The organism is Paraburkholderia sp. BGA-UO-ETr-F12 (genome assembly GCF_059567945.1).
Genome location: NZ_JCAQOZ010000030.1, coordinates 1 through 57,671, shown reverse-complemented (window position 1 = coordinate 57,671; position 57,671 = coordinate 1). Strand labels below are relative to the sequence as shown.

48 protein-coding genes and 1 pseudogene (1 of these 49 running past the window's edge) are annotated in these 57,671 nt (G+C 63.0%); 36 read left to right on the top strand and 13 right to left on the bottom strand.

Annotation, left to right across the window (positions count from 1 at the left end; genetic code table 11):
• Positions 1-1,503: the 5' portion of a protein adenylyltransferase SelO gene (locus AC57B6_RS14325; protein WP_496421570.1), read on the bottom strand. It extends 54 nt beyond the left edge of the window; the window shows 1,503 of its 1,557 coding nt (coding positions 1-1,503); it begins with the start codon at positions 1,501-1,503; the stop codon falls past the left edge of the window.
• A 187-nt stretch (positions 1,504-1,690) separates the two neighbouring features.
• Here AC57B6_RS14325 and AC57B6_RS14320 point away from each other — a divergent pair, with 187 nt between their 5' ends.
• The 3 genes from AC57B6_RS14320 to AC57B6_RS14310 all read left to right on the top strand — a co-directional run bounded on the left by AC57B6_RS14320 (position 1,691) and on the right by AC57B6_RS14310 (position 6,996).
• Complete coding sequence (locus tag AC57B6_RS14320) at positions 1,691-3,376, top strand: 3-(methylthio)propionyl-CoA ligase (RefSeq protein WP_454805776.1); 1,686 nt, start codon at positions 1,691-1,693, stop codon at positions 3,374-3,376.
• A gap of 142 nt (positions 3,377-3,518) precedes the next feature.
• Entirely contained in the window at positions 3,519-5,603 is a 2,085-nt protein-coding gene (locus AC57B6_RS14315; protein WP_496421569.1) for a 3-hydroxyacyl-CoA dehydrogenase NAD-binding domain-containing protein, read from the top strand.
• A gap of 214 nt (positions 5,604-5,817) precedes the next feature.
• Positions 5,818-6,996, top strand: a complete 1,179-nt coding sequence (locus AC57B6_RS14310; protein ID WP_028196570.1) for an acetyl-CoA C-acyltransferase — start codon at positions 5,818-5,820, stop codon at positions 6,994-6,996.
• Between the two features lie 51 nt (positions 6,997-7,047).
• On the opposite strand, the gene AC57B6_RS14305 is transcribed toward AC57B6_RS14310, so the two are convergent.
• Positions 7,048-7,425 (bottom strand): hypothetical protein, encoded by a 378-nt coding sequence (locus AC57B6_RS14305; protein ID WP_496421568.1) that lies wholly within the window; start codon positions 7,423-7,425, stop codon positions 7,048-7,050.
• Between the two features lie 178 nt (positions 7,426-7,603).
• Here AC57B6_RS14305 and AC57B6_RS14300 point away from each other — a divergent pair, with 178 nt between their 5' ends.
• The 6 genes from AC57B6_RS14300 (at position 7,604) to AC57B6_RS14275 (ending at position 13,007) form a co-directional block, all read left to right on the top strand.
• Positions 7,604-9,166 carry an aminotransferase-like domain-containing protein gene (locus AC57B6_RS14300; RefSeq protein WP_496421567.1) on the top strand — a complete coding sequence of 521 codons (1,563 nt, stop codon included), beginning with the start codon at positions 7,604-7,606 and terminating at the stop codon, positions 9,164-9,166.
• Positions 9,150-9,320: a hypothetical protein gene (locus tag AC57B6_RS14295; protein ID WP_162181291.1), complete on the top strand. Its 171-nt coding sequence runs from the start codon at positions 9,150-9,152 to the stop codon at positions 9,318-9,320. The genes AC57B6_RS14300 and AC57B6_RS14295 overlap by 17 nt, the downstream gene beginning before the upstream one ends.
• Positions 9,298-9,783 carry a PaaI family thioesterase gene (locus tag AC57B6_RS14290; protein ID WP_028196567.1) on the top strand — a complete coding sequence of 162 codons (486 nt, stop codon included), beginning with the start codon at positions 9,298-9,300 and terminating at the stop codon, positions 9,781-9,783. The genes AC57B6_RS14295 and AC57B6_RS14290 overlap by 23 nt, the downstream gene beginning before the upstream one ends.
• A gap of 112 nt (positions 9,784-9,895) precedes the next feature.
• Complete coding sequence (locus AC57B6_RS14285) at positions 9,896-10,894, top strand: NADP-dependent oxidoreductase (RefSeq protein ID WP_030103599.1); 999 nt, start codon at positions 9,896-9,898, stop codon at positions 10,892-10,894.
• Positions 10,895-11,010: 116 nt separating this feature from the next.
• Positions 11,011-11,910, top strand: coding sequence for an SDR family oxidoreductase (locus AC57B6_RS14280; RefSeq protein ID WP_030103600.1), 900 nt, complete (start codon positions 11,011-11,013; stop codon positions 11,908-11,910).
• Between the two features lie 137 nt (positions 11,911-12,047).
• Entirely contained in the window at positions 12,048-13,007 is a 960-nt protein-coding gene (locus AC57B6_RS14275; protein WP_496421566.1) for an alpha/beta hydrolase, read from the top strand.
• Positions 13,008-13,017: 10 nt separating this feature from the next.
• On the opposite strand, the gene AC57B6_RS14270 is transcribed toward AC57B6_RS14275, so the two are convergent.
• Positions 13,018-13,881: an NRDE family protein gene (locus AC57B6_RS14270; RefSeq protein ID WP_030103602.1), complete on the bottom strand. Its 864-nt coding sequence runs from the start codon at positions 13,879-13,881 to the stop codon at positions 13,018-13,020.
• Between the two features lie 88 nt (positions 13,882-13,969).
• Positions 13,970-15,067: a CAF17-like 4Fe-4S cluster assembly/insertion protein YgfZ gene (gene ygfZ / locus AC57B6_RS14265; RefSeq protein ID WP_496421565.1), complete on the bottom strand. Its 1,098-nt coding sequence runs from the start codon at positions 15,065-15,067 to the stop codon at positions 13,970-13,972.
• 78 nt (positions 15,068-15,145) lie between these two features.
• On the opposite strand from ygfZ, the gene mltG reads away from it, so the two are divergent.
• The 10 genes from mltG to AC57B6_RS14215 all read left to right on the top strand — a co-directional run bounded on the left by mltG (position 15,146) and on the right by AC57B6_RS14215 (position 25,165).
• Positions 15,146-16,156, top strand: coding sequence for an endolytic transglycosylase MltG (mltG, locus tag AC57B6_RS14260; protein ID WP_496421589.1), 1,011 nt, complete (start codon positions 15,146-15,148; stop codon positions 16,154-16,156).
• Positions 16,156-16,776, top strand: coding sequence for a dTMP kinase (gene tmk / locus AC57B6_RS14255; protein WP_491565010.1), 621 nt, complete (start codon positions 16,156-16,158; stop codon positions 16,774-16,776). The genes mltG and tmk overlap by 1 nt, the downstream gene beginning before the upstream one ends.
• A 93-nt stretch (positions 16,777-16,869) precedes the next feature.
• Entirely contained in the window at positions 16,870-17,904 is a 1,035-nt protein-coding gene (locus AC57B6_RS14250) for a DNA polymerase III subunit delta' (protein WP_028196559.1), read from the top strand.
• A 109-nt stretch (positions 17,905-18,013) separates the two neighbouring features.
• Positions 18,014-18,535, top strand: a complete 522-nt coding sequence (locus tag AC57B6_RS14245) for a GNAT family N-acetyltransferase (RefSeq protein ID WP_496421564.1) — start codon at positions 18,014-18,016, stop codon at positions 18,533-18,535.
• Positions 18,536-18,593: 58 nt separating this feature from the next.
• Positions 18,594-19,385: a YchF/TatD family DNA exonuclease gene (locus AC57B6_RS14240; protein WP_491565004.1), complete on the top strand. Its 792-nt coding sequence runs from the start codon at positions 18,594-18,596 to the stop codon at positions 19,383-19,385.
• 52 nt (positions 19,386-19,437) lie between these two features.
• Positions 19,438-20,178, top strand: a complete 741-nt coding sequence (locus AC57B6_RS14235; RefSeq protein ID WP_496421563.1) for an ankyrin repeat domain-containing protein — start codon at positions 19,438-19,440, stop codon at positions 20,176-20,178.
• 252 nt (positions 20,179-20,430) lie between these two features.
• Complete coding sequence (locus tag AC57B6_RS14230; protein WP_028196555.1) at positions 20,431-20,787, top strand: Rap1a/Tai family immunity protein; 357 nt, start codon at positions 20,431-20,433, stop codon at positions 20,785-20,787.
• A 404-nt stretch (positions 20,788-21,191) separates the two neighbouring features.
• Positions 21,192-22,604: an alpha,alpha-trehalose-phosphate synthase (UDP-forming) gene (gene otsA, locus AC57B6_RS14225; protein ID WP_028196554.1), complete on the top strand. Its 1,413-nt coding sequence runs from the start codon at positions 21,192-21,194 to the stop codon at positions 22,602-22,604.
• A gap of 73 nt (positions 22,605-22,677) precedes the next feature.
• Complete coding sequence (locus AC57B6_RS14220; protein WP_496421562.1) at positions 22,678-23,844, top strand: AAA family ATPase; 1,167 nt, start codon at positions 22,678-22,680, stop codon at positions 23,842-23,844.
• Positions 23,845-24,097: 253 nt separating this feature from the next.
• Entirely contained in the window at positions 24,098-25,165 is a 1,068-nt protein-coding gene (locus AC57B6_RS14215) for a glycosyltransferase family 4 protein (protein ID WP_028196552.1), read from the top strand.
• Between the two features lie 142 nt (positions 25,166-25,307).
• On the opposite strand, the gene AC57B6_RS14210 is transcribed toward AC57B6_RS14215, so the two are convergent.
• From AC57B6_RS14210 to AC57B6_RS14200, 3 genes are all read right to left on the bottom strand, one after another.
• The gene (locus AC57B6_RS14210) at positions 25,308-25,895 is read right to left on the bottom strand and encodes a BPSL1445 family SYLF domain-containing lipoprotein (protein WP_028196551.1); all 588 of its coding nucleotides are present in this window, start codon (positions 25,893-25,895) and stop codon (positions 25,308-25,310) included.
• A gap of 408 nt (positions 25,896-26,303) precedes the next feature.
• Complete coding sequence (locus AC57B6_RS14205; protein ID WP_028196550.1) at positions 26,304-26,753, bottom strand: hypothetical protein; 450 nt, start codon at positions 26,751-26,753, stop codon at positions 26,304-26,306.
• Between the two features lie 340 nt (positions 26,754-27,093).
• On the bottom strand, positions 27,094-27,390 hold the full coding sequence (locus tag AC57B6_RS14200) for a PsiF family protein (protein WP_028196549.1): 297 nt from the start codon (positions 27,388-27,390) through the stop codon (positions 27,094-27,096).
• A gap of 448 nt (positions 27,391-27,838) precedes the next feature.
• Here AC57B6_RS14200 and AC57B6_RS14195 point away from each other — a divergent pair, with 448 nt between their 5' ends.
• Entirely contained in the window at positions 27,839-28,135 is a 297-nt protein-coding gene (locus AC57B6_RS14195) for a YciI-like protein (RefSeq protein WP_106353131.1), read from the top strand.
• A 586-nt stretch (positions 28,136-28,721) separates the two neighbouring features.
• On the top strand, positions 28,722-29,879 hold the full coding sequence (locus AC57B6_RS14190; protein WP_496421561.1) for a transposase: 1,158 nt from the start codon (positions 28,722-28,724) through the stop codon (positions 29,877-29,879).
• Positions 29,880-29,965: 86 nt separating this feature from the next.
• Here the strand turns inward: AC57B6_RS14190 and AC57B6_RS14185 are convergent, their stop codons facing one another.
• Complete coding sequence (locus AC57B6_RS14185) at positions 29,966-31,519, bottom strand: mannose-1-phosphate guanylyltransferase/mannose-6-phosphate isomerase (RefSeq protein ID WP_028196546.1); 1,554 nt, start codon at positions 31,517-31,519, stop codon at positions 29,966-29,968.
• A gap of 646 nt (positions 31,520-32,165) precedes the next feature.
• Between AC57B6_RS14185 and AC57B6_RS14180 the strand changes: the two genes are divergently transcribed.
• The 10 genes from AC57B6_RS14180 to AC57B6_RS14135 all read left to right on the top strand — a co-directional run bounded on the left by AC57B6_RS14180 (position 32,166) and on the right by AC57B6_RS14135 (position 45,352).
• A complete protein-coding gene (locus tag AC57B6_RS14180; protein ID WP_474633131.1) occupies positions 32,166-33,563 on the top strand; it encodes an undecaprenyl-phosphate glucose phosphotransferase in 1,398 nt (465 codons plus the stop codon).
• 98 nt (positions 33,564-33,661) lie between these two features.
• The gene (locus tag AC57B6_RS14175; protein WP_030103614.1) at positions 33,662-35,116 is read left to right on the top strand and encodes a UDP-glucose dehydrogenase family protein; all 1,455 of its coding nucleotides are present in this window, start codon (positions 33,662-33,664) and stop codon (positions 35,114-35,116) included.
• A 42-nt stretch (positions 35,117-35,158) separates the two neighbouring features.
• Positions 35,159-35,614 (top strand): arsenate reductase/protein-tyrosine-phosphatase family protein, encoded by a 456-nt coding sequence (locus AC57B6_RS14170; RefSeq protein ID WP_496421560.1) that lies wholly within the window; start codon positions 35,159-35,161, stop codon positions 35,612-35,614.
• Positions 35,608-36,825, top strand: a complete 1,218-nt coding sequence (locus AC57B6_RS14165) for a polysaccharide biosynthesis/export family protein (RefSeq protein ID WP_178369723.1) — start codon at positions 35,608-35,610, stop codon at positions 36,823-36,825. Before AC57B6_RS14170 ends, AC57B6_RS14165 begins: the two co-directional genes overlap by 7 nt.
• Before the next feature lie 171 nt (positions 36,826-36,996).
• Positions 36,997-39,195, top strand: coding sequence for a polysaccharide biosynthesis tyrosine autokinase (locus AC57B6_RS14160; protein WP_028196541.1), 2,199 nt, complete (start codon positions 36,997-36,999; stop codon positions 39,193-39,195).
• Positions 39,196-39,243: 48 nt separating this feature from the next.
• Positions 39,244-40,176 carry a glycosyltransferase family 2 protein gene (locus AC57B6_RS14155; protein WP_030103616.1) on the top strand — a complete coding sequence of 311 codons (933 nt, stop codon included), beginning with the start codon at positions 39,244-39,246 and terminating at the stop codon, positions 40,174-40,176.
• 129 nt (positions 40,177-40,305) lie between these two features.
• A complete protein-coding gene (locus tag AC57B6_RS14150) occupies positions 40,306-41,466 on the top strand; it encodes a glycosyltransferase (RefSeq protein WP_496421559.1) in 1,161 nt (386 codons plus the stop codon).
• 3 nt (positions 41,467-41,469) lie between these two features.
• Positions 41,470-42,933: a glucose-6-phosphate isomerase gene (locus tag AC57B6_RS14145; RefSeq protein WP_252889240.1), complete on the top strand. Its 1,464-nt coding sequence runs from the start codon at positions 41,470-41,472 to the stop codon at positions 42,931-42,933.
• Positions 42,930-44,183, top strand: a complete 1,254-nt coding sequence (locus tag AC57B6_RS14140) for a glycosyltransferase family 4 protein (RefSeq protein ID WP_406867046.1) — start codon at positions 42,930-42,932, stop codon at positions 44,181-44,183. Before AC57B6_RS14145 ends, AC57B6_RS14140 begins: the two co-directional genes overlap by 4 nt.
• Positions 44,184-44,185: 2 nt before the next feature.
• Positions 44,186-45,352 carry a glycosyltransferase family 4 protein gene (locus tag AC57B6_RS14135; protein WP_444515856.1) on the top strand — a complete coding sequence of 389 codons (1,167 nt, stop codon included), beginning with the start codon at positions 44,186-44,188 and terminating at the stop codon, positions 45,350-45,352.
• Between the two features lie 45 nt (positions 45,353-45,397).
• Here AC57B6_RS14135 and ppk2 read toward each other — a convergent pair whose 3' ends face one another.
• The 5 genes from ppk2 to AC57B6_RS14110 form a co-directional block, all read right to left on the bottom strand.
• Complete coding sequence (gene ppk2, locus AC57B6_RS14130; protein WP_244144160.1) at positions 45,398-46,384, bottom strand: polyphosphate kinase 2; 987 nt, start codon at positions 46,382-46,384, stop codon at positions 45,398-45,400.
• A gap of 250 nt (positions 46,385-46,634) precedes the next feature.
• Positions 46,635-46,856, bottom strand: a complete 222-nt coding sequence (locus AC57B6_RS14125) for an HP1242/YdcH family protein (RefSeq protein WP_028196534.1) — start codon at positions 46,854-46,856, stop codon at positions 46,635-46,637.
• Between the two features lie 213 nt (positions 46,857-47,069).
• Complete coding sequence (gmd, locus tag AC57B6_RS14120) at positions 47,070-48,113, bottom strand: GDP-mannose 4,6-dehydratase (RefSeq protein WP_028196533.1); 1,044 nt, start codon at positions 48,111-48,113, stop codon at positions 47,070-47,072.
• A 54-nt stretch (positions 48,114-48,167) separates the two neighbouring features.
• Complete coding sequence (locus AC57B6_RS14115; protein ID WP_496421558.1) at positions 48,168-48,902, bottom strand: SGNH/GDSL hydrolase family protein; 735 nt, start codon at positions 48,900-48,902, stop codon at positions 48,168-48,170.
• Entirely contained in the window at positions 48,899-50,032 is a 1,134-nt protein-coding gene (locus AC57B6_RS14110) for an acyltransferase family protein (protein WP_496421557.1), read from the bottom strand. Before AC57B6_RS14110 ends, AC57B6_RS14115 begins: the two co-directional genes overlap by 4 nt.
• A gap of 525 nt (positions 50,033-50,557) precedes the next feature.
• On the opposite strand from AC57B6_RS14110, the gene AC57B6_RS14105 reads away from it, so the two are divergent.
• From AC57B6_RS14105 to AC57B6_RS14085, 5 genes and pseudogenes are all read left to right on the top strand, one after another.
• Complete coding sequence (locus tag AC57B6_RS14105) at positions 50,558-52,759, top strand: NHL repeat-containing protein (protein WP_496421556.1); 2,202 nt, start codon at positions 50,558-50,560, stop codon at positions 52,757-52,759.
• A 91-nt stretch (positions 52,760-52,850) separates the two neighbouring features.
• The gene (locus AC57B6_RS14100; protein WP_028196529.1) at positions 52,851-54,317 is read left to right on the top strand and encodes a flippase; all 1,467 of its coding nucleotides are present in this window, start codon (positions 52,851-52,853) and stop codon (positions 54,315-54,317) included.
• A complete protein-coding gene (locus tag AC57B6_RS14095; protein WP_496421555.1) occupies positions 54,314-56,761 on the top strand; it encodes a glycosyltransferase family 4 protein in 2,448 nt (815 codons plus the stop codon). Before AC57B6_RS14100 ends, AC57B6_RS14095 begins: the two co-directional genes overlap by 4 nt.
• Before the next feature lie 158 nt (positions 56,762-56,919).
• Entirely contained in the window at positions 56,920-57,270 is a 351-nt protein-coding gene (locus AC57B6_RS14090; RefSeq protein WP_496421554.1) for an RHS repeat domain-containing protein, read from the top strand.
• A 37-nt stretch (positions 57,271-57,307) separates the two neighbouring features.
• Positions 57,308-57,671 (top strand): annotated as a pseudogene (locus AC57B6_RS14085) (RHS repeat-associated core domain-containing protein); the annotation flags it as partial.

Here is a 57,671-nt window from a genome sequence, read left to right as displayed (position 1 = left end):
ATACGCTTCGTTCTCCGGTTGCTCGTCGAACGGGCGGCGCAGCACGGCGGCCAAACGTTCCACTTCGGAGAAATCCTTCTCTTTCGCCCGGCGGATCGCCGTTTCCGCCAGATGATTGCGAAGTACGAATTTGGGGTTGACACGGTTCATTGCAATGGCGCGCGCGGCGTCGTCGCGTGTTTCATGGGACAAACGCGCGCGGTAGTCGTTCACCCACGCGTCGAACGCGGCGCGGTCGAGAAACAGATCGCGCACGGATGCGTCGCCGCTTGCGTCGTGCCGGGAAATACGCGCCAGATTGCGGAACGTCAGCGTGAAATCCGCGCGGTTGGCGTGCATCACTTCGAACAGACGGTTGACCAGCGTGTCGTCGCCGTCGCGTTCGGTTTCCAGGCCAAGCTTGGCGCGCATGCGTTGTTCCAGCGCCGGCGCGAAACGTTCCTTGAAGCCGCCGAGCACGCGTTGCGCGTCTTCGATCGCCTTGTCGCCGCGCACGCTCTCCTCATGCTGCTCACCCAATAGTGGCAACAGGCCTTGCGCGAGGCAGAAGAGGTTCCAGTAGGCGATCTGCGGCTGCATCTTGTACGCGTAACGGCCTTGCGAATCCGAGTGATTGCAGATGTAGCCGGCGTCGAAGCCGTCCATGAAGCCGAATGGGCCGTAGTCGATCGTGAGACCGAGGATCGACATGTTGTCGGTATTCATCACGCCATGGCAGAAGCCGACAGCTTGCCATTCGACCATCAGATCGGCCGTGGACAGCACCGCTTCGTTCAGCAGCGCGAGATACGGATCGCCGGTTTCGCGGCAATGCGGATAGAAGCGATCGATCACATGGTCGGCGAGGGCGCGCAGTGCGTCGACGCGATCGTTCGAATAGAAATGCTCGAAGTGCCCGAAGCGTACGAAACTCGGCGCCACGCGCGTGACGACTGCCGCGGTTTCGACTTCTTCGCGGCGCACCGGCTGGTCGGAACCGATCACGCACAGCGCGCGCGTGGTCGGAATGCCGAGGTGATGCATCGCTTCCGAACACAGATATTCGCGAATCGACGAGCGCAGGACGGCGCGGCCGTCGCCCATGCGCGAATAGGGCGTGCGGCCCGCGCCTTTGAGCTGCAGCTCGAAGCGCTGGCCGTCGTGCTCGACTTCGCCGAGACCGAGCGCGCGGCCGTCGCCGAGCTGGCCGGCCCACACCCCGAACTGATGCCCCGAATACACCGATGCATACGGCAGCGCTTCGGCGGGCCATTCGCGTGTGGCGTTGCCGGAGAACAGTTCGGCGAAGCCCGGATCGTTCTGGAGTCCGGGCTCTAAGCCGAGCAACGCAGCGGTTTCTTCGGAGAACCCGACCACGTAGGGTGCGCTGAGCGGCGCCGCCGGCAGGCGGGTCAGAAACACGCTGCCGAGGCGCGCGAACGCGCTTTCGGGCGAGGCGGTAAGTGCGTTGGAAAGAGCCGATAAAGGCTCGGATAACCCTGCAATGCTTGGGGAAAACGACATGTTGAGCGCCTCTGGATTAACCGATATTGTAAGTCCGCGCCCGCGGCGCTGCTGGCCGGCCTTTCGCCCCATGCCGCTCGCGTGCCGGGCGTCTCCTGCCGGAGCGCGCCCGCACCGTTCCGGAACGTGCCGCGCGGCCTCGAACAGTAACCCCAATGAAGCACACAAGGCGAGGAGACCTCTCTTTATGACGACGCCGCTGCTTGGCCAGATGATGGACGTGCCGCTCACCGTGTCCTCGTTGCTCGCGCATGCCGCGCGGCATTTCGGCGACACCGAGATCGTGTCGCGACGCATCGAAGGCGACGTGCATCGCTATACCTATCGCGACTGTGAAAAGCGCGCGAAGCAGCTGGCGCAGGCGCTGATCGCGCTCGGTGTCGAGCCCGGCGAGCGGGTGGCCACGCTGGCCTGGAACGGCTACCGGCATCTGGAAGCGTATTACGGCACGACCGGCTTCGGCGCCGTCTGCCACACGATCAACCCGCGCCTCTTTCCCGATCAGATCGCCTATATCGTCAACCACGCCGACGACGCCTACGTGCTGTTCGACACCACGTTCGCACCGCTCGTCGACGCGCTCGCGCCGCAATGCCCCAAAGTGCGCGGCTGGATCGCGCTGGCCGACGAAGCGCATCTGCCGAAGATGCAAACGCCGGTGCTGAGCTACGAAACCTTGCTGGACGCCCAGAATGGCCACTACGACTGGCCGGCCATCGACGAACGTCAGGCCTCTTATCTCTGCTATACGTCCGGCACCACCGGCAATCCGAAAGGCGCGCTGTATTCGCATCGTTCGACGGTGCTGCATGCGTTCGGCGCGGCGCTGCCCGATGCGATGAGCCTGTCCGCGCGCGACTCCGTGCTGCCGGTCGTGCCGATGTTTCATGTGAACGCGTGGGGTATTCCGCACTCCGCGCCGCTGACCGGCGCCAAGCTGGTTTTCCCCGGCAAGGATCTCGACGGCAAGTCGCTGTATGAATTGATGGAAAGCGAGCGCGTCACCTATTCGGCCGGCGTGCCGACCGTGTGGCTCGGCCTGCTCAACTATCTGCGCGAAGCCAAGGTGCGCTTCTCCTCGCTCAATCGCACGGTGATCGGCGGCTCGGCATGCCCACCGGCCATGCTGCGAACCTTCGAGGACGAGTACGGCGTGCAGGTGATCCATGCATGGGGCATGACGGAAATGTCGCCGCTCGGCACCCTGTCGAAACTGACGTGGGAACAGAGTCAGCGTCCGCTGGAGGAGCAGCGCAAACTGCTCGAAAAGCAGGGCCATGTGCTGTATGGCGTCGATATGAAGATCGTCGGCGAAGACGGACGCGATCTGCCGTGGGACGGCGTGGCGTTCGGCGATCTGCACGTGCGCGGTCCGTGGGTGATCGACCGGTATTTCCGCAAGGACGAGTCGCCGCTCGTGGACGGCTGGTTCCCGACCGGCGACGTCGCCACCATCGACCGCGACAGCTTCCTGCACATCACGGATCGCTCGAAAGATGTGATCAAGTCGGGCGGTGAGTGGATCAGTTCGATCGACATCGAGAACGTCGCGATCGCGCATCCAGCGGTGGCCGAGGCCGCGTGCATTGCCTGCGCGCATCCGAAATGGACCGAGCGGCCGCTGCTGGTGGTGGTCAAGCGGGCGGGTTTCGACGTGACGCGCGAGGAGTTGCTCGCCTTCTACGACGGCAAGGTGGCGAAATGGTGGATTCCCGACGACGTCGTTTTCGTCGACGAGTTGCCGCACACGGCCACCGGCAAGCTGCAAAAGCTCAAGCTGCGCGACATTTTTCGCGACCACGTGCTGCCGTCCGCGCTCGAAGACGAAAAGGATTGCCCGCTGACTCCGCCTGCCAGGGGAAACCCCGCCTAACGATAAATTGAACGAGCGTGCTTTTTTGTGTATTCTGCCTGCTGACCCCGGGGAATCGGCGCTAAAGTCGGACTATGAGCCGACTCGATAATCCCGGACGGGCGGCGCGTCATGCGCCGCCTCATCGCACGGAGGCAGGCAGATGGCAGTGGACTACACAACTCATGATGGCGTGGCCGTCATTACGCTGAACAATCCCCCCGTAAACGGCCTCGGCCTTTCGACGCGAGCCGGTATCGTCGAAGGGATCGAGCGCGCGCAGAACGACCCGGCCATCAAGGCGATCGTGCTGACGGGCGCCGGCAAAGCCTTTTCTGGCGGCGCCGATATCACTGAATTCAACACGCCGAAGGCGACCCAGGAGCCGACCCTCCACACGGTCATCAAGGCCGTCGAAGGGAGCGCCAAGCCGGTTGTCGCCGCGATTCATAGCGTTGCCATGGGCGGCGGCCTTGAACTTGCGCTCGGCGCGCATTACCGCATCGCCGCACCTGGCGCGCAGATCGCGCTGCCGGAAGTGAAGCTCGGCATCCTGCCGGGCGCGGGCGGCACGCAGCGTCTGCCGCGCGCAATTGGCCTTGAAGCCGCGCTCAACATGATCGTCTCCGGCGCGCCGGTGATTTCGGAGAAGCTGGCCGATTCGGGTCTGTTCGACCAGGTCGTGGAAGGCGATCTGGCTGAAGCGGCGCTCGCGTTTGCCCGCAAGGTCGGGGCACAGGCCGGCCCGCATCCGAAGGTGCGCGACCGCAAGATCGAGCATCCGAATGCCGCCGGTTTCATCCAGTTCGCGCGCAATACGGTTGCCGCGATGGCGAAGAATTTCCCGGCTCCGCTGAAGTGTATCGACGCCGTGGAAGCGGGCGTGCAGAACGGTTTCGACAAGGGCCTCGCGTTCGAACGCGAATGCTTCGTCGCGCTCGTGCAAACGCCGGAAAGCCACGCACTGCGTCACGCATTCTTCGGCGAACGCGCGGCGAGCAAGATTCCCGATGTGCCGGCGGATACGCCGGTGCGCGACATCAAGCAGGTGGCCGTGATCGGCGCCGGCACGATGGGCGGCGGCATCGCGATGAACTTCATCAACGCCGGCATTCCGGTCACGCTGCTGGAAACGAAGCAGGAAGCACTCGATCGCGGTCTCGCCACGATCCGCAAGAATTACGAAGCCACCGTCAAGAAGGGCAAGCTCAAGCCCGAAGCGCTGGAACAGCGCATGGCCTTGATCACGCCGACACTTTCCTACGACGATCTGAAAAACGCCGACCTGATCGTCGAAGCGGTGTTCGAAGAACTCGGCGTCAAGGAGCAGGTGTTCAAGCGTCTGGACGAAGTAGCGAAACCCGATGCGATCCTCGCGTCGAACACGTCGACGCTGGATGTCGACAAGATCGCCGCTTTCACGAAGCGCCCGCAAGACGTGGTCGGCATGCACTTCTTCAGCCCGGCCAACGTGATGAAGCTGCTCGAAGTGGTGCGCGGCAAGGCCACGGCGAAAGACGTGCTCGCCACCGTCATGAAGCTCGCAAAGAAGATCAAGAAAACCGCGGTGGTCTCGGGCGTGTGCGACGGCTTCATCGGCAACCGGATGATCGAGCAGTACATCCGCCAGGCGCTCTTCATGCTCGAAGAAGGCGCATTGCCCGCGCAGGTGGACAAGGCAATCGAGAAGTTCGGCTTTGCGATGGGCCCGTTCCGCATGAGCGACCTGGCCGGCAACGACATCGGCTGGGCGATTCGCAAGCGCCGCTATCAGGAACATCCCGACATGCACTACTCGAAGATTGCCGACCGTCTGTGCGAGACCGGCCGCTTCGGGCAGAAGACCGGCGGTGGCTGGTACGACTACAAGGCGGGGGACCGTACTGCGTATCCGTCGAAAGTGGTCGACGACATGATCGCAGCGTTCTCGAAGGAAACCAACGCGGAGCGCCGCAAGATCAGCGACGAGGAAATCGTCGAGCGTCTCGTGTTCGCGCTCGTCAATGAAGGCGCGAAGATTCTCGAGGAAGGCATTGCGTCGAAGGCGTCGGATATCGACATGGTCTATCTGACCGGCTACGGCTTCCCGCTCTATCGCGGCGGCCCGATGCTGTACGCGGATACGGTCGGCCTCTACAACGTCGAGCGTGCGATTCGCCGCTATGCGTCGCGGCCGAATGGCGACGCGTGGCAACTGGCGCCGAGCATCGCGGAGCTGGCGGCCAAGGGCCGTGGGTTCAACGGCTGAAGCGCCGCCGCTCGGGCTCAACGAGCGAACGACTGAAATGAGTGAAGTGGGGCGACCGAGCGATCCGCCGGCGCGCCCACCATCAACATCTGGAAGGACCAGCCAACTGGCATGGGACCCGAGTAAGAGCTTTGCATGGGACCCGAGTAAGCGCTAAAGCGCCAACTCGGGTCGACAGCTAAAGCGCTAACTCGGGTCGACACAGGAGAGATGCATGACTGATGCCGTAATCGTATCCACCGCCCGCACGGGCCTGGCCAAATCATGGCGCGGCGGTTTCAACATGACGCACGGCGCGACGCTCGGCGGGCATGTGACGCAGGCCGCCGTCGAGCGCGCGAAGCTGGACCCGGCGCGCATCGAAGACGTGATCATGGGCTGCGCGAATCCGGAAGGCGCGACGGGCGCCAACATCGCGCGCCAGATCGCACTGCGCGCCGGTTTGCCGGTCAGCGTGCCGGGCATGACGGTGAACCGCTTCTGCTCGTCCGGTTTGCAGACGATCGCGCTGGCCGCGCAACGCGTGATCGCCGGTGAGGGCGATGTATTCGTCGCGGGTGGCGTGGAGTCGATCTCGTGCGTGCAGAACGAGATGAATCGCCACATGATGGCCGAAGGCTGGCTCAGCAAGAACAAGCCGGAAATCTACTGGTCGATGCTGCAGACCGCCGAGAACGTCGCGAAGCGCTACTCGATCTCGAAGGAACGTCAGGACGAGTACGGGGTGCGCTCGCAACAGCGCGCCGCGGCCGCGCTCGAAGCCGGCAAGTTCAAGGACGAGATCGTGCCGCTGACGGTGCTGGCCGGCGTCGCCGACAAAGCGAGCGGGCGTCTCTTCACGAAGGAAGTGACAGTCAGCGCCGACGAAGGCATTCGTGCCGACACGACGCTCGAAGGTGTGTCGAAGATTCGCACCGCGATGCCCGGCGGCGTGATTACGGCAGGCAATGCGAGCCAGTTCTCGGACGGCGCGTCGGCTTGTGTCGTGATGAACGCGAAAGTTGCGGAGCGCGAAGGTCTGCAACCGCTCGGTATTTTCCGCGGCTTCGCGGTGGCCGGTTGCGAGCCGGACGAGATGGGCATCGGCCCGGTGTTCGCCGTGCCGAAACTGCTCAAGCAGGCCGGCCTGAAGGTCGAAGATATCGACCTGTGGGAGCTGAACGAAGCGTTCGCGGTGCAGGTGCTGTATTGCGCCGACAAGCTCGGCATTCCGCACGACCGTCTGAATGTTAACGGCGGCGCGATCGCGGTGGGCCATCCGTATGGCGTATCGGGCGCGCGCCTGACCGGCCACGCGTTGATCGAAGGTAAGCGGCGTGGCGCGAAGCTGGTCGTCGTGACGATGTGTATCGGTGGCGGCCAGGGCGCGGCAGGTTTGTTTGAAGTGGTGTGATCAGGCGCGTGACCGGGCAGAGCGCCCCGGTCACGCACCGGTAGGGATGTATCAGATGGCGCGCCGCAGTCGCGTTTTGACGAGGCGCGCCAGATTGCGCCCGGCTTGAATGAGGTAAGCGAGCCACTCGTTTTCGGCGCGGCACGGCTGGACGGCGAACACCGCGGATCGCGCATCCGTGGTGCTGATCGTTACGACGCCACGCTGTGGCGTGACATAGCATTCGCCTTCGTGCAGCGCGAGCGAGGTGAGCGGGACGGTATCGCCGAGCCACGCGAGGGCGTGATCGCGGAAGTCGAGTTGCAGATCGCCTTCGACGGCCACGATCGAGGTGCGTGCGCGCAGATTGTGTACGGCCATCTGGCCGGCCGCGACGCGGCAGGTGGCGGCAGCGCGGGACAAATCGGGGCGAGGTGCTGCAGCGGGCATGATCGACTCCTTTAAACCGTTTCCATGCCACAAAGCTTATTGAGTTCGTCCACGTGAAAACAGGCGCAGCAATGGACTATGTGAACCGGTACAAAGCGAGGTTTCAGTGTGCTGTATCGGTTGGAATCAGGCCGATGTGTATCTGTCGCCGCGCACGAACTGTCCGCACCATCGGTTCATGAACTCTTCTCTTTCCATGCCCGAGGCGCCGACAGCGGTTTTGCCGCTGGAGGAACAGCGCGTGGACGGCAGCCCTGCGGATGGCCGCCCCGCGGATGGCCGCCCCACGGATGGCCGTCCCCTCTACCGCCAACTGGCCGACCAATACCGCCATGCGATCGATAAAGGCGTGCTGCGTCCCGGCGACCGCATGCCGTCGATGCGCGCGTTCATGCAGCGGCACGGCGTGAGCCTCGCGACGGCGACCGAAAGTTATCGCACGCTGGAACGCGACGCGCTCATCGACGCCCGGCCACGCGCCGGTTACTTTGTGCGCGCCCGGCAAGCGGCTACGTTGCCGGCCGCCACCGAGCCGGATCTCGCGGCCGCCCCCGGCGCCGCGCAGTTCGTCGGCATCCATTCGGCGATTTCCGCGATCGTGTCGAAATTCCAGCGCTATCCCGACGCGTTGAATCTCGGCGGCTCGACTGCGTCGCCCGACCTTTACCCCACGGATGCCTTGCAAAAAGCCGCGTTGCGCGCATTGCGCCGCCGGCCGACCTTGCTGACCACGGCCGGCCACGATCAGGGCGATCCCGAATTGCGCGCGATCATTGCGCGCCGCGCGCTCGACGTCGGCATTCAGATCGGCGCGGACGACGTGATCATGACCCACGGCGGCATCGAAGCCGTGAACCTGGCCTTGCGCGCCGTAACGCAGCCGGGCGACACGGTCGCGGTGGAATCGCCGTGCTTCTTCGGCTTGCTGCAGGTGCTCGAAAGCCTCGGCCTGCGGGCGCTCGAAATCCCGGCCAGCCCGACCACCGGCATCGCCGTCGAAGCGCTGGCGTTCGCGCTGCAAACGCATCCGGATATCAGGACGGTGGTGGTCGTGCCGAATCTGCAGAATCCGCTCGGCAGCGTCATGCCCGACACGCACAAGGCCCGGCTCGTCGAACTGTGTTCGCGTGCCGGCATTGCGCTGATCGAAGACGATCCCTACCGCGAATTGGTCGACACTGCTCAGCCGCCCAGGTCGTTGAAGTCCTGGGACACCGACGGCACGGTGATCCATTGCACGTCGTTCAACAAAACGCTCGCGCCCGGCATGCGGGTCGGCTGGATCAACGGCGGACGCTGGCATCGGCGCGTCGCCATGCTGAAGTTCACGCAGTCGCGCCATAACGAGCAGTTGTCGCAAGTCGTGCTCGCCGAATTTCTGGAAACGAATGCGTATGAGCGGCATTTGCGGCGTTTGCGCGACCGGCTGCGGATTCAGCGCGAACGTATGGCCGCGGCGATCGCCGCATCGTTCCCTGACGGAACGCGCTTCACGCCACCGGGCGGCGGGATGTTCTACTGGATCGAGTTGCCGCGTCACGTGTCGTCCTCCGCTTTTTTCGAAGCGGCGTTGGACGAAGGCATTCGCGTGATGCCGGGTACGGTGTTTTCGAACGCAGGGCGCTTCGATCATTTCATTCGCCTCAGTTGCCCGAGTACGGATCTCGACCGGGCCGACGAAGCGGTGCGCAGTTTGGGGCGGCTGGCGGCACGGATGGCGGCGCATGCGCGAACCCCATAGCGGTTATCATTTCCTGCTGCACGTGTGCGCCGTCGAGCGCACGTCCGGGCAGCCCGAAACCCGCGGATATTCACTTCAGGCGCACCGCGTGCGTCGGGCGAATGCGCCGACTACGGAATCTGAAATCAGCAATGACCGAATCATCTTCATCTAAAGCGGGCGCTGCGTCGCTGCCCGAAAGCCCGTTCGTCGACCGGTTGGGCGCGCAACTCGTCTCGGTTGCCGACGGCGTCAGCGAAATCGTGTTGCCGCTGCAGCACGACCACATGAACACGTGGGACGTTGCGCACGGCGGCGTAACCATGACGCTTGCCGACGTCGCGCTCGCGATGGCCGCGCGCAGCCTGGCCGGCGACGGTATTGGCGTCGTCACTGTCGAGATGAAGGTCAACTTCATGCAGCCGGGCCGCGGCGAATTGCGCGCCACCGGCCGCGTGCTGCATCGCTCGACCACCATGGCCTATTGCGAAGGCGAGATCCGCGATAGCGAGGGCCACTTCGTCGCCAAGGCGCTCGGCACCTTCAAATATATGCGGCGTCTTGCCGTGGGACGCGACGTGACGCAACAGCGTCTACGCAGCGACCCGTCGGCGAAACCCGGTCCCAGCGACAGCTAATCGGCGGATGAATGGCGCGCAGCGAGCCCGCTGCGCGCCGGATCCGTTACTGCATACACCGTTCGTTCGAATCACTCGCCGATCACATCGGTAACCCATGGAGACGACCGTCATGCCCCAGATCAACCGTCAACTCGTGCTGGCTTCGCGCCCACAAGGTGCTGTCACGCCCGATAACTTCAAGCTCGTCGAAACCCCGCTTGCGCCGCTTGCCGACGGGGAATTTCGCGTGCGCAATCACTTTCTGTCGCTCGATCCGTACATGCGCGGCCGCATGAACGACAGCAAATCGTATGCAGCCCCGCAACCACTGAACGAAGTGATGATCGGCGGCACGGTGGGCGAGGTGGTCGAGTCGAAGAATCCGAAATTCGCGGTCGGCGACAAGGTGGTCGCGATGTTCGGCTGGCAGGAATACGGCACCTCGAACGGCGCGGGTGTGCAGAAAGTCGACGACACGCACGTGCCGCTGTCGGCATATCTTGGCCCGGTCGGCATGCCGGGCGTCACGGCCTGGTACGGCCTGAACCGGATCATCGCGCCGAAAGCGGGCGATACCGTGGTGGTCAGCGCGGCAAGCGGCGCGGTGGGCAGCGTGGTCGGCCAACTGGCGAAGCTGGCCGGGGCACGTGCGGTCGGTATCGCAGGCGGCGCGGATAAGTGCCGCTACGTGGTCGAGACGCTTGGCTTTGACGCGTGCGTCGACTACAAGGCAGGCAACCTGTATCAGGACCTCAAGGCCGTGACGCCGGACGGCGTCGATGGCTACTTCGAGAACGTCGGCGGCGAAGTGCTCGACGCTACGCTCGCGCGCATGAACGCCTTTGGACGCATCGCGTTGTGCGGGTTTATCGCCGGTTATGACGGCCAGCCGCTGCCGCTCAAGCACCCGTCGCTGATGCTCACGCAGCGTCTGCTGGTGCAGGGCTTCATTGTCAGCGAGCATATGGAGGTGTGGCCCGAAGCGCTCAAGCAGCTCGGCACGCTGGTCGCGCAGAAAAAACTGCAATATCGCGAGACCATCGCGCAAGGGCTCGATGCGGCGCCCGAGGCGTTCATCGGTTTGCTGAAGGGCAAGAACTTCGGCAAGCAGCTCGTCAAGCTGATTTGAGCGCGGCGGCTGTCCAGCCGCGCATGCGATAGAGATCGATGAGGCTCAGCCGGTCGCCGTATCGGCTGACGCTTTCCGGTGGATAATTCCGGGCCGATAAACGCAGGAGAGAAACGATGTTCGAATTCGCCGGCAAGGTAGCGGTGATCACGGGGGCAGCAAGCGGTTTCGGCCGGGCGTTTGCGGAGAAGGGCGCATCGCTCGGCATGAAGCTCGTGCTCGCCGACCTGAATCCCGAGGCGCTTGTTCAAACCGTCGACGCATTGCGCGCCGACGGCGTCGAGGTAATCGGCGTGCCGACGGACGTGTCCGACGCGGCCCAGGTCGAAGCGCTCGCGCAAGCGGCGCTCGACGCGTTCGGCAAGGTGCATCTGCTGTTCAACAACGCTGGCGTGGGCTCGGGCGGCTTCCTCTGGGAAAGCTCGGCGAACGATTGGGCGTGGGTGTTCAATGTCAACGTGATGGGCGTTGCGCACGGCGTGCGTGCCTTCACGCCGATCATGCTGAGGCAGAACGAGCCCGCGCATATCGTCAACACGGCGTCGGTGGCGGGCTTGCTGTCGCCACCCGCGATGGGCGTCTACAACGCCTCGAAGCACGCCGTGGTGTCGCTCACCGAGACGCTTTATCACGACCTGCAAATCGCGCAGGCAGGCAAGCCAGAATCGGCGGCCGGTGGCGGCGAGGTCGGCTGTTCGTTGTTGTGTCCGGCCTTCGTGCCGACCGGTATCGCCGACGCGGAACGCGCGCGGCCTACTGAACTGCGCAACGCGAGCGGACCGACTCGCTCGCAGATCGCCGCCGGCAAGCAATTGCAGCGGGCGGTGCAAGCGGGCAAGCTGAGCGCGACCGACGTTGCCGACATTACGTTCGAAGCGATCGCCGCGCGACGTTTTTACATCATCACGCATCCGGGCATCATGGCGACGGTGAAGCTGCGTCACGAGGATATCGAGCAGTTGCGCAACCCTACGGATCCGATGTCGCTGAAGCCCGAAGTGAAGAACGTGGGCTAGGGGCGTGTGGCATCACACGGGCCGTTTGCCGCTGTGTTTTTTGCCGCTTGCCCTGACTTTTTCGCGGGTTTTATCCACCAGTTTCTATCCCTTAACGCCCCCTTGATGCCCAGCGCCCACGCGCCGCCAGAAACCCAATGCCGCTGAATCCGAAGATCGAGCAGATACTCGACATGATCGCGCGGGCGAAACGCCCGCAGCTTCACGAGATGAGCCCGCAACAGGCGCGTGCGTCCTATGAGAAAAGCGCACCGATTCTGGAGATCGCAAGCGCACCCATGTTCGGGGTCGAAGACCTGAGCGTGCCGACGCGCGACGGCGCGGCGATTCGCGCGCGTCTTTATCAACCTGTCGAGCCGAGCTGGGCCGAGCCGATGCCGGCGCTGGTGTATTTTCACGGCGGCGGCTTCACGGTCGGCAGTGTCGATACGCACGACGCGTTGTGCCGGATGTTCGCACGCGACGGGCGTTGTGCGGTGCTGTCGGTCGATTACCGGCTCGCGCCCGAGTACAAATTCCCCACCGCCGTTGAAGACGCATTCGATGCATTGACGTGGCTGCACGCGCATGCCGCCGAATATGGAATCGACGCAGAGCGGCTGGCCGTGGGCGGCGATAGCGCGGGCGGCACCCTGGCCGCGGTGTGTGCGGTCCTCGCACGCGATGCGGGCATCAAGCTGATGCTGCAATTGCTGATCTATCCGGGCGCCACCGGCCACCAGCAAACCGATTCGCACGCGCGCCTCGCCGACGGCTTCCTGCTGTCGGGCGAGACGATTCAATGGTTCTTCGATCAATACGTGCGCGATAAGAGCGACCGCGACGACTGGCGTTTCGCGCCGCTCGACGGCACGCGTGGGGCGCCCGATTTCAGCGGCCTCGCACCGGCATGGATCGCGACCGCCGAATACGATCCCTTAAGCGACGAGGGCGATGCGTATGCGGAAAAATTGCGCGCGGCGGGCAATCAGGTCACCCTGAAGCGCTATCCCGGCATGATTCACGAGTTCTTCAAGATGGGCGGCTACGTCCCCGATGTCGCGCGGGCGCACTCGGATGCCGCCGCGGCATTGCGGGTGGCATTCGGCGTCGAATGATCGCCGTGCCTCAGGCAATCTCGCGTTCAACGTTGAACGCAAAGCTTCGCTCGAAGTCGCCGGGCCGCACGATCCGGTGCGAGCCGTTGTCGTCGCTGCGTTCCGCCGCCGCTACGCTGATAACCTCGCCATGCGCGACCACGCGCACCGCGGTCGTGCCGCGCGTGCCGTACTCCGGCGTTTCGATGAACGCCGCCGACAAGGCACGCTCTCGTTCGAGCGGAATGCCGGTGGACGGCAGTTCGTCATCGCGCGCGAGACGTGGATCGCGCATCAGATCGATCAGGCGTTCGAGCGGCGGCATCGCGTCGCGCGTGAGCATCGTGGCCAGTTCGGTGCGTTTCTTGACCAGCTTCGGCCATGCGGTGTCGAGCACCGCATTCGAGATGCCGTGCGTGCCCGGCGCGAGCAGCGTGGGCGCGATGTTCGAGCGGTTGCAATACCAGCCGAGCTCGCGGCGCGTCCAGTCGCCGACCAGCAGATTGAAGCCGTTGTAGATCTCGCCGGTTTGCGCGACGTGTTGCAGATAGCCGAGTGGCGTTTCGTGCCGGCCCTTGCTATTGCCCTTGCCGTTGGCCGCGCCTTGCGCGGAGCCGGTGAGCCAGTCGCTGACCAGCGTGCCGCGGGTCGGCGCATCGGCGCGCATTTCATGTGGCGCGCGGTAATTGGTCAGCGCGGCGAAGCGGCCGTCGCGCGACATGCCGAGCCATGTGCCGCCGCCCACCAGATCGCGGCCGGCCAGTACGGTCGGCGCGTCATGCCACCAGCTGATCGGTTCGGCGGTGCGGCGGAAGAATTCGTCGCGATTCGCCGCGAGTGTGAAGAGCGGCCCGTCGAGCGCATCGGGTCGCCAGTCGAAAACGATCAGGCACATCGGGGGCAGTCTCCCGGTGAGGGCGGTGGAGGAGCCGGAGCAATAAAAAAAGCGGCGCCTGATTGCTGCGCCGCTGCGGTTCGGATGCTTAGACTTCGGTAGGCAAGCCGTATGGCAACGGCAGGAACGTCAGTGCCGGACCGTCCGCCGCGCCAAGGTGCATCGAGCCGCCTTCGAGCGCCGCCAGCTTGATCTCCACCAGCACGTCGACACCACCTTCCGGCGCCGACGCCGCGTTCACCACCATGCCGCACGGCTGGCCCGGATCGTCCGAGTGGAACAACTCCACGCCGGCCTTGACCGTATCCAGTTCACCCGCCACGTTCGCGAGCGAGGTGCGCCGCTTGATCGTGCCGCGATACTGGCTGCGGGCCACCACTTCCTGACCGGGATAGCAGCCTTTGCGGAAATTGACCGCGCCTAGTACGTCGAAATTGACCATTTGCGGCACGAACTGCTCAACCACCGGTTGAGTGATGCGCGGCTCGCCGGCACGAATGTCGAGCCAATCCCATACCGCCGGCGACACGCGTTTCAACTTTTCGTCGAGCATCGGCAGATACGTCTCGATCGCGGCCTTCGGGCCGATCCACAGATAGCGCAGCCGGCCGAGCGCGTCCGGCACGCGAATCAGCGAGCCCGCCGTGCCGTCCACCTGCACATGCACGCCGTCAGGCAGCGCGTCGAACACGCCGGAAAGCGCTTTGCGCACGTCGCCCGCGAGGCCCACCACCGCCAGCTCGCCGCTCGCGTCCGCCAGTTTTGCCTTGGCGCGCAGGACGAACATGGACAGCCGCTTCTGCACGGCGGCCTGCAGATCCTTCGACACCAGCAGGCGGATCGTCTCGCCCGTGCGCCACGTCAGCAACGACGCCAGCAGCCGGCCCTTGGCCGAGCAATAGCCCGCGAGGCGCGCATTGGCGGCATCGAGATGCTGGGTGTCGTTGGTCAACTGGCCATGCAGGAAGCTCGCCGCGTCGTCGCCGGTCGCGTCGATCACGCCGAACTGCGTGAGCGGCATGTAAGCGCCTTGCTGGATGACGGCGTCGAATTCATCGGCGGCGGGGCGCGGCAGCGTAGGGAGTGCGGCAGATGCGGCAGCCTGGGCCGTGGCCACAGCGCCGGAGGGCGCAACTGCAGGAGTGACGGAGGGCGTGCCTGAAGCGGTAGCGAGCGGTGTGTTCATGGATTCCGAGAACAGTCAATTCTGACTTTAGCTAAGGCAAACAAGTATTATATGAGGTCCAACCCAGCCACGTTTCGCATGTCCCTTCTGAAGAAATGTTTCGTCGCCGGCTCAATTGTCATTGTGCTGGCCGCAGCCGCAATCGCAGGCGGATATCACTGGGCCACCAGTCCACTCGATTTGACCCCCGCGCAACTCGACGTCACCGTCAAACCGCATAGCAGCCTGCGCAGCGTCACGCTGCAGCTGATTCGCGGCGGCGTGCCGGTCGAGCCTGAACTGTTCGTGCTCATGACGCGCCTGCTCGGGCTGCAAAGCGAGTTGAAATCCGGCAACTACGAGTTCAAGACGGGCGTCACGCCATACGAAGTGCTGCAGAAAATCGCCCGGGGCGACGTCAACGAATACGTGGCGACCATTATCGAAGGTTGGACTTTCAAGCGCATGCGGGCCGAACTGGACGCCAATCCGGCGCTCAGGCACGACACGGCCGGCATGAGCGATACCGACCTGATGAACGCGATCAACGCGCCGGAAGCATCGATCGGCAATGGCGAAGGGCTGTTCTTCCCGGACACCTATCTGTTCGACAAGAACACCAGCGATCTGGACATCTATCGCCGCGCGTACCGTCTGATGCGGCAACGGCTGGACGAAGCGTGGGCCGCGCGGGCGCCGAACCTGCCGTACAAGACCCCGTATGATGCGTTGACGATGGCGTCGATCATCGAAAAGGAAACCGGCAAGCCAACGGACCGGCCGATGGTGGCGGCGGTATTCGCAAACCGTCTGCGCGTGGGCATGCCGCTGCAAACCGACCCCACCGTTATCTACGGCATGGGCGACAGCTTCACAGGCCGCATCCGCAAAAAGGATCTGCAGACCGACACTCCCTACAATACGTACACCCGGATGGGGCTTCCGCCAACGCCCATCTCGCTGCCCGGTGTCGCATCGCTGCAGGCGGCGATGAACCCGGCGCAATCCACCGCGCTCTACTTCGTATCGCGCGGCGACGGCAGCAGTATCTTTTCTGACACCCTCGGCGATCACAACAAGGCCGTGGACAAATACATTCGAGGGCAATGATGGCGCGGGGCAAATTCATAACGTTTGAGGGCATCGACGGTGCCGGCAAGACCACCCATCTGAGCTGGTTTCGCGAGCGCCTCGAAGAGAAGGTGGCAAGCGCCGGCCGCTCGGTCGTGATGACGCGCGAGCCGGGCGGCACGGCGCTCGGCGAACAGATTCGCGAGATCGTCCTGCATCAGAAAATGGACCTCGAAACCGAGGCATTGCTGATGTTCGCGCTGCGCCGCCAGCATCTGGCCGAAGTCATCGAGCCGGCGCTGGCGCGCGGCGACTGGGTGCTGTCCGACCGTTTCACGGATGCGACCTTCGCCTATCAGGGCGGCGGCCGCGGCCTGCCGCGCGACAAGCTGGAAACGCTTGAACGCTGGGTGCAGGGCGGTTTTCAGCCGGATCTGACCGTGTTGTTCGATCTGGCGCCGGAAATCGCCAACGAACGGCGCAGTGCCGCGCGCGACCCAGACCGTTTCGAAAGCGAATCGGAGGCGTTTTTCAACCGCACCCGTACCGAATATCTGCGCCGCGCGGAAGAAGCACCGTACCGGTTCGCTATCATTGACTCTTCGCAGAGCATCGCGCGAATTCAGAAGCAACTTGAAGAATTGATTGCAGTTCTTTGATTTTAAAAGAATATAATTCTGACTCATAACATCGATGAAGCTCGTCTAGTGTCTCAAGAGGCGTTGTCAATCGATTGATTTAAAAGAGAAACGATGATTTATCCGTGGCAAGCCGATGACTGGAATCGCCTGCAGCAGTTGCGTGGACATTGGCCGCACGCCTTGTTGCTGCATGGGCAGGCAGGGATCGGCAAGTTGCGCTTCGCGCAGCACCTCGCCCAAGGACTCCTGTGTGAAGCTCAGCAGGCCAACGGCGAGCCCTGCGGCACGTGCGTGGCATGCAACTGGTTCACGCAGGGCAATCATCCGGACTATCGGATTGTCGTCCCCGAGGCGCTGGCTGCCGAAGCGGGTCTCGCCAATGCCGCGGACGAAAAAGCCGAGAAGGCCGAAGGCGACGAAGGCAAGAAGACCCGTGCGCCCAGCAAGGAAATCAAGATCGAGCAGATTCGCGGGCTGCTCGATTTCGTCGGCGTCGGTTCGCACCGTGGCGGTGCGCGGGTGGTGGTGTTGTATCCCGCCGAGGGCCTGAACATTGCCGCGGCCAACGCCCTCCTGAAAACGCTCGAAGAACCGCCGGCGGGTGTGGTGTTCCTGATGGTGTCGGCGCGCATCGACCGTCTGCTGCCCACGATTATCAGCCGTTGCCGCCAATGGCCCATGACGATGCCCGCGCCGGAGGTCGCCACGAAGTGGCTCGCCGCGCAAGGCGTCGCCGAAGCTCCCGCGCTGCTCGCCGAGGCCGGCGGTGCGCCGCTCACGGCCCTTGCACTGGCGAGCGACGAGAACCGCACGCTGCGTGACTGGACCCTGAAGCAACTGGCCGCCGGCGCCGAATGCGACGCCTTTGCCTGCGGCGAGGCGCTGCAGAAGCTGCCGGTGCCGCTGGTGCTCGGCTGGTTGCAGCGCTGGATGTACGATTTGCTGGCGCAGCGCACGGCCGGCGCGCCGCGCTATTTTCCGCAGGCGTCGACGGCGTTGTCGCGCTGCGCATCGCAAGCCGACGCCAGCGCGTTCGCGCGTTTCATGCGCACCGTGACGCGCCAGCGCGCGGTCGAGAACCACCCGCTGAATGCGCGCCTGGTGTTTGAAGAACTGTTTATTGGTTATCGCGAGCTATTCGCATAAGTCTTTTGATGCCGGACGATTTGCTCAGGGCGGGGCGCTTTACCGCGTTGTGCCGCTTCGTGCATCCGTCCGCTGATTCGATTCGTATCCCACCTCACGTCCAAGCACCATGAGCCTTTCTTACCGCGATGCCACGTTCGACGATCTGCCCGCGATCGTCGCCATCTACAATTCGACCGTGCCGTCGCGGCAAGTCACCGCCGATCTCGAGCCGGTGAGCGTCGAAAGCCGTCTGGCCTGGTTTCATGCCCATGGCCCGCAAAAGCGTCCGCTGTGGGTGGTGGAAGATGAGCAACATCCCGGCCGCGTGATCGCGTGGCTGAGCTTCTCGGATTTCTACGGGCGCCCGGCCTATCTGCGTACCGCCGAAGTCAGTATCTATCTGGACGAAAGGGCGCGCGGCAAGGGGCTCGGCAAGCAGTTGCTGGCGGCTTCGCTCGCGGCGGCGCCGGCGCTCGGCATCGACACCGTACTGGGTTTTATCTTCGGCCACAATGAAGCAAGCCTGCGCCTGTTCCGCAGCTTTGGTTTCGACACGTGGGGATCGCTGCCGCGCGTCGCGGTGCTGGACGGCGTGGAGCGCGATCTGGTGATTCTCGGCAAACGGCTCGACACGGCAACTGCGGTCTGATTTGCAGCCGGACTGACGGCCAGATTCACCTCACGCTATTTATCAGCAGGACATCATCATGTTTGTCGATTCGCACTGCCATATCAACTTCGAAGGACTCGCCGACCGCCTGCCGCAGGTGCTCGAGAACATGCGCAGCCATTCGGTCACGCATGCGCTGTGCGTCTCGGTCGACCTGGAGACGCTGCCGTCCGTGCTGGAGATCGCCAGCCGGCACGAGAACGTGTTCGCGTCGGTCGGGGTGCACCCGGATCACGAGGACATGCGCGAGCCGAGCCTCGCCGAGCTCATCGAACTGGCCGCGCATCCTAAGGTGGTCGCGATCGGCGAGACCGGTCTCGATTACTACCGTCTGGAAGGCCGCACGATCGCCGATATGGAGTGGCAGCGCGAGCGTTTTCGTACCCATATTCGCGCGGCGCACGCCACCGGGAAGCCGCTGATCATCCACACGCGTTCGTCCGCTGAAGATACGTTGCGCATCATGGCCGAGGAGCGCGCGAGCGAGCCGGGCGGCGTCATGCATTGCTTCACCGAGCCGTGGGCGGTTGCCGAGCAGGCACTGGCGCAGAATTTTTACATTTCGCTGTCGGGCATTGTCACGTTCAAGAGCGCGACCGACGTGCAGGATGTTGCGCGCCGCGTCCCGCTCGATCGTTTGCTGATCGAAACCGACTCGCCGTACCTCGCCCCGGTGCCATATCGCGGCAAGCCTAATGAACCTGCGTACGTAAGTTATGTCGGACGCTTCATCGCGCAACAGCGCGACATACCGGATACGGCGCTGGCCGCCGCCACGACAGAAAACTTCTTCCGGCTCTTCAAGATACCTTCGCCGGCCGGTGTGTGATTTATAAAGTTTCTATATATCAGTAGGATAGGGACGTTTCCTAAAGCAGAATATGACAAATTACTCGACTTCGACCGTGGTGTTGCAAGAGACTTCAGCAGTGCAAACGGCCCTCGGCTCGGCGCGCCGCAGCGCGTCGCGCCTTGCGTTGGCCGCCGCGCTCGTCTGCGCTGCTCTGAGTTCGCTAGTCGCGGCTCCGGTTCAGGCCGCGCCGATCGACTCGCTCATCAAGTCGGTTAAATTCGACGACGTCGACGGCGTCAACAAGCTGCTTGCCAAGGGTATGGACCCGAATAGCGTCGACAATCAGGGCTACCCGCTGCTGGTGATCGCCGCGCGCGAGAAGTCGGACAAGGTGGGCGCCGCGCTGCTCGCCAATCCGAAGACCAACATCGAGATCCAGGACAAGGCCGGCGAGAACGCGATGATGATGGCCGCGCTGAACGGCGACCTCGACTTCGTCAACCTGCTGATCGCGAAGGACGCCGAAGTCAACAAGAAGGGCTGGGCGCCGCTGCACTACGCGGCGGCGAACGGCCACGACGACATCGTCAAGGTACTGCTCGATCACTCGGCCTATGTCGACGCCGGCTCGCCGAACGGCACCACGCCGCTGATGATGGCCGCACGCGGCGGTCATGTGTCGACGGTAAAGTTGCTGCTCGACAACGGCGCGGACCTCACGGTGAAGAACCAGATCGGCTTGACCGCGCTCGATTTCGCGAAGACCTACAAGGAGCCGGACGTGGTCGAGGGACTCACGGCGCGCCTGCAGCAGATGCAGCAGAAGTGAATTGAGTGGAGATCCGGTGCGCCGCGCTTCGGCACACCGGCTGCCGCAATATGGAACTCGCCGGCCACCGGAATGCCGGCCACCGGAGTGCCGGCCACCGGTATGCCGGCCACCAAATTTGACTGAAGATAGCGGTGCCGGCATGCCTGCCGCTCCGCAAAACAGTGCAGAATGACGACTTGGCGCGCTACGAGGCGCGCCGGTTCGATGCGGCGCAAGACCGCCTGATAAACGACCCTGGAAAGGAACACCATGCTGCGGGCCTTGATTTTCGCCAGCGCGCTTGCCGTCCCCCTGTCGGCAGCCGCGTTTACGGGAGGCGACCTCAACAAGCTTTGCACGAAGACCGATGTGGCTTCGCGCAGTGCGTGCGCCGCCTATATCGAAGGCGCCGCCGACGGCATCTTCAACACGATCGACGCAATCGGCGGCACGACCGGGCCGCGCGTCGGCCAGTACTTCTGCCTTCCGCCGGACGCACGCTCGGCGCAACTCACCGACGCGGTGCGCAAGTACATCGCGGACAACCCGATCGTTGCGGGCTATAACGCCAGCACGGCGATCTCATTGGGGCTCGGTAAGGCCTTTCCTTGCAAGAGCGGCAACTGAGTGTGTCGTTCCCGCGAATCTGACGTGAATCGCGGCTGATGCCTGCGCCACGTGCCCGAATCGGGCACGTCACACGGATTGGCTGGCGCATGTATGGAAATGCGCTTGCGTGCCGGCTCAAAGCCGGCCGTTCGCCTTCGAACGCTACTGCTCCAGGCAGCTTTTCCCCAATCCACAACGCACAACACGTCCGCCCCACGCGAAAATGACTGCAACCGACCGGGCGCCGAAGCAGTCGAACTGTCGATTGAACTCATCAAACTGACACGGCGTCGCCTGCTTTACCCGCTTCGGGTCCTCAAAATGCTACAGCGTCCGGAATGTCACAACCGGCGCCACGAGCAGATGCCGCGAGCGCGTGATAAGCGAACCCCGTGCCGTACGAACCAGGGAGGACTACCAACATGGGCCGACTGATCGTCGTGTCGAATCGTGTCGCAACGCCGACGGAAACCAAAGGGTCCGCGGGCGGACTCGCGGTCGGTGTATTCGGCGCGTTGAAAGATGCGGGAGGCGTGTGGTTCGGCTGGAGCGGCGACGTGGTGAGCGAGACGGTCGCCAATGCCGGGCCGACGCTGGAGCAGGACGGTGCGGTGACCTTCGCGACCGTCGGCCTTACGCGCAAGGATTACGACCAGTACTACCGCGGCTTCTCGAACGCCACACTATGGCCGGTGTTCCACTACCGCAACGATCTCGCGCGCTACGAGCGCGAAGAATACGCGGGCTACCGGCGCGTCAACGCATGGCTTGCGCACAAGCTGATCAAGCTGCTCGAACCCGACGACGTGATTTGGATCCACGACTACCATCTGATCCCGTTCGCCGAAGCGCTGCGTTCCGAAGGGATCACGAACCGCATCGGTTTTTTCCTGCACATTCCGTTTCCCGCGCCGCAGATCCTGCTCAACATTCCGCCGCACGAAGAGTTGGTGAAATCGCTGTCCTGCTATGACCTGCTGGGCTTTCAGACCGCCACCGACGAACTCGCTTTCCACGACTACGTGACGCGCCACGCGCGCGGCACCGTGAGCGAGGGCAACCACGTCGAGGCCTTCGGCCGCAAGCTGCGCACGGGCGTCTATCGGATCGGCGTGTTCCCCGACGAAATCGCCGAACAGGCCAAACGCTACGAAAGCCGCCAGCACGTACTCGAACTGAAGCAGAGTCTGGAGGGCCGCAAGCTGATCATGAGCGTCGACCGGCTCGATTATTCGAAGGGGCTCGTCGAGCGTTTCCGTGCCTTCGAGCAATTGCTGGAGCGCTCGCCGGAATGGCGCGGCAACGTCACGCTGGTGCAGATCGCGCCGCCCACCCGCTCGGACGTCGCCACCTATCAGAAGATCCGCCAGGATCTCGAATACGAAGCGGGGCGCATCAACGGCCGTTATTCGGGCCTCGATTACACCCCGATCCGCTATCTGAATCAGCAGTACGACCGCTGGAAGCTGATGTCGCTGTTTCGCGAGTCGCAGATCGGCTTTGTCACGCCCTTGCATGACGGTATGAACCTGGTGGCGAAGGAGTATGTCGCCGCGCAAAATCCCGACGATCCCGGCGTGCTAGTGTTGTCGATCTTCGCCGGCGCGGCGGCTGAGTTGAGCGGCGCGCTGCTGGTCAATCCACACGACGCGATCGGCATGTGCGAAGCCTTGCAGCGCGCGCTGCAAATGCCACTCGATGCGCGCCAGCGGCGTCACGAGATCAACATGGCGGCGCTGCGCAAGAACGATCTCGGTGTGTGGCGCGATACCTTCCTGAACGATTTGCGCAGCGTGCCTATGCAGAAACCAGGCAAAGGCGGCGGACATAACTAATGATATTGATGCGTTTGAACGAAGTTGTTTTACCGAAGGTCCGACGGCGCCTGCCGGCCCGAAAGGCGGCCGCATGCTGAGAACCCTGGCAATCGCGGGGTACCGGTCGCTACGCGAGTTGATCGTGCCGCTCGGGCAGTTGAATGTGATCACGGGCGCGAATGGCAGCGGGAAATCGAGTGTGTATCGCTCGCTGCGCCTGCTGGCCGAAACTGCGCGCGGCGGCGTGATTACGTCGCTGGCGCGTGAGGGTGGCTTGCAGTCCACGTTGTGGGCCGGGCCCGAACGCTTCTCGCGTGCAGTGCTGGCCGGCGAGTTGCCGGTGGGGGGCACGCGCCGCAAAGATCCGGTGAGCTTGCGGCTTGGCTTTTCCGGCGACGAGTTCGGTTACGCGATCGATCTGGGCTTGCCGCCACTCGATAAGGCGACCTGGTTTCCACTCGACCCCACGATCAAACGCGAGTGCATCTGGAGCGGTCCGGTGCTGCGTCCGTCGGCCTTGCTGGTCGACCGGCAAGGCGCGGCGCTGCGCACGCGTGACGAGCAGGGCGACTGGCAAACCATTCCTCAGCCTGTCGCCAGTTTCGACAGCATGATGACGGAGTTCTCCGACCCGCGGACCGCCCCCGAAATGATCACCGTGCGCGAGCAGATCCGCTCGTGGCGCTTTTACGACCACTTCCGCACCGATGCCGAAGCAGCCGCGCGTCTGCCGCAGATCGGCACGCACACGCCGGTGCTGTCTGACGACGGTGCGGACCTTGCCGCGGCCTTGCAAACGATCCGCGAGATCGGCGACCCCGTGGCGCTCGACGCCGCCATCGACGACGCCTTTCCCGGCTCACGCCTCGATGTCACCACGCAGGACGGCCGCTTCGAAGTGTCGATGCAGCAGCATGGCTTGCTACGGCCGCTCAAGGGCGCGGAACTCTCGGACGGCACCTTGCGCTATCTGCTGCTGGTGGCCGCGCTGCTCACGCCGCGTCCGCCCGCGCTGCTGGTGCTGAACGAGCCGGAGACGAGCTTGCATCCGGACCTGCTGCCGGCATTGGCACGCCTGATCGCGCGGGCTTCCGCGCATTCCCAGGTGCTGGTTGTGTCGCACGCGGCGCGGCTGATTGCGGCGCTCGAGCGGGAGGACGGCAGTCAGTCGATCGTCCTTGAGAAGCACTTTGGCGCGACGCGCATCGCCGATGCGGACGATCGCGATCTGCCGGCCTGGAAATGGCCGGCGCGTTAACCGGCGCGCAGTGGATAATAGGCGCGTCGTGGGATGTAAGCTGAATGTAACAGCACACAGGAATTGCAAAGCCAAGGGCTTTTTGTGACACCCTGATGAATAATGCTTTGATACGGATGGTGCAGGCGAACACCTGGCGTTCGCCGCATTGATGGAGAAGTTGGAGAAGTGGTGGAGAAGGACGGTGCTGAGCTGTTTAGCGCCGCTGACGTGCACCGCCATCAGCGCAAGCCGTCAGTTCACGGAGACAAATATGAAGATTGCGCAGATCGCCCCCCTGACCGAATCGGTGCCGCCAAAGCTCTACGGCGGCACGGAACGTGTCGTGTCCTACATCACCGAGGCGCTCGTCGAGCTCGGCCATGACGTGACGCTGTTCGCGAGCGGTGATTCCGTCACGAGCGCCAAGCTCGAAGCCGTATGGCCGCGCGCGCTGCGGCTGGATCCAGGGATCCGCGATCGCATCGCGCCCCACATGCTGTTGATGGAACTGGTGCGCCGCCAGGCCGAAAACTTCGACGTGCTGCATTTTCACCTCGATTACTACTCGTTTTCGGTCTTCAAGCGCCAGGAGACGCCCTTCGTTACGACCATGCATGGGCGCCTCGACCTGCCCGAGCAGCAACCGGTATTCGACACCTTCAACACCGCGCCGGTGATCTCGATTTCGAACGCGCAGCGCCATCCGTTGCCGCAGGCCAAGTGGCTTACCACCGTCTATCACGGCTTGCCGGAGCAGCTCTACACGCCGCAACCGGTCGAGCAGAAGTACCTCGCGTTTCTCGGCCGCATCTCGCCGGAAAAACGGGTCGATACCGCGATCCGGATTGCCGGGCGCTGCGGAATGCCCATCCGGATCGCCGCGAAAGTGGATGCCGCCGACCGCGAATATTTCGAGCGCGAAATCCGGCCGTTGCTGGACTTGCCGCATGTCGAGTTCATCGGCGAAATTGCGGATGATCAGAAGGCCGAATTTCTATCGGGCGCCCATGCGCTGCTCTTCCCGATCGACTGGCCAGAGCCGTTCGGTCTGGTGATGATCGAGTCCATGGCGTGCGGCACGCCGGTGATCGCGTTTAACCGCGGCTCGGTGCCGGAAGTGCTGGACGACGGGGTGACAGGCTTTATCGTCGAGGATGAGATCGGCGCGGTGGCGGCCGTCAATCGCCTGCATAAGATGCCGCGGGCGGGTGTGCGGCAACGTTTTGAAGAGCGCTTTACGTCACACCGCATGGCGCAACAGTATGTGGACGCGTATCAGTCGGTGATTCGCGCACAGAAGCGTTCGCGCTTCAAGGTGATCGATACGTCGGGGAGCTGAGCGGCGTGACTCGCGTGGCGTGCGTGGCTTATGCGATTCGCGCTGCGCAATGAAAAAGAACGGCGACGTGCAATGCGCATCGCCGTTTTTTATTGCCGCTGCATAACAATACGGGACCTGAGCCCCGGGATCCGGCGGGCGCCTAGATCTTCAGGCGCGAGACCTTCGTGCCCTGCAGCGAGACGTCAGCCATCAGGCCGGCGTTAGTCAGGATAAATACTTCGACCGGGGCGGTTGCCGTGGTCGTGTCGATTGCGCCGTTGGCGCCCATCTTCACCAGCGCGACGGAGGCGTCGCCGCCTGCTGACCAGCCGTCGGCTTTGCGGAATGAGTCGAGCGCGTCCTGGGTCATGAACAGGAAGATGATAGCCTTCGACTGCGCACCCGCTTGCAGGCCGAACGAACCGGAAATCGTGCTGTAGTAACCCACCGAGCTGCCTCCCACACGCAGCGCACCCTCGCCGTACTGGCCACCAACGATGAAGCCTACTTGCAGCACCGACGGGAACACCAGCACGCCGCGCGCCTTGGAGACGAGTTCACGCGAACCCTTCACGGTGGTGAACAGGCGCGACATGGTGCCGTCGACGCTGGCGTCGATCGACTGGCGTTTGGATGCATCAGTGGAGGGCGTGTTCGGGGTGCTGCCGTTGGTTGTACAACCGGCGAGTGCAAGGCCTCCGAAAGCGAGCGCAGCGGTAGTCTTCAGCATGAAGTTTCGTCTTTGCATCGTTTTTCTCCATCATGGTTCCTGGGTACAACCTCATATGGTCTTGCCGGGTTGTTGTTGAGTTATATCACAGGCAAGCGGGGAAAGCGTAGTTCGTCGCCAGGCGAAAAGCCTTGTGGGGCGGGGGTTTGAGCCCTGCCGTAAGGCATCTTGATGTAACTTTGACCGACCTCAAAAGACAGTTGCGAGAGGCTCGGACAGCGCGTTCGAATGGGCTTTCGGGCATCGCGCCAAGCCGGGAGCGGCGCACCGGCCGCTAGACGTAGGCCGCACCAAGCGTCTGTTTTACCGATTTTGCGCGCTCACAGTTGGCGTCAAAATCCATGTTGAAATCAAACTGAAAGTGTTGTCGCGACGCCACCTGCGTGTCCGTCGTGCCTCGTGGACGTGCCTCATGCCCTTGCGTCCTCACCCGTGGTTTGCCGGACTTTTGACGGGCGGGGGGCGGCGCAGCGCGCGGCGAACCATCCCGATCAGCAGGCCAATCAGGAACAGCGTGACAGCCGGCACGATCCAGTAGCCGACGAACGCATGCCAGAGGTAAGCCATGAGGGTAGAGCGACGTACGCTGTATTCATTGCGGGCGTCTTGCTGGCGCGGCGCATTGGCGGCCAGTACGTCGGCCGGACAGCCGGCGGCTTGCGCCTCGTCGGGCTTGCCGTGGCAGCGCGCGGGCGCGCCGGCCGCGCGTTGTGCGTCGGTGAAGTTCCAGGTGGTCAGCGCGCGATCGAGGTCGACGGCGTTGTACGCCATTTCCTCCCGGATCTCGCTGACCGCGACGATCGCCACGGGCACGGCCCAGAAAATGATGACGACCAGCCACCGCCTCAACCAGCGGTTTTTATGTTTCGTTACCATCCTTGCCTCCGATCGATGCTCTTCAGCACCAACGACAAGATGGCGGCCCGTCTAGTGTTGTGTATGGGGGTGGGCCGTCTCCGCAGCCATCATAGAAGAAAAACGACGCGTTCGCGCGAACGGACAGCGACGGAGTAGGTGACGCGAGGGCGCGTGCCGGGGAGAGACGTTACGAAGGAGCGTAGGGTAGGGACAGAAGCAGGCACTAAGGCAGACACTAGGGCAGATACAACGGCGGGCACGAAGGAAACGCAGCAGCCGCGCCGGAAAACGGCGCGACCCTGTTCGAGCAGCATGCGCTTACACGCGCGGCATAAGGGCCGCGCCGCTTGCCTCGCGTTTAATTAGCCGGGGCGGACGACAGGCAGGTCTTCATGAAGGCCTTGCGGTCATCACCCTTTTTGCCGGTGGCTTGCGCGTTGCATGCCTTCATCTTGTCCTGCTGGCTCATCGGCGCCGCGGCGGCCGGCTTGGCGGACAGGCAGGTCTTCATGAAGGCTTTGCGGTCGTCGCCTTTCTTGTCGCCGGCCTGCTTGTTACAGTCGGCCATTTTCGTTTGCTGGCTGTTCTGTGCGAACACCGGCGAGACGAGGACAGCACCCAGCACCAGCGTAGCGATAGCGGATTGGACTTTCATGGGACACTCCATCGGTGGTGAAAACGTTTTTGGTCGTTCATGCGCGGGCGTCTATGGCGTCCAGGACCCCTCGGCACGTCCATTATGGCAAATGCTGTCTGCCAGAACGGATAAAAGAGCACTCCGGTTGACAGGCGCTCACGCAGGTTTTCCCCTATACGTCAGGGACGACGGTGCTCCAGGGTCTGAAACGGCGAGTCCGTAATGGCGTCAAAAATATGTTATGCAATCCAGATCAATTTGCGAGAGTCAGGTAAATGAATTAGCTTGCCGCCATTCGATAAAGTCTGATCTTGCATTAAAGATTCGATGCGTATTGCTGCAAGTGAAAATGAATAGAAAATCGGCAGAAAATGCCGTTGACGAGCAGCGGGGTAATCTTGACTTGAACTCCTGCGCCACGGTGCCGCCCCGGCATCTGCGCCGCGCAGGTCAAAGGAGGCACGCGATGCACTATCTATTGATCTATGACCTCGTACCGGACTACCTAGAGCGGCGTGGCGCATATCGCGACGCCCATCTGAAACTTGCCTGGGCGGCGGTGGAGCGCGGTGAATTGCATCTGGCCGGCGCGCTGACCGACCCGGTCGACACCGCCGCGCTGCTTTTCAACGGCGACTCTCCCGCGGCCGCCGAAGCCTTTGCCAGAGCCGATCCGTACGTACTCGCGGGACTGGTGACGCACTGGCGCGTGCGCCAATGGATGACGGTGGTGGGTGAGGGCGCCGCGAATCCCGTGCGCTAGAGGCAAGCCCGGGAGTGGTGCCTACTGTACGGTGTCGAAAGGAATGCGAATAGCATGCGCAGAGGCGGCGGTTCGCTTCCTCGACGATGGCGCTTCGATGTCGGTCAGGTACTATCCATCTGGTGCGCCCACATCCCCCAGGCTGCGCAAAAACAGCTTCAAAGCGCATCGAAATGCATGATGGATCAAGTGCGGATTTCGTAAAGTCAATTCGCCGCTTTTTTCATGCCGTTGTGCCATGCAATAGTGGATTTCGAAGCCTGTACTGACGGCTGCTCTGTTACAGCAATGCGTGAAGCGACGCGGCCAAAAGAAGAAGATTGTTTCCATCCGTAACACTTGTCTCAACGATATTCACGCAAACCCTGGGGATGGTATGCTTCGTGCACAAATTCTCCCATGCACGAGTGAGACCACGTTTTGTGCTTCGCAATAGGGACAAACCGCACTAAGCCAGTGCGATATTGACCCGCCAACAGAACGTACAAAACATATTTGTGCAACCGAGGGCTGCACACGGATCGTGAACGCTGAATCCGTGGCCGCCCAAAGCCGCGGCCGGGCCAGGCTGCGTGGAGAAAACCCAATGTTTTTCGATGAGCTAAGCAATGACGAATGGGCGCTGCTGGCAGCGCTTGTCTCTGATGAGCCGGCCGTCCGTCTGAACCGGCGCGGCCGGCCCCGCGCCGAACCGCGCATCGTGGCGAATGCCGTCCTGTGGATTCTTACAACTGGCGAACCCTGGTCGAAGCTGCCGGGGCGCTATCCGTCGGGCCCCACCTGCCGGCGCCGTTTCGAAGAGTGGCAGTTGAACGGCACCCTGCTCGAGATGGTTCGACTGTTGTCGCGGACCGGGCGTACCTTCGCCTACATCCCGCAACCGGTGCCGCCGGCCGCGGCCAAGCCGGCCGCGCCGGTCGCCGAGACCGTCAGCGCGCGCGACGAAGGTCTGCGTGGCGTGTCGTGGAAAAGTCCTGAGTCATGGCAGGCGCCCGGCGTATCGAGCAGTCTGAGCCAATGGCGTTCGGCCGATCCGATCGCCGATATCACACGCCAGTTGTCGGGGCTGACGAACGTGCCGCCGGTGTCTCGTGCACCTTCGCCGCCGCCGGTGTCCTCGCCACTGGTGGCACGGCCCGCCATGCGCGCCGATCAGCAGGGTTTCGACGAAGCGCGGGCGGTTGACGCGGCCATGCACGGTCTGGACTCGGCCATTACGTCGGCACGCCGCGCGCAGCAGCTTGAAGATCAGCGCAGCTCGCTGTCAATGAGCCTCGCGCCGCGTGGCACGCAAGTCGCCGGTCAGCAGGGTTATGTGATTTACGTCGCCGCGGAGCAGGTGCCCAACGCCATGTATCGCGCGTGGGCGGAGATCATGAAGGACGGCAGACGCGTCGAGCGTTCCGGCCTCGTCGGTCCGCGCTTTGCAGAGGCTGAGGCGGCGGAGCAGTACGCGCTTGAATGGGCGCGGCAGTGGATCGAGCGTGAATGCCGCACGCAGGCTGTAGCAGACGCTGCGCCGGCTGCCAACCCGGCGGCGGGAGCGGCGCGTCCGTTACCGGCCATGCGTCATGTGCCGGAACCCGTCTCGGCGAATCACGGCGGCCCTTTGCACGGTCCGCTCAACGCGTTCCGCGGACCGCTGCGCCGTTATCCCAGCGAACCGGCTGCACCCGCAACGGAAAGCAGTAGCGCATCAGATCGTTTTCCGTCGTTTCCGGAACTCATCTCCCACGCGGGGTGAGGACGCCGGCACAGACCGGTGACCGTAGCAGCACCCCGCGGCAGTCAGGAGCAACCGCCGCAGGTTCCCGCTTCATCCGTTGTGAATCATTGACGTCCGTACGTATCGTCGAAGCGCACGATATCGTCTTCGCCGAGATACGAACCCGATTGCACCTCGATCATTTCGAGCGGCATCTTGCCTGGATTCTCGAGACGATGGGTGACGCCCAGCGGAATATAGGCGGATTCGTTTTCGGAGACGATGAAACGCTCTTCACCTCGCGTGACGAGCGCGGTGCCGCGCACGACGATCCAGTGTTCCGCCCGGTGATGATGCATTTGCAGCGAGAGCCGCGCGCCCGGCTTCACGACAATGCGTTTCACCTGGAAGCGCTCGCCGGTGTCGACGGAATCGTAGTTGCCCCACGGGCGATGCACCTTGCGATGGTTGGCCGCTTCCAGGCCGCCATCGGTGCGAATCCGTCCGACAATCTTCTTGACATCCTGCACGCGCGATTTGTCCGCGACCAGAATCGCGTCGGCCGTTTCGACCACCACGAGATCATGGGTGCCGACACAGGCAATCAGGCGTCCTTCCGAATGTGCGAAGGTCGAATCCGCGCCTTCGAACATCACGTGACCGCGGCCCACGTTCTGATCGGCGTCTTTCTCCGAGATGTCCCAGATTGCATCCCACGAGCCCACGTCCGACCAGCCTGCTCGCAGCGGCACAACCACGCCGGACGCAGCGCTCTGATCGTTGCCCAGTTGTTCCATCACCGCGTAGTCGATCGAATTGGACGGCGAGGCGCTGAACGCGTCGCGTTGCAGACGGAAGAAATCGCCGTCCGCCTTGCCGCCCGCGAACGCCGTTGCACAGGCTTCGTAAATCGCCGGCTGGAAGTGGCGGATCGCCTTCAGCCAGGTCGATGCGCGCATGATGAAAATGCCGCTGTTCCACCAGTATTCCTGCGACTCGATATAGCGCTGCGCCAATTCCAGATGCGGTTTCTCGACGAAACGGTCCAGTGTGTGCGCGCCGATCTTGCCGCTTGCATCGGCATGCGTTGCGCAGGCGTCGTTAGGCATGCCAAGCGCTGCGCCGATACGAATGTAGCCGTAGCCGGTTTCCGCGCGTGTCGGCACGATGCCCATCGTCACGATATGGCCGGCCGCCGCATGCTGTACGCCCGCGGCTACCGCCGCATGAAAGCCGTCGATGTCGGTTACCGCGTGATCGGCGGGCATCACGACCATGATGCCGTCCTGGTCCTGCGCGGCGATTGAAAGGGCGGCCACTGTCAGCGCCGGCGCGGTATCGCGTCCAACGGGCTCAAGAATCAGCCGGCTCGGCTTGCCGCTCGTGCGCAATTGCTCGGCCGTGGTGAAACGGTGCTCCTCATTGGCCACCACGACGAGTTGCTCGGAGAGGAGATGACCGGCTTCGAGCCCGTCGAGACGGCGCGTCGTGGATTGCAATAGCGAATCTTCGCCTAGCAAGCCAATTAACTGTTTCGGGTACTGCTCGCGCGACATGGGCCACAACCGTGTGCCGGAACCGCCGGCCAGAATCACGGGATGTACCTTGAGCTTGACGTTAAGGGGCATAGCTTGTGTGGACCGGGTGTCGGCGGGCGTGGCCGTAACCGGAGCTGTCATGATTGACTCCTCGAGGCTGGGTGAGTGCGTCGAGTTTTATCACGAAGTAAAGAATCAATAAAAGCGCGTTAAATAGAAACTATATAAAACGTTGAATAAAATTAGTCCTTTCGTGAAGGAAAAATGTCTGGATAATTTTTTAAAAATAAAAATTAAGCGAAAAAAATGGCGGTGGATTTTTTTGTCCACCGAAATATGGAAAATTACAGATCACGAAGGTTGCGTAAGTTTCGTAGGAAAACAAGAAGATCGGCGCGCTTCCGCATCCAGAAAGGCGAAAAATGCGAATCTCAAACGCGAATTCGGTAACAATTGCCGTACAAAAATCGGAAAAAACAACGGAAATTTGACCGATACAATTTGAGATATTTTGCTGTCTTGCAGTCCGAATTTTAATATCGCTTTATCTATACCTGTACAAGGGTATTCACTCATTCAGGCATCCGCTTTCCGAATTGGCCGGCAGGCAATTTTTAGTCAGGAAAGCAGCAGGGCAATTCGCACCGCTTCAATCAGTTTCGCGTCGCGCATTTATCAGTCCGGCGCGGATACCGGCGTTGCGTTGCCTCGCCGGGGACCGGATGAGTGTGACGCGAATTCAACTAACCAACGGACGGCACTTGACTGACGAACTGAGGGGCAGCGCATGCTGAGCGTTCTATCGAGAATCATCGACATCGCCATGGTCGCGTTCGGCGCCGCCATCGCGACGGCCGTGCACAGCGGGAAACTGGTGTGGCTGGACGACGTCCAAAGCGTGTCGCTCGCGTTCGATTGTCTGCTGGTGGTGGTGTTCTTTCCGGCGCTTGGAATCTATCAGTCGTGGCGCGGCAAGCCGCTTTACGACCTGCTGTGCCGCGTCGCGGGCGGCTGGCTGATCGTGGAAGTCACCGGCGTGCTGATCAGTTTCAGCCTGCACCGTTCGGACAGCCTGTCGCGGCTGTGGCTCGTCTACTGGGCGCTCGCCACGATCGTGCTGCTGATCGTCACCAAGGTGATCGTCTATTCGATCCTGCGCGGCTTGCGCCGCGAAGGCTTCAATCAGCGGGCGGTGGCGATCGTCGGCGGCGCGCCGTATGGACGTTTTCTGATTGCGCAGATGCGCAGCCGCCCGGAAGCGGGCTTCAGTCCCGTCGTGGTGTTCGACGAGGACGGCACGATCAATCCTTATGAAGACCCCGATGCCAGCGACTCGATCGAAGGCGTGCCGGTCGAGCGCGATTACGCGCGGATGCTGCAACTGCTGCGTCAACGCGCGATTCGCGAGTTGTGGCTCGCGCTGCCGATCTCGAAGGAGAAGGCGATCCACCGCTTCGTGATGGACCTGAAGAACGACTTCGTGAACATCCGCTTCATTCCGGACGTGCGCAGCCTGACGCTCTTCAATCAGCCGATGGTCGATCTGCTCGGCGTGCCCGCGATCAATCTGGCCGCCTCGCCGATTACCGATCTGCGGGTGCTGCCCAAACGCATTTTCGATCGTCTGTTCGCGCTGGCGGCATTGACCGCACTGGCGCCGGTGATGCTGGTGATCGCGGTGATGGTGAAGCTGAGCTCGCCAGGCCCGGTGTTCTTCCGCCAGAAGCGCAAGGGCATCGACGGCCACCAGTTCGAGATCTACAAGTTTCGCTCGATGAGGGTGCATCACGAAGAGGCCGGCAAGATCACTCAGGCCACGCGGCGCGATCCGCGCATCACGGCGGTCGGCGCGTTCCTGCGGCGCACCAGCCTCGACGAACTGCCGCAATTCATCAACGTGCTGCGCGGCGAGATGTCGGTGGTCGGCCCGCGCCCGCACGCGCTCGAACACGACGACATCTACAAGGATCTGGTGAAGGGCTATATGCACCGTTACCGGATCAAGCCGGGCATCACCGGATGGGCGCAGATCAACGGCTATCGCGGCGAAACCGATCGCATCGAAAAGATGATGGGCCGCGTCAAGCTCGATCTGTACTACATGCAGCACTGGACCTTCTGGCTCGACATCAAGATCGTCGTGCTGACGTTGTGGAAGGGCTTTGTGGGCAGCAACGCTTACTGACCGCCGGATTAACCGTTCGACCGCTTATCGGGCCCCATCCGCGCGATGCATCGCGCAACGGCCCTCCTGAATCAACTCCCTTTTCCGAGGTGCAACACATGAACCTGACGATCATCGGTAGTGGCTACGTAGGCCTCGTGACGGGCGCCTGTCTGGCTGACATCGGCCACGACGTGTTCTGTCTCGACGTCGATCAGCGCAAGATCGACGTGCTCAATAACGGCGGCGTGCCGATCCATGAACCGGGTCTGCAGGAAATCATCGCGCGCAATCGCAAAGCCGGCCGCCTGAGGTTTTCGACCGACATCGAAGCCGCGGTCGCGCACGGCGACATCCAGTTCATCGCGGTGGGCACGCCCTCCGACGAAGACGGCTCCGCCGATCTGCAATATGTGCTTGCCGCCGCGCGCAACATCGGCCGCCATATGACGGGTTTCAAGGTGATCGTCGACAAATCGACGGTGCCGGTCGGCACGGCTTCGCGCGTGCGCGAGGTGATCGCCGGGGAACTGGCCGCGCGTAACGCCGGCCACATGTTCTCCGTGGTGTCGAATCCGGAGTTCCTGAAAGAAGGTGCGGCGGTGGAAGACTTCACGCGGCCCGATCGCATCGTGCTCGGCTGCGACGAAGACGTGCCGGGCGAAAAAGCGCGCGAACTGATGAAGCGCCTGTACGCGCCGTTCAACCGCAATCGCGAGCGCACGCTGTACATGGACGTGCGTTCGGCGGAGTTCACCAAGTACGCGGCCAACGCGATGCTCGCCACCCGCATCTCGTACATGAACGAGCTCGCGAATCTGGCCGACCGTGTCGGTGCCGATATCGAAGCGGTGCGCCGCGGTATCGGTTCCGATCCGCGGATCGGCTACGACTTCCTGTATGCCGGTTGCGGCTACGGCGGTTCGTGCTTCCCGAAAGACGTGCAGGCGCTAATCCGCACGGCCGCCGATCACAAGGCCAACCTGCGCATTCTCGAGGCGGTGGAAGCCGTCAACGACACGCAGAAAAAGATCCTCGCGCACAAGATTGTCGAGCGCCTGGGCGAGGACCTGTCGGATCGCACCTTCGGCGTGTGGGGGCTCGCATTCAAGCCGAACACCGACGACATGCGCGAAGCCCCGAGCCGTCCTCTGATCGCCGAACTGCTGCGCCGCGGCGCACGCGTGAAGGCCTACGACCCGGTCGCGATCGACGAATCGAAGCGCGTGTTCGCACTCGATCTGAAAGACGTGCCGCAACAGCACGCGCGCCTGTCGTTCGTGAACGAGGAGATGGAAGCGGCCGAGGGCGCCGATGCCCTCGTGATCCTCACCGAGTGGAAAGTCTTCAAGAGTCCGGATTTTCATTCGCTCCGCGAGAGTCTCAACACGCCGCTGATTTTCGACGGACGCAATCTGTATGAGCCGGACACGTTGCTCGAACTCGGCATCGAGTATCACGCGATTGGCCGCCAGCACGCGCTGCGCAATGCGCCTGCGCGAGCCGGCACGAACGGTTTGGCGGCTTCGAGCGCCGCGGTTCACGCGGCCGACCCGGTCGAAGCCGGTCAATAAGCTGAGATCGCGAGGCCGCTGCGCCTCGTCAAGGAGCCCGCTATGTTCGCCAACGTTCTGATCGTCTGCCACGCCAACGTGTGCCGTTCGCCCACGGCCGAAATGCTGTTCAAGTCGCGGCAACGCGCGGCGTCGCGGTCGTCCTCAGCGCCGATCGCGTTTCATTCGGCGGGCCTGCGTGCCGTGAACGGCCACGGCATGGACCCGGTGATGCAGCGCCTGCTCGCGGAGCGGGGTGTCGCCGCCAGTACGCACTACTCGCGGCGCCTCGAGCGCAAGCTCGTGCGCGACGCCGATCTCGTGCTCGTCACCGAGCGCGCGCAGGTGAGCGCGGTCGAAGCGCTCGATCCGGCCTCGCGCGGCAAGGTCTATCCACTCGGCAAATGGGAAGACGACTCCGACGTCGCCGATCCGCACGGCCATGTGGAAGCCAACTATAGGGAGAGTCTCGTGCTCATCGAACATCTGGTCATGGGATGGCTGAAAAAAATATGCTGATGACAAAACTCACCGCACACACATTCGCGAATTTCAAGCCGAGGTTCGCCGCCTCGCTTTTGCTGACGTCCTTTCTGTCGGCCTGCGTTACCGCACCTGGCAACTACCTCGACACGTCCCGTCTGAAAGATGACGGCCAGCACCAGAATCAACCCCAGGAGACCTATCCGGTCCATCTGATCGACGGCCCGCTCGTCGCCGCGCAAGCGCAGGCGCAAGCCGCCGCCGCGCAGCAGGCGCTGCCGGTCTCGCGGTTCGCCGATCCGTCGCAGTATGTGTACCGGCTTGCACCACAGGACATTCTCGGTATCACCGTATGGGATCACCCTGAATTGACTACCCCGCAGGGCAGCACGCTGTCCGCGGGCGGCAACACCACGCAAAGCGTCGGCGGCGCCTTGCAGCAGCCGTACACGGCCGCGCTGCCGGGCCAGGCCGATCCGTACGGACAGACCGTTGCCGCCGACGGCACGATCTTTTTCCCGTTCGTCGGCCGGATCAAGGCCGCGGGCAAAACCGTGGGCGAGTTGCGCGATCAGTTGAGCGCCGGCCTCGTGCGCTACATCCGCAATCCGCAGGTCGACGTGCGCGTGCTGTCATACCGCGGCCAGAAAGTGCAGGTCACCGGCGACGTGAAGACGCCGGGTCCGCTCGCCATCAGCGACGTGCCGATCACGCTGGTCGACGCGATTACGCGCTCGGGCGGCACGAACAGCGACGCCGACATTCAGCGTGTGCGTCTCACGCGCGACAACAAGCTGTACGTGCTCGACGCGAATCGCATGCTGGATCAGGGCGATACCTCGCAGAACGTGATGCTGCAGAACGGCGACGTGATCAACGTGCCGGATCGCAGCGACAGCCGCATCTTCGTGATGGGCGAGGTGAAGACGCCGATCCAGGTGCCGATGCTCAAGGGCCGCCTGACGATCGCCGACGCGCTGACCCAGGCGGGCGGCATTCTCGATACGGACGCCAACCCGCGCCAGATCTTCGTGATGCGCGGCATGCGCGAGCATCCGACCACGCCGGACGTGTACCGCCTCGATATGACGCAGCCTGACGCGATCATGCTGTCGGCCCAGTTCCAGTTGCAACCGATGGACGTCGTGTATGTGGGCACCGCCGCTTCGACCACGTTCAACCGTGTGTTGCAGCAAGTTCTGCCGACCATCCAGACGCTGTTCTACCTGAAGCAGTTGACGAAGTAAGCCTCTGAACCGTCGACAGGCCCGCGCCGCTCGTCCAGGGCGCGGGACCGGAGCAAACGCCGAAGCAAACGCTAAAGCAAACGCCGAAGCACATGCCAGAAGCACCCGCTGAAGCCCACGCCGAAGCAACCGAAACGGGATCGAATTGTGAGCAATCAAATCTCTCCACATATGGCCGGTCCGATCAAGACCGAAGAAGAGGACGTGGTCCTCGGGCAACTGGTGCAGGTGATCCTGGACGACATCTGGTGGCTGATCGCGATCGCGGCGGCGATCGTCGCACTGGCCGCCGCGTACTGTTTCCTCGCCAAGCCGATTTACTCGGCTGATGCGCACGTGCGGGTCGAGCAGGCCGACAACACCTCGCAGGCGCTCACGCAAACGCAGACGGGCGCGGCGATCACCACCGGCTCGACCTCGTTGCCGACCGACGCCGAGATAGAAATCATCAAGAGCCGCGGCGTGGTCGGCCCGGTGGTTCAGCAGCTGAAGCTTAACTTCAGCGTCGCGCCGAAGACGATTCCGCTGCTCGGCAGCATCGCCGCGCGGCTGGCAACGCCGGGGCAGCCGGCGCGGCCGTGGCTGGGCCTGTCTTCCTATGCGTGGGGCGGCGAGGAGGCCGAGGTCGATTCGATCGACGTGGTGCCCGCGCTGGAAGGCGCGAAGCTGACAATGAAAGTGCAGGACGACCAGCACTACGAACTGTACGCACAGAACGGTTCGCTGCTGCTGCGCGGCCAGGTCGGCCGTCAGGAGCAGGGTGGCGGCGTGACGATCCTGGTCAGCAAACTGGTGGCCCGTCCTGGTGAAGAATTCGTCGTGACGCGCTTTAACGACCTCGATGCGATCACCGCGTTCCAGTCGGCGATCTCCGTGCAGGAACAGGGCAAACAGACCGGCGTGATCCAGATCTCGCTGGAAGACAAGAGCCCCGAACATGCGGCGCTGGTGGCCAACGCGCTTGCGCATTCGTACGTCCGTCAGCATGTGTCGAACAAGCAGGTCGACGCGAGCAAGATGCTCGACTTCCTGAAGAGCGAAGAGCCGCGCCTGAAGGCGGATCTCGAACGCGCCGAAGCCGCGCTGACCGCGTATCAGCGTCAATCGGGCTCGATCAATGCAAGCGACGAGGCGAAGGTCTACCTCGAAGGCAGCGTGCAGTACGAGCAGCAGATCGCCGGTTTGCGCCTGCAGATGGCGCAACTGAGCCAGCGCTATGGGGACGACCATCCGCTGCTCGTGGCCGCGCGCCAGCAGATGGCCGAGCTCGAAGCGCAGCGTACCAAATACGCTGACCGTTTCCGCGATCTGCCTTCGACCGAAGTGAAGGCCGTGCAGTTGCAACGGGATGCGAAGGTGGCGGAAGACATCTACGTGCTGCTGCTCAATCGCGTGCAGGAGCTGTCGGTGCAGAAAGCCGGTACCGGCGGCAACGTGCATATCGTCGACGAAGCGATGCGCCCGGGTGCGCCGGTCAAACCGAAGAAGATGCTGATCCTGTCCGCGGCGGTGATTCTCGGACTGATCTGCGGCACCGGTTTCGTGTTCCTGCGCCGCAATATGTTCAAGGGGATCGACGACCCTGACCATATCGAACGCACTTTCCATCTTCCGGTATACGGCCTCGTGCCCTTGAGCGCCGAACAGGCATTGCTCGAAACGGCCTTCCAGCGTGGCGGCGAACGTCTGCGCTCGGTGCTGGCGAATGCGCGGCCGAAGGACGTCACGATCGAAAGCCTGCGCAGTTTGCGCACCGCCATGCAGTTCACGGTGATGGATGCCAAAAACCGCATCGTCATGCTGACCGGTCCCATGGCCGGTGTCGGCAAGAGCTTCCTGACGGTCAACCTGGCGGTGCTGCTGGCGAGCTCGGGCAAGCGCGTGCTGATGATCGACGGCGATATGCGCCGCGGTGTGCTCGAGCGTTACGTGGGCGGGGCGCAGGACAACGGTTTGTCGGAACTGCTGAGCGGACAGATCTCGCTCGAGGAAGCGATCCGCGCCTCGAACGTCGAAGGCTTGAGCTTCATCTCGTGTGGCCGCCGTCCGCCGAATCCGTCGGAATTGCTGATGTCGCCGCGCCTTCCGCAATACCTGGACGGCCTCGCCAAGCGCTACGACGTGATCCTGATCGATACGCCGCCGGTGCTGGCCGTGACCGATGCATCGATCATCGGCGCGTATGCCGGCTCGACTTTCTTTGTGATGCGCTCGGGCGTTCATAACGAAAGCGAGATTTCGGAGTCGCTCAAGCGGCTGCGCGCGGCCGGTGTGCACGTGCAGGGCGGCATCTTCAACGGCATGCCGGCACGCTCGCGCGGCGGTTATGGGCGTGGCTATGCAGCAGTGCAGGAATACCTGAGCGCTTAAGGCCGCTGTGCCGATTCCCGCGCCAACACGATACAAGAGGACATCACCATGAAAGTGACGGTTCTGGTTCCGACATACCGCCGCCCGGCCGATCTGGCGCGCTGCCTCGCGGCGCTGCAACGGCAATCGCGCGCGCCGGACGAAGTGGTGGTGGTCGCGCGCGCCGACGACGAAGCGACCCACGCCTGCCTGCGCGATCCCGCCGTGCCGGGCAAGCTGCCGCTATCCGTCGCGCTGGTCGAGGTGCCCGGCCAGGTCGCGGCCCTCAACCGTGGACTGGATGCCGCCAACGGCGACGTGATCGCGATTACCGACGACGACGCCGCGCCGCACGCAGACTGGGTCGAACGGATTGCCGCGGCCTTTGAGAGCGACGCTCGCCTGGGGGCGCTCGGCGGTCGCGACTGGGTGCATGAAAAGGGCCGCGTGCTGGACGGCGAGCGGCCACTGGTCGGAAAGGTCACGGCGCACGGCAAGATTATCGGCAACCATCACCTGGGCGTGGGCGGCGCACGCGAAGTCGACATTCTGAAGGGCGCCAACATGAGCTACCGGCGCGAGGCGGTGCGCACGATCCGTTTCGATCAGCGCCTGCGCGGCGCGGGCGCCCAGGTTCATAACGACATGGCCTTCAGTCTGAGCGTGAAGAATGCCGGCTGGAAGCTGATGTACGACCCACGCGTGGCCGTCGACCATTTCCCCGCCGAACGTTTCGACGACGACCGGCGCGACGCGCAAACCATGGCGGCATTACGCAATGCCGCCTTCAATTTCCACCTGATCCTGCGCGACCAGTTGCCGCCGCTGCGCCGCGAAACCGCGTGGTGGTGGTGGACGCTGGTCGGCACGCGCGTCTATCCGGGCCTCACGCATGCCGCGCTCGCGCTGGTTTCGAAACAGGCGAGCCTGCGGCTGTCGCGCTGGCGCGCGGTGCGTACCGGCGCGCATGAGGCGCGCCGCGCGCTGTCGCGGACCGCGTGAGCCACGCATGACACGCATGACCGGAATGACACGCATCCTCCCAACGTCCTGCACGTTCGTGCATCGGTCCCGGCGCGGCCTGTTCGCGCCTGCCGATGCTCCTTTCCACCGGCAGAGCGGAGTGTCTGCATGAGTACGAAAGTTCACGTTCACCTGTTTTACGGCGCCGACCCGCGCTTTTACCGGCCGGGCGACAACATCGGTTGTCTGTATGGCTATCACCACGCCGAGTCCGACGCATTCGCACTGACCTATTCGCAGGACGCGCGCGAGAGCAAGCCGGTGCGTTTGCTGCGCCGTGCGCTAAAGGCCGCGCTCGGCTTCGATTTCATTCATACGTGGCGCAACCGCGCCGAGATGCTGCGCTCAGACGTGATCTGGACGCATACCGAGCAGGAATGGCTGTCCGCCGCGCTGATGCTGCTGCTGAGCGGCCGCAAGGCGGGCGCGGAGGCCTCGCCGCTGCTGTTGGCGCAAAGCGTGTGGCTGCTCGATAAGTGGCCTTCCTATGGGATTCTGCGCAGCTGGCTGTATCGCAAGCTGATCAACCGCGCCGATCAGTTGACCACGCTCGCCAGCGAAAACGCCGAGCTGTGTCAGCGCTACTTCGAGCGCGACGCGAAAACGCTTTTTTACGGCCTGAATACGCAGGATTTTCCCGTCAGGATGCCCACTGAATGGACGCCCAACACGCCGATCCGCATCGCCGCGATCGGCAACGATCGCGACCGCGATTGGGATACGCTCATCAAAGCCTTCGGCAACGATGCGCGCTATACGGTGAAGCTCGCCACACGGCGACGGATTCCCGCTTCAATGCGTGCGCCGAACGTCGAAATCGCGCTGTTCTCGGGCATCAGGAAACAGCATGAACTCTACGACTGGGCCGACCTGATCGTCGTGCCGCTGCGGCCGAATTCGCACGCTTCGGGCATTACGGTGATGCTGGAAGCGGCGGCGGTCGGCAAGCCGATGGTGGTCACCAACGTCGGCGCATTGCAGGATTATTTTCCGGCGGGCGAGGCCGCCTATATCCCGCCGTTCAACCCGCCGGCGTTGCGTGAGGCGGTGGACCGGCTCGCCACTGCGCCGACGGAGGCACTGCGTCAGGCGCAGGCGGCCGCCGCCGGCTTGCGCTCGCGCGATCTGACCACGCAGAGCTATGCGATGCAGCACGTGAAAGTCACGCAGGAAATGCTGCGGGCGCGTGCGGTGTCGCGCGGACGCGTCGAGGCAGGCAGCGAGAGGCAGACGCCGCGCCCTTCGCCCGAATCACGCGGAGGCCTCTGAACGATGTCGACAATTACGCGAGCCGGTGACGACAGCGTCGCACGGGCACTGTCCGGCGCTCGCAAGGAGTGGCTGCCGGAGGCCTTGCTGTGGCTGATCACGGCGATGCTGATCGGCGCGCATCAAGGCACGGCGCTCACCTACGGCTTTCCGGTGCTCGCGATCCTGACGGGCCTGTGGCTCTACTTCAAGAGTCCGGCGCGCTACATCGGCTTCATGTGGTGGCTGTGGTTCCTGAGTCCGGAAGTGCGGCGTCTCGCCGACTGGTCCAAAGGCTCGTTCACACCGACCAGCCTGATCCAGGTCGCGCCGCTCGCGGTGACGATGATCAGTGCGTTCTCCTTGCTCCGCTACTACAAGCTGCTGTCGCAACGGCGCGGCCTGCCGGTGCTGCTGATCCTGATGGGGCTTGCCTACGCGTTCATGATCGGCGTGATGTCGAGCGGGCCGCTCGCCGCTACCTATGACCTCGCGAACTGGCTCTATCCGATCCTGATCGGCTTTCACATCATGGCGCACACGCGTCAGTACCCGACGTACCGCGACACCATCGTCAATACCTTTATCTGGGGCATGCTGGTGATGGGCGGCTACGGCCTGATCCAGTTTTTCATCATGCCGCAGTGGGATGCACTTTGGATGCTCGGCTCGCAGATGAACTCGCAAGGCGATGCCGTGCCGATGGGCGTGCGGGTGTTCAGCACGATGAACTCGTCGGGACCGTTCGCGTTCGCGATGATGGGTGCGATGGTCTTCGTGATGGCGGCCACGCACCGGGTGCGCTGGATCGCGGCGGCGCTCGGTTTCTTCTCGTTTGCGTTGAGTCTGGTGCGTTCGACGTGGGGCGGCTGGGTGATCGCGCTGCTGATTCAACTCGTCAAGTCGAACAACAAGGTGCGCGTGCGGATTGTCGCGAGCGCGGTGCTGCTGGCCGGCTTGTGCGTGCCCTTGCTGGCGGTCGGCCCGGTTGCCGAGCGCATGCAGGCGCGCCTGAGCACCATCGTCAATCTGAGCGACGACCAGAGCTACGCCGCCCGTAACGAGTTCTACGCGAACTTCGCGAAGACCGCCTTCACCGATGTGTCGGGCGAGGGCATGGGCGCGACCGGCACCTCGACCAAGCTCTCCAACGACGGCGGCCAGCTCGGCCAGTACGGCAATTTCGACAGCGGCGTGATGAATATCCCATTCGTGCTCGGCTGGCCTGGTACCTTGCTTTACATGTCCGGCATCGTCTGGCTGGTGATGCGCGCGGTGCTCGCCTCGTTCAAGCTGCGCCACGACAAATTCGTCTCGGCCTGCCTGAGCCTCAGTCTCGCGACCTTCGCGATGCTGGTGTTCACCAATTCGCTGGTCGGCACCGGCGGCCTGCTGCTCTTCATGAGTGTTTTTTCGATCCTTTCTGCGGTGCACTACGAGAAGATGAACCGCAGACGCACGCTATTTCTCCACGGAGGCACTGATTGAGAGTCGCCATTGTCACGCACGTCGTGCGCCATAACGACGGCCAGGGACGCGTCAACCACGAGATTGCGCGCGCCGCCCTCGATGAGAACATCGCGGTCACCCTGGTGTCATCGCACGTCGCGCCGGATCTGCTCGCGCATCCGAACGTACGCTGGGCACCGATCAAAATCGGCCGCTGGTGGCCCACCAATCTGCTGCGCCAGCAGGTGTTCGCGTTCAAGAGCGCGATGTGGCTGCGCGCGCATCGCCGCGAATACGACGTGCTGCACGTGAACGGCTTCATCACGTGGATGCCCGCCGACGTCAACACCTCGCACTTCGTGCATAGCGGCTGGTTCGGCAGCAAGTACTACCCGTTCGGGCTCACGAAAGGCGTGTGGTCCGCGTATCAGTCGGTTTATACGCGCTGCAACGCGTGGCTCGAACGTTGGGCTTACCGGCGCTCGAAAGTGATCACCGCCGTGTCGCAGAAGGTTGCCGATGAAATTCGCGCGATCGGGTTGACGCCGGATAACCGGGTCGACGTGATATACAACGGCGTCGATACGCAAGGCTTTGCCACCGCAACCGGCGACCGCGCGAAATTTGGCTTGCCCGCCGACGCATTCCTGCTGCTATTCGTGGGCGATTTGCGCACGCCGCGCAAAAACCTCGGCACCGTATTGCAGGCGCTCAAGCATCTGCCTGAGCACGTACAGATCGCGGTGGCCGGATTTCTGCCGGGCAGTCCATATCCCGAGGAGGCGAAGGCGCTCGGCATTGCGCATCGCGTGCATTTTCTTGGACTGGTCAAGGAGATGCCCGTGCTGATGCATTCGGTCGACGCGTTCGTATTCCCGTCGCGCTATGAGGCGATGAGCCTGTCGCTGCTCGAGGCGATGGCCGCGGGCTTGCCGGTGGTCACGGCGCGCACGGCGGGCGGCGCCGAAATCATCACGCCGGAATGCGGCATCGTGCTCGACGATCCGGACGATCCCAACGCGTTGGCGGGCGCCGTCGCGCGCCTCGCTGAAAACGACGCTACCCGCAGGGCGATGGGTGCCGCTGCCAATGAACTGGCAACCGGTTTCGGCTGGGCGAGGATGGCCGCGCAATACATCGCGCTGTACCGGCAATTGGCGGAGCAACAGAAGGACCGCAAGCGCCGCGAAACGGAGGCCGCGGCGGTGGCCGCGAACGACGCGCTGACGCTGAATACGCTCGCCGGGCAGAGCATTCATCACAATTCTCAGAACGCACAGGGGCAATAAACATGACGACGGGTTCAATCAAATCGCTGCAGATCGGCATGCACTGGTTCCCCGAACGCGCGGGCGGGCTTGACCGCATGTATTACTCGCTGGTCGGCGCGTTGCCGGGCGCGGGCGTCGCCGTGCGCGGCGTGGTGGCGGGCTCGCCCAAAGTCGCCGCGGATACCGGTGGCGCGATCAACGGTTTCGGGTCCGCCGCGCAGTCGCTGCCGCTGCGGCTGATGGCGGCACGCCGCGCGCTGCGCCATGAAATCAGCGTCTCGCGTCCCGACGTGATCTCGTCGCACTTCGCGCTGTACACGTTCCCGGGCCTGGACGTGACGCGCGGCATTCCGCAGGTCTCGCATTTCCAGGGACCATGGGCCGACGAGAGCCATGTGGAGGGTGCCGATTCGCTCGGCCAGCGCGCCAAGCGCTATCTGGAACAATCGGTGTATGTGCGCTCGTCGCGGTTGATCGTGCTGTCGGAGGCATTCGGCAAGATTCTGACTTCGCGCTATCGCATCGCGCCGGAGCGCGTCCGTGTGGTGCCGGGTTGCGTGGACGTCGAACAGTTCAATCTGCCGCTCACGCCGGCCGAGGCGCGCCTGAAGCTGCAATTGCCGCAAGACCGGCCGATCGTGCTGGCCGTGCGGCGTCTGGTGCGCCGCATGGGCCTCGAAGACCTGATCGATGCGGTGAAGCTGCTCAAGCGCTCGGAACCCGATGTGCTGCTGCTGATCGCAGGCAAGGGGCGGCTTGAAGGTGAATTGCAGGCGCGTATTACCGAGGCGGGCCTCGAGAACAACGTGAAGCTGCTGGGCTTCGTGCCCGATCAGCATCTGGCGGCCTTGTACCGTGCGGCGAATATCAGCGTGGTGCCGACCGTGGCGCTGGAGGGCTTTGGGCTGATTACCGTCGAATCGCTGGCTTCCGGCACGCCGGTGCTGGTAACGCCGGTAGGCGGCTTGCCGGAAGCGGTGGCGGGTTTGTCGCCGAACCTGGTCTTGCCGGAGACCGGCGCGAAAGCGATTGCGGCAGGTCTGGCGGGCGCGTTGAATGGTTCACTGAAGCTGCCGGACGCCGACGCCTGCCGTCGCTATGCACGCGAGAACTTCGACAACTCGGTGATCGCGAAGCGTGTGGCCTCGGTGTACAGCGAGGCAATTGCGGCGGGCGGGGTGCATTGAGGGAAGGTCCGGCCGCCATCGAGGCGGCCGCTGCGCTGGTGAGCGTTACATCGCCCGCCCGACGATCAGTGGGTCCACCGGGCCGAGCGCCTCGATGTCGCGATTCGCATATGGCAGCTTATGCAGCACGTAGCGCATTGCATTGAGCCGCGCGCGCTTCTTGCAATCGGAGCGGACGACGGTCCACGGCGCGTCGGCCGTATCGGTCTGCGCGAACATGGCTTCTTTGGCTTGCGTGTATTCGTCCCATTTGTCGAGCGAGGCGAGGTCGACCGGACTCAGCTTCCATTGCTTGAGCGGATGCACCTCCCGCTCCCTGAAACGGCGGCGTTGTTCCTCACGGCTCACCGAGAACCAGAATTTGACGATATGCGTTCCGCTGCGTGCAAGATGCCGCTCGAATTCGGGTGCCTGTTGCATGAACTCGCCATATTCGTGCGGTGAACAGAAACCCATTACCCGTTCGACGCCGGCACGGTTGTACCAGGAACGGTCGAACAGCACGATCTCGCCCGCGGTGGGCAGATGCTGGACGTAGCGCTGGAAGTACCATTGGCCGCGCTCCGATTCGCTCGGCTTTTCCAGCGCGACAACCCGGGCGCCGCGTGGATTCAGATGTTCCATGAAGCGTTTGATCGTGCCGCCTTTGCCCGCCGCGTCGCGCCCTTCGAACAGGATCACGACGCGCTGGCCGGTTTCCCGAACCCACGCCTGCAACTTGAGCAACTCGACTTGCAAGCGATATTTCTGCTTCTCGTACGCGCGGCGGGACATCAGGTTGCGGTACGGATAGCCGCCTTCACGCAGCGCCGGGGAGAGCTCGTCGTCGGGATGACGGACGGCGCCGGCATGCCAGGTGGCGGGATTGCCTTCGAGCAAATGCATGCGCAGCGCCTGGGCTTCATCGGGGGAGAGGCCGTCCAGCAGCGTCTTGATGGCGCTCATTGCACCGCCGGGTTCGCGCCCGGATCCGGTTTGCCCCGCAAGAACGCTTTCCATGCCGTTGACGATAAAGGCATTTGCGGTTTCCACCGAACGGCGGGTCTCTCTGCGTTCAACACTACGCGCGGCTTGATTGGCGTGGGCGGGGGTTTCGCTAGCGGCCTCGCCATGCGAGTCGCCTCGCGCGTCGCCGCGAGCAGCGGCATGAATGTCGACGGCGACGTCGCCGCGACTGACGAGTCGGGGCGCTGGGGCGCGTGGGCGAGTTTTGTCCTGCTGGGATGCCAAGATTGGGGATTCCTTGTGAAAGATTGGATTCAGGCGTGGAGCGCGAGCTTGCTCAGGCAGCTTCGGCCGCTTTCCTCAAGACCTCATACAGTTGATCTTTCAACAGAAGTTTTTCCTTCTTCAAGGCTTCGATGGTGGCGCTGTCGGCAGGCGTGACGTTCGTTGCCATGTTGTGAATGCGATGATCCAACTCATTGTGGCGTTCGAACAGGCGGGAAAAATGGGCGTCTTCAGTCTTGAGGCGGGAGATCAGGTCGCGGTATTCGGGGAACATCTGTCACTCCATCTGGCAGTGGTGAAGGTGCCAGGTCTTGAGGAAAGACATGGCACGCCTCTGGAGCAACTATTTTTGCACTACCAGGTATCGATAGCATTGACCTGAATCATTGCAATCAGGCTTGACTACGTCAGGAGATCTCGATGAAGACGAACACGCCGGCGCGGAGGAGGCCGCCGGCGACCATCCTCCATCCTCAATCACACCAGGTCAGAACGTCTCGTGATGCTCGTTGCGGCCGAGGTCCGCGTGAACCATCATGTGGCATAGCTGTTCGAGCGTGGTTTCCGGCTTCCAGCCGAGCTTCTCGCGCGCCTTGTCCGCGCAGCCGATCAGCAGATCCACTTCCGCCGGGCGGTAGAACTTCGGATTCACGCGCACCAGCGTCTTACCCGTGGCGACGTCGATGCCGGTTTCGCGCTCTTCCTTACCCGACCATTCGAGCTGATAGCCCGCGGCGGCGAACGCCATGCGCACGAAGTCCCGTACCGTCTCGGTGCGGCCGGTGGCGAGCACGAAGGTGTCGGGTTCATCGGCTTGCAGCATGCGCCACATGCCTTCCACGTATTCGAGCGCGAAGCCCCAGTCGCGCTTGGCGCTCAGATTGCCGAGTTCCAGCGTGTCCTGCTTGCCGAGCTTGATCTTCGCGACCGTGTCGGTGATCTTGCGGGTCACGAATTCGCGGCCACGCAGCGGCGATTCGTGATTGAACAGAATCCCGCTGCTGGCGAACAGGTTGTACGACTCGCGATAATTGATGGTCGACCAGTGCGCGAACAGCTTGGCCACGCCGTACGGGCTGCGCGGGTAGAAGGGCGTGTCCTCGCGCTGCGGCACCGCTTGCACGAGACCGAACATTTCCGAAGTGGAGGCCTGATAAAAACGCGTCTTCGGATTCAGGATACGGATACCTTCGAGCAGATTCAGCGCGCCGATGCCGGTCACTTCGGCGGTCGTCACGGGCTGGTCGAACGAGACGCCCACGAAGCTCTGCGCCGCGAGGTTGTACAACTCGTCGGCCTGCGCGCCTTCGAGCAGGCGCAGCGTGGAGCCGAGATCGGTCAGATCGTGTTCGACCAGACGCAGATTCGGATGATCGAGCACGCCGAGCTCACGAATGCGCCAGAAGTTGACCGAACTCGTGCGCCGGTAGGTGCCGGTCACGTGGTAGCCCTTGTCGAGCAGCAGTTTGGTCAGATAGGCGCCGTCCTGTCCGGATACGCCGGTGATGATCGCTTTGCGTGGTTGGCTCATAGCTTGCCTTCGATATTGGTAAAAGAAAAAAGAAGCGCACTGGAAAAAAGAGCTTCAGAGCGTGCCGCCCAGCAGTCGCCGCACCAGCGGATCGACGACCTGAAAATCCTGTTCAGCCTTGAGCCGGTACAAGTCCGGCTTCGGATGCGCGCCGTCGGACATCAGCGTTTTCCAGTCCGGCAGACTGCTGATGTAGGCGAATTGATCGACGAGCGGCACCTGCTGTTCGGCGGCCACGCGACGCGTCATCGCAACCATTGCGGCGAGCCGCGCGTTGAGGCGGTTGTCGGGCATCGGGTTCGAGGTCTGCAGAACCGGCTCCTTGCCGAGCGCACGGGCGCTTTTCACGAGCGTCGTTTCGGCCGCATAGAACTGCTCGGGCGTCTGGTTCTGCATCACTTCGTTGATGCCGTAGTTGATCAGCACGATCTGCGCGGATGACGCGGCAAGCCGTTCCTGCCATGGCAAGCCCGCGCCCGGACCGGCCCGACGGTTGCCGGTGCCGTCGCGCAACTGGGTGGCCGTGGTGCCGCCCACCCCGTAGTTCGTGACGCGCACCCGGTCGCCGTGCTTCGCCTGCAAGTCGTCCTGCAGATACGACACGGCGTTCTGCGCCTGCGGGCCGCAACGGCCGTTGCTGCACGTAATGCCGAGCGTGGTCGAATCGCCGTAGGCTTCCACCAGCACCTGGTTTGCCGGACCGCCGGCGTGCGCATTCAGCGCAGCCATTGAAGCGACCACCCACGCAACGCCCGACACGCTCGCGGCGAGCCACGCACGGCGTCTCATGCGCGGCTTTGCGGCGCTTGCGACGCGCCTCCCGTCATGCTGCCGGCGCTCGCATGGTCTTCGCCGGCCGCACCTTTGGCGGCCGTGCCTCTGCCGGCCGCACCTCTGCCGGCCGCACCGAAAATCAACCGCTTCTCGAACGCGAACCATGTGATGCTGGCGTAGGCGAGGGTGATCGCAAGCGCTAGCGCCGCGGTCACGTAACGGTTCAGATGCAGCGGCCAAAGCGTGTACAGCACGCTCAGGTGAATCAGATAGATCGTGTAGCTGATGGTGCCGATATAGACCAGCACGGGGTTGCACAGCAGCCGCTTGACGATGCCCTTGCTTTGCAGGGCGATGACCACGACGGAAGTGCACAGCACTAGCGAGACGCTGTAGAGCCCGGCATTCGACAGCGGCGTGTTGGCCGCGCGAAAACGCGGGTAATGCAGATGCAGCCATGCGAGCACAGCCAGCGCGGCGAAAAAGCCGAGCACGGCCAGGCCCTTGAACGGTTCGAGGGCGTCGCGATTGCGCCGTACCGCAACCGCGAGCAGCGCGCCGGCCGCCAGCAGGTCCATGCGGAACGGCGTCAGGTAATAGATCGGCCAGAACGAATCGAACCAGGGCGTGGCAACCGCGCGCAGCACCGGAACCAGCACGATCAAAGCGGCCGCCACATAGCCGAGCACACGCTCGGGCAGCAGCAGAATCACAAACGGCCAGAAAATATAGAACTGCTCTTCGACGGCCAGCGACCACAGCACATTCAGGCTGTCGTGGCCGCTCTGGTTGAGCGCATCGCCGATATTGGTCGCGAAGAACGCGTACCACTGCCAGTGCTGCGCCCAGCCGAAGCCGAACAGAATCGACGACACCACCATCAGCAGCAGATAAGGCGGCAGGATGCGCCGCGCCCGGCGCGCATAGAAGTAGCCGAAATACGACTGTTGACGCGCCTTGCGTTCGAGCAGGATGCCGGTAATCAGAAAGCCGCTCAACACGAAAAACAGATCGACGCCCATCCACAGCGGCGCTTTCAGCGCGTGCTGGGCGAACACGGCCAGTACGGCAATCGCGCGCAACCCGTCGAGTTGCACGATGCGGCGTGAGTGAGAAGGCGCTAAGGGCAGTGCGCTAGCAGTCATGAACCGTCCATGGAGTGAAGCGGATGAGCCGGGTGAAGGATCGCGCTCGCTGCGCGTCGCATCGGTAGTGCAATCGATTTTAGGGAAAAGAAATTGATGAAAAAACGGGAATGAAATGGATAAATGAATCAGATTGAAACAGGGTGTTTCGTTAGCCATTTGAAATTGATTTCCGTGCTTGTGTCTTATGGCTGTCGTAAAGCGTAAGAAGTGCAGGGGAAATCCCGCCGCATCGGTAAGGATGGTCGCGAAGGCAGAGCCGGGCGCAAGCGCCCGCGAGTATTTTCGTTTAATCGATTTTTAAATAATTTTCTTTCGCGACGCTTAAAGCGGCGAATATTTTTGAATTATTTTCGATTTTCGTTGCGGCGTTTTTTCCGCGTAATGTGAGCCGTGTGATCCGTCTCACGTTCTCACGTCGCTCGTACGTCGCTTCTAGCGGTCTCTGCTGTCACTTCTTGGCATTTCGCATCTGCGCGGGCTCGGTGCCCGATCGCGGCACGGCCCGGATTGGAGGAATTACTTTTGGCCCGTTTCACGTTCAAAACCTGGATTGCTGTATTGGCCTATGCGGCCGGCATGACGGCCGCGTCGGTCAGCTTCACGGCATCCGCTGAAACCGTGTTGAACGCGAAAAATTCCTGGATCGGCAACACCTTCGGTTTTGGCGACGGCACGTGGACCCAGATCAACATCACCGCGATTGCGGTCACCCCCGACGGCAAGGTCTATACGAACGCACCATGGGACGAAAGCGGCGCTGAAGCGAGCATCTATCAGAACGGCAAGATGCTCGGTTTTGCGGGTGGCACGCACGGTTGGGGCAATGGCGGCGGCAACGCGATCGCGGTGAATCGCAAGTACGCGTTCGTGGCCATCGCGGTCGGCAATGAGAAGGGGCATCTGGTCGAGCAAGGCGTATGGCCGGAGAAGGGCAAGCAATGGTTCGGCATTTCGCGTCGGCAGATCGCCGATCCGAAGCGCGCCGCGCCGTTCCAGCCGGCCGCGAACAACGCAGACCCACATGCGCAACTGGCCGCCGGGTTCTTGATGATGAACGAAGTGCCGACGGGCACGAGCGCGGAAATTGGCGGTCTGGCAGCGAACGACACCACGCTGTACGCGGCGAACACCGCACGCGACCGTATCGAGGTGTATGACGCGGAATCGATGCAGCAGAAGGCAAACTGGAGCGTGCACGAACCGGGCCGCATGGCGCTTGCCCCCGACGGCACGCTGTGGGTGTTGAGCGGCACGCGCAACGACCGCGCGCCACATGTGGAGCATTACATGGCCTCAGGCAAGCGCCTTGACGAAACCTTCACGTTGCCCGCCGATACGGTCGCGGTCGATATCGCCGTCGATGCGCAAGGCCGCATTCTCATTGCCGACAACGGTCCGCGTCAGCAGGTGCTGTTCTTCAGCAAGAGCAATGGCCGCTACGCGGAGTCGGGTTCGCTGGGCGAGCGCGGTGGCATTTTCAGCGGTGTAGCGGGCCGCCCAGGACCGCAGCGCTTCAACGGGTTGACGGGCGTGGGCGTGGATGCGCGCGGCAATGTTTATGTGTCGACCAACGGCATCGGTCCGCGTTACGCGCCGATCGGCGCGGGCCTCGGCGCCACGCTCGAAAGCTACGCGCCGGACGGCAAGCAGAACTGGCAGGTGCAGGGCTTGTTATTCGTCGACGGCGCATGGATCGATGCGTCACGTCCGGATAGCGTCTATACCGGCAACAAGCGCTTCGAACTCGATCTCTCGAAGCCTGCCGGTCAGGACTGGAAATACGTGGGGTTTCTGTCGAACCGCTTCAAGTATCCCGACGACCCGGTCTTTCACACCGACCAGTATCCCGGCCTGCCGATCGCCCGCAAGCTCAAGGGTCACACGTTTCTGTACCTGACCGACATGTACGCGGATCACCTGAAAATCTATCGCTTCGATCCGCAGCGCGATGGCGAAGTGGCGATTCCTTCGGGCTTCATTGCCGGGCGTGACCGAGCCGTTGCCAAGGTGCCGAATGCCCCGCCGGGCGGCGACTGGATCTGGCGCGATGTGAACGGCGACGGCAGGTTCAACACCGACGAATTCACCCTCAACACGAGCGGCACGAAGCTCGCGGGCGGCTGGGGCTGGTGGGTCGATAGCGCGGGGGATATCTGGCGCGCTCGCGATAACCGGGGTATTTACCGCTTCCGTTTCGGCGGCCTCGATGCGCAGGGCAACCCTGTTTACTCGTATTCGAATCTCACGCATTACCCGGTGCCGCAGCCGTTCACCGAACTGCATCGGGCGATTTACGACCCCGACACCGACACGATGTACCTGAGCGGTTATACGCCCGATACGCCGTTCGATCGCGGCTTCTGGAAAGAGGTGGGGCGCGTGCTGGTGCGCTACGACAAATGGTCGAGCGGCAATCCGGTGCAGCGCTATTCGATCACGCTGCCTTGGACCACGCAGACCAAACCCATCGCCACGATCATCGGCCTCACGGTCGAGGGGCAATACATCTTCGGCGTCGAGCCGGTCGGCGCGGTGCACGTGTGGGACAAGGACAGCGGCAAGGAAATCGGTGTCATCCGTCCGGGCCCGGAAGTCGGCAGCGCGTCGGGCTGGGTCGACGTGCCCAACGGCATCAGCGCCGCGAAACGCAGCAACGGTGAGTACCTCGTGTTCGTCGAGGAAGACGCACGCGGGAAAGTGATGATGTATCGCTGGAAGCCTTGAAGCGAGGTGACCTGCTGCGAGTCACGCGCCGCTCGCGGCGCGAAGGCTTCCGAATCAATCATCAGGCAACTGAATTAACCCAAGGCATCCGATGGACAAAGGCATTCTCAAGAACGTAGCGATCAATTTTTTCGGTCTGGTACTGCCGACTTTCGTCTCGCTCGTGACCGTGCCGTCGTATATCAAGCTGCTCGGCGTCGAGCGCTACGGCGTGATCAGTCTCGTGTGGACCTTGATCGGCTACTTCGGGATTCTCGATCTCGGCATGAGCATGGCCGCGCAGAATCACATCTCGAAGGCGCGTGCCTCGGGGGACAAGGGCGAGAGCGCGCGCGTGTTCTGGAGCGCGACGTGGCTCAATCTCGCGACCGGCGTGATCGGCGGTCTGATCATCTATTTCGGCGCGTTTCTGTACACCGCGTACTTCACCAAGGTGTCGCCGGAATTGCAGCACGAGGTTTATATGGCGCTGCCGTGGCTCGCGGTGGCGATTCCGATTGCCAATGTGTCGTGGGTGTTCGCCGGTGCGATCAACGGCGCGGAACGCTTCGGTGTCTACAACACCAATCAGACCATCGGCACTTTCCTGTTCCAGTTGCTGCCGCTCGGCGCCGCGCTGTGGCTGGGCGCGACGCTGCAGAACGTGCTCGCCGCCGCCGTATTCGCGCGCATTCTCGCGGCGATTCTGCTGGGCCGTTCCGCGCTGAAGGTGCTGGAGATTCGCAGCATTCTGGCGCCGCAACTCGGCGTGGCCAAGGGGCTCTTCAACTTCGGCGGCTGGATGCTGATTGCGAGCGTCACCAACATGATCGCGGAATCGCTCGACCGCGTGATGCTCGGCACGAGTCTCGGCGCGCGCTTCGTTACGTATTACACGGTGCCGCAAAACCTCGTGACGCGTTTGAATATCGTGCCGACCGCACTGGTGCGCACCTTGTTTCCGCGCCTGTCCGCCGTGGCTCGAGCGGATGCCGACACCATCACGCAGCAGTCGCTCGAATTCCTCAATGGGGTGTTCACGCCTGTCGCGCTGGTCGCGATGCTCGTGCTCGAGCCTTTCCTGCATCTGTGGGTCGGCAATGAGATCGCCACCGTGGCCGCGCCGGTGGGCCGCATCATGATCGTCGCCGTGTGGCTCGTCGGGCAGGCGAACGTAACGCGGATTCTGATCCAGTCGCAGGTCAATCCGGCCACCGCCGCGCGGGTCGGCCTGTTCGAATTGCCCTTGTTTGCAGGGGCTTTATGGCTCGGCATCACCCACTTCGGTTTGACCGGCGCGGCGATGGCCGTGGCTGGCCGCGCTCTGTTCGACTACGTCGTGCTGCTGCGCCTGTCGGCGATTCGCGCGCGCCAGATCGCGCTCGACATGCTTGCCCACCTCGCTTTTCTGCTGGCCAGCCTGTGGCTTGCCAGCTTCCTGCCAAGTCTCGCTTTGGCGATCGTCGCCGGCGTATTGATGGTCGGCGCGAACGTCGCCTGGTCCATCACGATGACACCCGCTTTGCGCGATCTTGCGCGTTCACTGCTGTTGCGACTGAATCCGAGGAAAAGCGCATGAACCACGAAGTCCTTGAAGAAGCCGTGCTGCGACCCACGACGCGCAGCGCACTGGCCGAACTCACCACCGTTCCCGGCGTTCAGACGCCGCCGCGCCACACGGCGTTACGCAGCGACAAGACGGTGCGTGTCGCGATCGTGCACGACTGGCTCGTTACCTATGCGGGCGCGGAGAAGGTGCTCGAGCAGATCGTCGCGTGCTTTCCGGATGCGGACCTGTTCAGCCTCGTCGATTTTCTCGACGATCGCAGCTTCCTGCGCGGCAAATCGGTGACGACCTCGTTCATCCAGAAACTGCCGCGCGCGCGGACCAAGTACCGCGCCTATCTGCCGCTGATGCCGCTTGCGATCGAGCAGCTCGACGTATCGGCTTACGACGTGGTGATCTCGAGCAGCCACGCGGTAGCGAAAGGGATTCTCACCGGTCCCGACCAGGTGCATATCAGCTACGTGCATTCGCCGATCCGCTATGCGTGGGATTTGCAGCACCAGTATTTGCAGCAGTCGAAGCTGACCGGCGGACCGAAGTCGGCACTCGCGCGCCTGATTCTGCACTACATCCGTAACTGGGATATCCGCACGTCGAATTCGGTGGATGGCTTCGTGGCGAACTCGGAGTTCATCGCGCGTCGTATCAGGAAGGTCTATCAGCGCGATTCAAAGGTGATCTTTCCGCCTGTCGATGTCGAGGCTTTTTCGCTGTGCACGGATAAGGACGATTTCTATCTGACGGCCTCGCGCATGGTGCCGTACAAGAAGATCGACCTGATTGTCGAAGCATTCGCGCGGATGCCGGAGCGCAAGCTGGTGGTGATCGGCGACGGCCCCGACATGCAGAAGATCCGCGCGAAGGCGGGTCCCAATGTCGAGATCATGGGCTATCAGCCGTTCAAGGTGCTGAAGGACCATATGAGCCGCGCCAAGGCCTTTGTGTTTGCAGCCGAAGAGGACTTCGGCATCTCGGTGGTCGAGGCACAGGCTTGCGGTACGCCGGTGATTGCATACGGCAAGGGCGGGGCGCTCGAAACCGTGCGCGATCTGTCCGAAGCGCGGCCCACGGGCATGTTCTTCGATGAACAGAGCGTCGATTCGATCATTGCGGCGGTCGCACGTTTTGACGACCACGTGAAGCGGTTTTCGCCGCTGGACTGCCGCGCGAACGCGGAGCAGTTCTCCGCCGCCCATTTCCGCGAACGCTTCTTCAACCACGTGCGGGATGCGGTGCCCGCACTGCGCTCGGCAACGCTGCCGCCGTACGTTCCCTACAAAGCCGATGCCGCTGCCGGCGCGCCGCATATTCTGGCAGTCGATCAGAGCGGTGTCCTCGGCGGTGCCGAGTTGTCCTTGCTGGAGATAGTCAAGGCATTGCGTAGCCGTATGGAAGTCGTACTGTTCGACGACGGCCCGTTCCATACGGCTCTCGCGAAGGCCGGCGCGAGCGTCAACGTGCTGGACGCGGGTGCGCTGCGCCACGTTCGCAAGCAGGGTGGATCGCTGCCGAAGGGGCAGGCGCTCAAGGGTTTGATGTCGCTCGTGCGCGCCACCGCGAAACGCGCGCGCGACGCCGAGGTGATCTATGCCAATACGCAGCGCGCGATGGTGATCGGCGCGCTTGCTGGCAAGCTCGCACGGCGGCCGGTGGTGTGGCATCTGCGCGATATCGTCAGTCCGGAACACTTCGGCCGCAAGCAACTGGCGATCATCAAGTGGTGCGCGCGGTTTGGCCTCACGCACGTGATCGCCAATTCGGCAGCCTCCGCTCGGGCCTTTACGGAACTCACGCATTTCGACAAAAAACGGGTCGACGTGGTGTTCAACGGGATTTCCGCGGCGCCGTTCGACGCATTGAGCACGGTGCCGCAGGCGACGCTGCGCAGACGCCTGGGCTTGCCGCAGGACGGCTTTCTGGTCGGCTCGTTCAGCCGCCTCGCGCGCTGGAAAGGGCAGCATGTACTGCTCGAAGCCATGGTCCTCAATCCGCAGATGCATGCGGTGCTGGTGGGGGCACCGCTGTTCGGCGAGGACGCGTACGAGATCGAACTGCATGCGTTTGTCGCCGCGCATGATCTGGCCGACCGGGTGCATTTTCTCGGCTTCCAGCACGATATCCCCGCTTGCATGTGCGCGGTCGATGCGGTTGTTCACACGTCGATCACGCCGGAGCCGTTCGGCCGCGTGATTGTCGAGGGGATGCTGGCGCGGCGGCCGGTGGTGGCGGCACGCGCGGGCGGCGTGCTGGAGATCATCGATGACTATGAGAACGGTGTGCTCTGCACGCCCGGCGATGCACATGGTCTCGCCGATACGTTGGCTGAGTTGCGCTCGAACGACGAACTGCGCGAGAAGCTGGTCAGGAATGGGTATCAGGCAGCGCTGAGCCGGTTTGGGACGGCAACCTATGTGGACGGTGTCGCGCGGATTCTGAAGCGCGTGGTGAAGGGCTGAGGGCTTTTGCGTTATTAGCTCATTGCAGGAGTGGGCGCTCCGAATTAGGCGCGGTGTATTCCTACAAATCAAACTGAACTGGCTGATTCTTTAATAGGGGTCGGTGCCGTACTGTTTTGCGATCAGTTTCCAGAACGTAACGATCGCGAGGAGATGCGGTGAGTATTCCTATTGAGTGTCATCCCAAGACGTCCGTGGCAACCGTCCGAGGCGTGGTTGCCACGGCACTGGTTGCTGGCACGGCGCTGCTGCCTTTTCTCTGTCATGCCGACGACATCACCTACGGCTACGACGCCTTGGGCCGGTTGACGTCGGTCACCGTGTCTGGCGCCACCGCGTACTACGACTACGACGCTGCGGGCAACATCACGGCAATCCGGCGGCAGGGTGGGGTGGCTTCTGCGGTGCCGGTGAGCGGCACGGGTTCTCCGCCTGCTGCGGAGGCCGGTAGTCCGGCATTGTCGCCAATCCCGACTCAGACCAGCGCGCGTCAGGTTCGCGGCGCCTGATTCCTTCGGGTTCCTTCCCCGCCTCTCCCAGATCCTTATGCACACTATCGATGCCCTCACGGCGCGTCGGGTCCTCCTGCGCCCGTTCGTGCTGTTCTTCTTCGTGCTGCTGTCGTGGTTTGTCACGCCGCACGCGCAGGCGGTCGAGTGCCCCAGCCGCTACGCCGCTTCCGGCGCGTACCCTGCCGATCCGATGTGCCCGCTCAAGGCCGCGGCCGCTGACTTCGGCGGCATGGGCGGCTACGTCTGTGGCGATCCGTCGGTGATCGCGAGCTACTGTAGCGGTCCGTCGGCCACCGACACGACCGAACCGGTTTCGCCCGAGGGCAGCATGCCGGACGACCCGGACAACTGCGCGGCCGACGCCACTGCCGGGTGCGGCAGCAGCACGTCGGGCGGTG

Excerpts from the sequence above, each read along its gene's own strand:
- AC57B6_RS14320 (WP_454805776.1), top strand. The coding sequence starts at position 1,691 with ATGACGACGCCGCTGCTTGGCCAGATGATGGACGTGCCGCTCACCGTG.
- AC57B6_RS14110 (WP_496421557.1), bottom strand. The coding sequence starts at position 50,032 with ATGACTGCTAGCGCACTGCCCTTAGCGCCTTCTCACTCACGCCGCATC.
- AC57B6_RS14285 (WP_030103599.1), top strand. The coding sequence starts at position 9,896 with ATGCCCCAGATCAACCGTCAACTCGTGCTGGCTTCGCGCCCACAAGGT.
- AC57B6_RS14115 (WP_496421558.1), bottom strand. The coding sequence starts at position 48,902 with ATGAGACGCCGTGCGTGGCTCGCCGCGAGCGTGTCGGGCGTTGCGTGG.
- AC57B6_RS14135 (WP_444515856.1), top strand. The coding sequence starts at position 44,186 with ATGACGACGGGTTCAATCAAATCGCTGCAGATCGGCATGCACTGGTTC.
- AC57B6_RS14145 (WP_252889240.1), top strand. The coding sequence starts at position 41,470 with ATGTCGACAATTACGCGAGCCGGTGACGACAGCGTCGCACGGGCACTG.
- AC57B6_RS14215 (WP_028196552.1), top strand. The coding sequence starts at position 24,098 with ATGAAGATTGCGCAGATCGCCCCCCTGACCGAATCGGTGCCGCCAAAG.
- AC57B6_RS14175 (WP_030103614.1), top strand. The coding sequence starts at position 33,662 with ATGAACCTGACGATCATCGGTAGTGGCTACGTAGGCCTCGTGACGGGC.
- AC57B6_RS14180 (WP_474633131.1), top strand. The coding sequence starts at position 32,166 with ATGCTGAGCGTTCTATCGAGAATCATCGACATCGCCATGGTCGCGTTC.
- AC57B6_RS14125 (WP_028196534.1), bottom strand. The coding sequence starts at position 46,856 with ATGTTCCCCGAATACCGCGACCTGATCTCCCGCCTCAAGACTGAAGAC.
- AC57B6_RS14195 (WP_106353131.1), top strand. The coding sequence starts at position 27,839 with ATGCACTATCTATTGATCTATGACCTCGTACCGGACTACCTAGAGCGG.
- AC57B6_RS14280 (WP_030103600.1), top strand. The coding sequence starts at position 11,011 with ATGTTCGAATTCGCCGGCAAGGTAGCGGTGATCACGGGGGCAGCAAGC.
- AC57B6_RS14190 (WP_496421561.1), top strand. The coding sequence starts at position 28,722 with ATGTTTTTCGATGAGCTAAGCAATGACGAATGGGCGCTGCTGGCAGCG.
- AC57B6_RS14305 (WP_496421568.1), bottom strand. The coding sequence starts at position 7,425 with ATGCCCGCTGCAGCACCTCGCCCCGATTTGTCCCGCGCTGCCGCCACC.
- ygfZ (WP_496421565.1), bottom strand. The coding sequence starts at position 15,067 with ATGAACACACCGCTCGCTACCGCTTCAGGCACGCCCTCCGTCACTCCT.
- AC57B6_RS14100 (WP_028196529.1), top strand. The coding sequence starts at position 52,851 with ATGGACAAAGGCATTCTCAAGAACGTAGCGATCAATTTTTTCGGTCTG.
- AC57B6_RS14250 (WP_028196559.1), top strand. The coding sequence starts at position 16,870 with ATGATTTATCCGTGGCAAGCCGATGACTGGAATCGCCTGCAGCAGTTG.
- AC57B6_RS14235 (WP_496421563.1), top strand. The coding sequence starts at position 19,438 with ATGACAAATTACTCGACTTCGACCGTGGTGTTGCAAGAGACTTCAGCA.
- AC57B6_RS14310 (WP_028196570.1), top strand. The coding sequence starts at position 5,818 with ATGACTGATGCCGTAATCGTATCCACCGCCCGCACGGGCCTGGCCAAA.
- AC57B6_RS14220 (WP_496421562.1), top strand. The coding sequence starts at position 22,678 with ATGCTGAGAACCCTGGCAATCGCGGGGTACCGGTCGCTACGCGAGTTG.
- AC57B6_RS14200 (WP_028196549.1), bottom strand. The coding sequence starts at position 27,390 with ATGAAAGTCCAATCCGCTATCGCTACGCTGGTGCTGGGTGCTGTCCTC.
- AC57B6_RS14295 (WP_162181291.1), top strand. The coding sequence starts at position 9,150 with ATGCGCGAACCCCATAGCGGTTATCATTTCCTGCTGCACGTGTGCGCC.
- AC57B6_RS14170 (WP_496421560.1), top strand. The coding sequence starts at position 35,159 with ATGTTCGCCAACGTTCTGATCGTCTGCCACGCCAACGTGTGCCGTTCG.
- tmk (WP_491565010.1), top strand. The coding sequence starts at position 16,156 with ATGGCGCGGGGCAAATTCATAACGTTTGAGGGCATCGACGGTGCCGGC.
- AC57B6_RS14210 (WP_028196551.1), bottom strand. The coding sequence starts at position 25,895 with ATGCAAAGACGAAACTTCATGCTGAAGACTACCGCTGCGCTCGCTTTC.
- AC57B6_RS14290 (WP_028196567.1), top strand. The coding sequence starts at position 9,298 with ATGACCGAATCATCTTCATCTAAAGCGGGCGCTGCGTCGCTGCCCGAA.
- gmd (WP_028196533.1), bottom strand. The coding sequence starts at position 48,113 with ATGAGCCAACCACGCAAAGCGATCATCACCGGCGTATCCGGACAGGAC.
- AC57B6_RS14300 (WP_496421567.1), top strand. The coding sequence starts at position 7,604 with ATGAACTCTTCTCTTTCCATGCCCGAGGCGCCGACAGCGGTTTTGCCG.
- AC57B6_RS14230 (WP_028196555.1), top strand. The coding sequence starts at position 20,431 with ATGCTGCGGGCCTTGATTTTCGCCAGCGCGCTTGCCGTCCCCCTGTCG.
- mltG (WP_496421589.1), top strand. The coding sequence starts at position 15,146 with ATGTCCCTTCTGAAGAAATGTTTCGTCGCCGGCTCAATTGTCATTGTG.
- AC57B6_RS14240 (WP_491565004.1), top strand. The coding sequence starts at position 18,594 with ATGTTTGTCGATTCGCACTGCCATATCAACTTCGAAGGACTCGCCGAC.
- AC57B6_RS14160 (WP_028196541.1), top strand. The coding sequence starts at position 36,997 with ATGGCCGGTCCGATCAAGACCGAAGAAGAGGACGTGGTCCTCGGGCAA.
- AC57B6_RS14315 (WP_496421569.1), top strand. The coding sequence starts at position 3,519 with ATGGCAGTGGACTACACAACTCATGATGGCGTGGCCGTCATTACGCTG.
- AC57B6_RS14270 (WP_030103602.1), bottom strand. The coding sequence starts at position 13,881 with ATGTGCCTGATCGTTTTCGACTGGCGACCCGATGCGCTCGACGGGCCG.
- AC57B6_RS14275 (WP_496421566.1), top strand. The coding sequence starts at position 12,048 with ATGCCGCTGAATCCGAAGATCGAGCAGATACTCGACATGATCGCGCGG.
- AC57B6_RS14095 (WP_496421555.1), top strand. The coding sequence starts at position 54,314 with ATGAACCACGAAGTCCTTGAAGAAGCCGTGCTGCGACCCACGACGCGC.
- AC57B6_RS14245 (WP_496421564.1), top strand. The coding sequence starts at position 18,014 with ATGAGCCTTTCTTACCGCGATGCCACGTTCGACGATCTGCCCGCGATC.
- AC57B6_RS14155 (WP_030103616.1), top strand. The coding sequence starts at position 39,244 with ATGAAAGTGACGGTTCTGGTTCCGACATACCGCCGCCCGGCCGATCTG.
- AC57B6_RS14150 (WP_496421559.1), top strand. The coding sequence starts at position 40,306 with ATGAGTACGAAAGTTCACGTTCACCTGTTTTACGGCGCCGACCCGCGC.
- AC57B6_RS14205 (WP_028196550.1), bottom strand. The coding sequence starts at position 26,753 with ATGGTAACGAAACATAAAAACCGCTGGTTGAGGCGGTGGCTGGTCGTC.
- AC57B6_RS14165 (WP_178369723.1), top strand. The coding sequence starts at position 35,608 with ATGCTGATGACAAAACTCACCGCACACACATTCGCGAATTTCAAGCCG.
- AC57B6_RS14185 (WP_028196546.1), bottom strand. The coding sequence starts at position 31,519 with ATGACAGCTCCGGTTACGGCCACGCCCGCCGACACCCGGTCCACACAA.
- otsA (WP_028196554.1), top strand. The coding sequence starts at position 21,192 with ATGGGCCGACTGATCGTCGTGTCGAATCGTGTCGCAACGCCGACGGAA.